At 66.5% G+C, this 55,908-nt stretch carries 55 protein-coding genes, 1 pseudogene and 1 riboswitch (2 of these 57 only partly in view); of the genes and pseudogenes, 29 read left to right on the forward strand and 27 right to left on the reverse strand.

The genetic code is table 11. From position 1 onward, the window contains the following. Window positions 1-77: the start of a type I restriction endonuclease subunit R gene (locus AC1AYN_RS03145; RefSeq protein WP_476532016.1), read on the reverse strand. The gene continues 2,977 nt to the left of window position 1, outside the view; the window shows 77 of its 3,054 coding nt (coding positions 1-77); it begins with the start codon at window positions 75-77; its stop codon lies beyond the left edge, outside the window. A 203-nt stretch (window positions 78-280) separates the two neighbouring features. On the opposite strand from AC1AYN_RS03145, the gene AC1AYN_RS03150 reads away from it, so the two are divergent. Next, window positions 281-751 carry a MerR family transcriptional regulator gene (locus tag AC1AYN_RS03150; protein WP_476532018.1) on the forward strand — a complete coding sequence of 157 codons (471 nt, stop codon included), beginning with the start codon at window positions 281-283 and terminating at the stop codon, window positions 749-751. Window positions 752-790: 39 nt separating this feature from the next. Here AC1AYN_RS03150 and AC1AYN_RS03155 read toward each other — a convergent pair whose 3' ends face one another. Further along, window positions 791-2,098: an MATE family efflux transporter gene (locus tag AC1AYN_RS03155; protein WP_476532320.1), complete on the reverse strand. Its 1,308-nt coding sequence runs from the start codon at window positions 2,096-2,098 to the stop codon at window positions 791-793. Window positions 2,099-2,309: 211 nt separating this feature from the next. Here AC1AYN_RS03155 and AC1AYN_RS03160 point away from each other — a divergent pair, with 211 nt between their 5' ends. Then, window positions 2,310-2,840, forward strand: a complete 531-nt coding sequence (locus tag AC1AYN_RS03160; protein ID WP_476532020.1) for a PadR family transcriptional regulator — start codon at window positions 2,310-2,312, stop codon at window positions 2,838-2,840. Window positions 2,841-2,937: 97 nt separating this feature from the next. Here the strand turns inward: AC1AYN_RS03160 and AC1AYN_RS03165 are convergent. After that, a pseudogene (locus AC1AYN_RS03165) lies at window positions 2,938-3,570 on the reverse strand (NADPH-dependent F420 reductase); the annotation flags it as partial. Window positions 3,571-3,810: 240 nt separating this feature from the next. Here AC1AYN_RS03165 and AC1AYN_RS03170 point away from each other — a divergent pair. Next, window positions 3,811-4,344 (forward strand): PadR family transcriptional regulator, encoded by a 534-nt coding sequence (locus AC1AYN_RS03170; protein ID WP_476532022.1) that lies wholly within the window; start codon window positions 3,811-3,813, stop codon window positions 4,342-4,344. A 21-nt stretch (window positions 4,345-4,365) separates the two neighbouring features. Here AC1AYN_RS03170 and AC1AYN_RS03175 read toward each other — a convergent pair whose 3' ends face one another. The 5 genes from AC1AYN_RS03175 to AC1AYN_RS03195 all read right to left on the reverse strand — a co-directional run bounded on the left by AC1AYN_RS03175 (window position 4,366) and on the right by AC1AYN_RS03195 (window position 8,855). Further along, entirely contained in the window at window positions 4,366-4,737 is a 372-nt protein-coding gene (locus tag AC1AYN_RS03175; protein ID WP_476501778.1) for a fluoride efflux transporter FluC, read from the reverse strand. A gap of 2 nt (window positions 4,738-4,739) precedes the next feature. Beyond that, window positions 4,740-5,213 (reverse strand): CrcB family protein, encoded by a 474-nt coding sequence (locus tag AC1AYN_RS03180; protein WP_476532024.1) that lies wholly within the window; start codon window positions 5,211-5,213, stop codon window positions 4,740-4,742. Window positions 5,214-5,272: 59 nt separating this feature from the next. Continuing rightward, window positions 5,273-5,347: riboswitch (Fluoride riboswitch) on the reverse strand. Window positions 5,348-5,481: 134 nt separating this feature from the next. Then, the gene (locus AC1AYN_RS03185; RefSeq protein WP_476532026.1) at window positions 5,482-7,071 is read right to left on the reverse strand and encodes a PolC-type DNA polymerase III domain-containing protein; all 1,590 of its coding nucleotides are present in this window, start codon (window positions 7,069-7,071) and stop codon (window positions 5,482-5,484) included. 189 nt (window positions 7,072-7,260) lie between these two features. After that, window positions 7,261-8,061, reverse strand: a complete 801-nt coding sequence (locus AC1AYN_RS03190) for an ABC transporter permease (protein WP_476532028.1) — start codon at window positions 8,059-8,061, stop codon at window positions 7,261-7,263. Beyond that, a complete protein-coding gene (locus AC1AYN_RS03195) occupies window positions 8,058-8,855 on the reverse strand; it encodes an ABC transporter ATP-binding protein (RefSeq protein ID WP_476532030.1) in 798 nt (265 codons plus the stop codon). Before AC1AYN_RS03195 ends, AC1AYN_RS03190 begins: the two co-directional genes overlap by 4 nt. 128 nt (window positions 8,856-8,983) lie before the next feature. Between AC1AYN_RS03195 and AC1AYN_RS03200 the strand changes: the two genes are divergently transcribed. Then, window positions 8,984-9,736, forward strand: coding sequence for a response regulator transcription factor (locus AC1AYN_RS03200; protein ID WP_476532032.1), 753 nt, complete (start codon window positions 8,984-8,986; stop codon window positions 9,734-9,736). Between the two features lie 3 nt (window positions 9,737-9,739). Continuing rightward, entirely contained in the window at window positions 9,740-10,735 is a 996-nt protein-coding gene (locus AC1AYN_RS03205; protein ID WP_476532034.1) for a sensor histidine kinase, read from the forward strand. Window positions 10,736-10,756: 21 nt separating this feature from the next. Here AC1AYN_RS03205 and AC1AYN_RS03210 read toward each other — a convergent pair whose 3' ends face one another. Then, complete coding sequence (locus tag AC1AYN_RS03210) at window positions 10,757-12,223, reverse strand: serpin family protein (RefSeq protein WP_476532036.1); 1,467 nt, start codon at window positions 12,221-12,223, stop codon at window positions 10,757-10,759. A 621-nt stretch (window positions 12,224-12,844) separates the two neighbouring features. Here AC1AYN_RS03210 and AC1AYN_RS03215 point away from each other — a divergent pair. The 6 genes from AC1AYN_RS03215 (at window position 12,845) to AC1AYN_RS03240 (ending at window position 19,464) form a co-directional block, all read left to right on the forward strand. Beyond that, entirely contained in the window at window positions 12,845-14,179 is a 1,335-nt protein-coding gene (locus tag AC1AYN_RS03215) for an MFS transporter (RefSeq protein WP_476532321.1), read from the forward strand. A gap of 129 nt (window positions 14,180-14,308) precedes the next feature. Beyond that, window positions 14,309-15,271, forward strand: a complete 963-nt coding sequence (locus AC1AYN_RS03220; protein WP_476532038.1) for a 3-hydroxyacyl-CoA dehydrogenase family protein — start codon at window positions 14,309-14,311, stop codon at window positions 15,269-15,271. Between the two features lie 81 nt (window positions 15,272-15,352). Further along, entirely contained in the window at window positions 15,353-16,138 is a 786-nt protein-coding gene (locus AC1AYN_RS03225) for a methyltransferase domain-containing protein (RefSeq protein ID WP_476532040.1), read from the forward strand. 51 nt (window positions 16,139-16,189) lie between these two features. Continuing rightward, window positions 16,190-17,155 carry an L-lactate dehydrogenase gene (locus AC1AYN_RS03230; protein WP_476532042.1) on the forward strand — a complete coding sequence of 322 codons (966 nt, stop codon included), beginning with the start codon at window positions 16,190-16,192 and terminating at the stop codon, window positions 17,153-17,155. Window positions 17,156-17,431: 276 nt separating this feature from the next. Beyond that, the gene (locus AC1AYN_RS03235; protein WP_476532044.1) at window positions 17,432-18,763 is read left to right on the forward strand and encodes an MFS transporter; all 1,332 of its coding nucleotides are present in this window, start codon (window positions 17,432-17,434) and stop codon (window positions 18,761-18,763) included. A gap of 23 nt (window positions 18,764-18,786) precedes the next feature. Then, entirely contained in the window at window positions 18,787-19,464 is a 678-nt protein-coding gene (locus AC1AYN_RS03240; protein ID WP_476532045.1) for a GNAT family N-acetyltransferase, read from the forward strand. Between the two features lie 51 nt (window positions 19,465-19,515). Here AC1AYN_RS03240 and AC1AYN_RS03245 read toward each other — a convergent pair whose 3' ends face one another. Next, window positions 19,516-20,190, reverse strand: coding sequence for a sugar O-acetyltransferase (locus tag AC1AYN_RS03245; RefSeq protein WP_476501763.1), 675 nt, complete (start codon window positions 20,188-20,190; stop codon window positions 19,516-19,518). A 112-nt stretch (window positions 20,191-20,302) separates the two neighbouring features. On the opposite strand from AC1AYN_RS03245, the gene AC1AYN_RS03250 reads away from it, so the two are divergent. Beyond that, the gene (locus tag AC1AYN_RS03250; RefSeq protein WP_476532047.1) at window positions 20,303-21,082 is read left to right on the forward strand and encodes a potassium channel family protein; all 780 of its coding nucleotides are present in this window, start codon (window positions 20,303-20,305) and stop codon (window positions 21,080-21,082) included. Window positions 21,083-21,213: 131 nt separating this feature from the next. Here the strand turns inward: AC1AYN_RS03250 and AC1AYN_RS03255 are convergent, their stop codons facing one another. Further along, window positions 21,214-21,738 carry an NAD(P)H-dependent oxidoreductase gene (locus AC1AYN_RS03255; RefSeq protein ID WP_476532049.1) on the reverse strand — a complete coding sequence of 175 codons (525 nt, stop codon included), beginning with the start codon at window positions 21,736-21,738 and terminating at the stop codon, window positions 21,214-21,216. A gap of 211 nt (window positions 21,739-21,949) precedes the next feature. On the opposite strand from AC1AYN_RS03255, the gene AC1AYN_RS03260 reads away from it, so the two are divergent. Continuing rightward, the gene (locus AC1AYN_RS03260) at window positions 21,950-23,347 is read left to right on the forward strand and encodes an MFS transporter (protein WP_476532051.1); all 1,398 of its coding nucleotides are present in this window, start codon (window positions 21,950-21,952) and stop codon (window positions 23,345-23,347) included. Here AC1AYN_RS03260 and AC1AYN_RS03265 read toward each other — a convergent pair. The 4 genes from AC1AYN_RS03265 to AC1AYN_RS03280 all read right to left on the reverse strand — a co-directional run bounded on the left by AC1AYN_RS03265 (window position 23,315) and on the right by AC1AYN_RS03280 (window position 26,544). Continuing rightward, a complete protein-coding gene (locus tag AC1AYN_RS03265; protein WP_476532053.1) occupies window positions 23,315-24,673 on the reverse strand; it encodes an ATP-binding protein in 1,359 nt (452 codons plus the stop codon). The two genes, AC1AYN_RS03260 and AC1AYN_RS03265, sit on opposite strands and share 33 nt — an antisense overlap. Further along, window positions 24,670-25,380: a LytR/AlgR family response regulator transcription factor gene (locus AC1AYN_RS03270; protein ID WP_476532055.1), complete on the reverse strand. Its 711-nt coding sequence runs from the start codon at window positions 25,378-25,380 to the stop codon at window positions 24,670-24,672. The genes AC1AYN_RS03265 and AC1AYN_RS03270 overlap by 4 nt, the downstream gene beginning before the upstream one ends. 99 nt (window positions 25,381-25,479) lie before the next feature. Continuing rightward, entirely contained in the window at window positions 25,480-26,004 is a 525-nt protein-coding gene (locus AC1AYN_RS03275; RefSeq protein WP_476532057.1) for an NAD(P)H-dependent oxidoreductase, read from the reverse strand. Between the two features lie 102 nt (window positions 26,005-26,106). Further along, window positions 26,107-26,544: a GNAT family N-acetyltransferase gene (locus tag AC1AYN_RS03280; protein WP_476532059.1), complete on the reverse strand. Its 438-nt coding sequence runs from the start codon at window positions 26,542-26,544 to the stop codon at window positions 26,107-26,109. A 181-nt stretch (window positions 26,545-26,725) separates the two neighbouring features. Between AC1AYN_RS03280 and AC1AYN_RS03285 the strand changes: the two genes are divergently transcribed. Continuing rightward, a complete protein-coding gene (locus AC1AYN_RS03285; protein ID WP_476532061.1) occupies window positions 26,726-27,205 on the forward strand; it encodes a flavodoxin in 480 nt (159 codons plus the stop codon). 6 nt (window positions 27,206-27,211) lie between these two features. Here the strand turns inward: AC1AYN_RS03285 and AC1AYN_RS03290 are convergent, their stop codons facing one another. From AC1AYN_RS03290 to AC1AYN_RS03310, 5 genes are all read right to left on the reverse strand, one after another. Then, a complete protein-coding gene (locus AC1AYN_RS03290; RefSeq protein ID WP_476532063.1) occupies window positions 27,212-28,360 on the reverse strand; it encodes a type II toxin-antitoxin system HipA family toxin in 1,149 nt (382 codons plus the stop codon). Beyond that, window positions 28,357-28,662: a helix-turn-helix domain-containing protein gene (locus tag AC1AYN_RS03295; RefSeq protein WP_476532065.1), complete on the reverse strand. Its 306-nt coding sequence runs from the start codon at window positions 28,660-28,662 to the stop codon at window positions 28,357-28,359. Before AC1AYN_RS03295 ends, AC1AYN_RS03290 begins: the two co-directional genes overlap by 4 nt. A gap of 104 nt (window positions 28,663-28,766) precedes the next feature. After that, the gene (locus tag AC1AYN_RS03300) at window positions 28,767-29,861 is read right to left on the reverse strand and encodes an aldo/keto reductase (RefSeq protein WP_476532067.1); all 1,095 of its coding nucleotides are present in this window, start codon (window positions 29,859-29,861) and stop codon (window positions 28,767-28,769) included. Window positions 29,862-29,934: 73 nt separating this feature from the next. Next, entirely contained in the window at window positions 29,935-30,519 is a 585-nt protein-coding gene (locus AC1AYN_RS03305; RefSeq protein WP_476532069.1) for a sugar O-acetyltransferase, read from the reverse strand. A gap of 108 nt (window positions 30,520-30,627) precedes the next feature. Then, window positions 30,628-31,542 (reverse strand): hypothetical protein, encoded by a 915-nt coding sequence (locus AC1AYN_RS03310; RefSeq protein ID WP_476532071.1) that lies wholly within the window; start codon window positions 31,540-31,542, stop codon window positions 30,628-30,630. A 123-nt stretch (window positions 31,543-31,665) separates the two neighbouring features. Here AC1AYN_RS03310 and AC1AYN_RS03315 point away from each other — a divergent pair, with 123 nt between their 5' ends. Continuing rightward, window positions 31,666-32,064, forward strand: a complete 399-nt coding sequence (locus AC1AYN_RS03315; RefSeq protein WP_476532073.1) for a cupin domain-containing protein — start codon at window positions 31,666-31,668, stop codon at window positions 32,062-32,064. Window positions 32,065-32,074: 10 nt separating this feature from the next. On the opposite strand, the gene AC1AYN_RS03320 is transcribed toward AC1AYN_RS03315, so the two are convergent. The 3 genes from AC1AYN_RS03320 to AC1AYN_RS03330 all read right to left on the reverse strand — a co-directional run bounded on the left by AC1AYN_RS03320 (window position 32,075) and on the right by AC1AYN_RS03330 (window position 35,185). Then, on the reverse strand, window positions 32,075-32,953 hold the full coding sequence (locus AC1AYN_RS03320; RefSeq protein WP_476532075.1) for a LysR family transcriptional regulator: 879 nt from the start codon (window positions 32,951-32,953) through the stop codon (window positions 32,075-32,077). Window positions 32,954-33,018: 65 nt separating this feature from the next. Continuing rightward, the gene (locus AC1AYN_RS03325; RefSeq protein WP_476532077.1) at window positions 33,019-34,407 is read right to left on the reverse strand and encodes an MDR family MFS transporter; all 1,389 of its coding nucleotides are present in this window, start codon (window positions 34,405-34,407) and stop codon (window positions 33,019-33,021) included. Between the two features lie 178 nt (window positions 34,408-34,585). After that, window positions 34,586-35,185 carry a TetR/AcrR family transcriptional regulator gene (locus tag AC1AYN_RS03330; protein ID WP_476532079.1) on the reverse strand — a complete coding sequence of 200 codons (600 nt, stop codon included), beginning with the start codon at window positions 35,183-35,185 and terminating at the stop codon, window positions 34,586-34,588. A 252-nt stretch (window positions 35,186-35,437) separates the two neighbouring features. Here AC1AYN_RS03330 and AC1AYN_RS03335 point away from each other — a divergent pair, with 252 nt between their 5' ends. From AC1AYN_RS03335 to AC1AYN_RS03375, 9 genes are all read left to right on the forward strand, one after another. Then, window positions 35,438-36,139, forward strand: a complete 702-nt coding sequence (locus AC1AYN_RS03335) for an ABC transporter ATP-binding protein (RefSeq protein WP_476501746.1) — start codon at window positions 35,438-35,440, stop codon at window positions 36,137-36,139. A gap of 8 nt (window positions 36,140-36,147) precedes the next feature. Next, complete coding sequence (locus tag AC1AYN_RS03340; RefSeq protein WP_476532081.1) at window positions 36,148-38,631, forward strand: ABC transporter permease; 2,484 nt, start codon at window positions 36,148-36,150, stop codon at window positions 38,629-38,631. Window positions 38,632-38,872: 241 nt separating this feature from the next. After that, on the forward strand, window positions 38,873-39,421 hold the full coding sequence (locus AC1AYN_RS03345; RefSeq protein WP_476532083.1) for a TetR/AcrR family transcriptional regulator: 549 nt from the start codon (window positions 38,873-38,875) through the stop codon (window positions 39,419-39,421). A gap of 84 nt (window positions 39,422-39,505) precedes the next feature. Then, window positions 39,506-40,303, forward strand: a complete 798-nt coding sequence (locus tag AC1AYN_RS03350; protein ID WP_476532085.1) for an AzlC family ABC transporter permease — start codon at window positions 39,506-39,508, stop codon at window positions 40,301-40,303. Next, window positions 40,300-40,632: a branched-chain amino acid transporter permease gene (locus tag AC1AYN_RS03355; protein WP_476501742.1), complete on the forward strand. Its 333-nt coding sequence runs from the start codon at window positions 40,300-40,302 to the stop codon at window positions 40,630-40,632. Before AC1AYN_RS03350 ends, AC1AYN_RS03355 begins: the two co-directional genes overlap by 4 nt. A gap of 24 nt (window positions 40,633-40,656) precedes the next feature. Further along, window positions 40,657-41,634, forward strand: a complete 978-nt coding sequence (locus AC1AYN_RS03360) for an AEC family transporter (RefSeq protein WP_476532087.1) — start codon at window positions 40,657-40,659, stop codon at window positions 41,632-41,634. Window positions 41,635-41,713: 79 nt separating this feature from the next. Beyond that, window positions 41,714-42,418, forward strand: coding sequence for a L,D-transpeptidase (locus tag AC1AYN_RS03365; RefSeq protein WP_476532089.1), 705 nt, complete (start codon window positions 41,714-41,716; stop codon window positions 42,416-42,418). Window positions 42,419-42,550: 132 nt separating this feature from the next. Next, the gene (locus tag AC1AYN_RS03370; RefSeq protein ID WP_034528342.1) at window positions 42,551-43,381 is read left to right on the forward strand and encodes a histidine phosphatase family protein; all 831 of its coding nucleotides are present in this window, start codon (window positions 42,551-42,553) and stop codon (window positions 43,379-43,381) included. Window positions 43,382-43,492: 111 nt separating this feature from the next. Continuing rightward, window positions 43,493-44,794: a uracil-xanthine permease family protein gene (locus AC1AYN_RS03375; RefSeq protein ID WP_476532091.1), complete on the forward strand. Its 1,302-nt coding sequence runs from the start codon at window positions 43,493-43,495 to the stop codon at window positions 44,792-44,794. Window positions 44,795-44,916: 122 nt separating this feature from the next. Here AC1AYN_RS03375 and AC1AYN_RS03380 read toward each other — a convergent pair whose 3' ends face one another. Then, window positions 44,917-45,996: an AraC family transcriptional regulator gene (locus AC1AYN_RS03380; protein WP_476532093.1), complete on the reverse strand. Its 1,080-nt coding sequence runs from the start codon at window positions 45,994-45,996 to the stop codon at window positions 44,917-44,919. A gap of 223 nt (window positions 45,997-46,219) precedes the next feature. Between AC1AYN_RS03380 and AC1AYN_RS03385 the strand changes: the two genes are divergently transcribed. The 3 genes from AC1AYN_RS03385 to AC1AYN_RS03395 all read left to right on the forward strand — a co-directional run bounded on the left by AC1AYN_RS03385 (window position 46,220) and on the right by AC1AYN_RS03395 (window position 49,317). Beyond that, window positions 46,220-46,381: a hypothetical protein gene (locus tag AC1AYN_RS03385; RefSeq protein WP_476532095.1), complete on the forward strand. Its 162-nt coding sequence runs from the start codon at window positions 46,220-46,222 to the stop codon at window positions 46,379-46,381. A 148-nt stretch (window positions 46,382-46,529) separates the two neighbouring features. Then, window positions 46,530-47,237, forward strand: a complete 708-nt coding sequence (locus AC1AYN_RS03390) for an SDR family oxidoreductase (RefSeq protein WP_476502021.1) — start codon at window positions 46,530-46,532, stop codon at window positions 47,235-47,237. 133 nt (window positions 47,238-47,370) lie between these two features. Continuing rightward, entirely contained in the window at window positions 47,371-49,317 is a 1,947-nt protein-coding gene (locus tag AC1AYN_RS03395) for a DEAD/DEAH box helicase (RefSeq protein WP_476532097.1), read from the forward strand. Window positions 49,318-49,424: 107 nt separating this feature from the next. Here the strand turns inward: AC1AYN_RS03395 and AC1AYN_RS03400 are convergent, their stop codons facing one another. Next, on the reverse strand, window positions 49,425-50,714 hold the full coding sequence (locus AC1AYN_RS03400) for an alpha-amylase family protein (protein ID WP_476501735.1): 1,290 nt from the start codon (window positions 50,712-50,714) through the stop codon (window positions 49,425-49,427). Window positions 50,715-51,125: 411 nt separating this feature from the next. Between AC1AYN_RS03400 and AC1AYN_RS03405 the strand changes: the two genes are divergently transcribed. Then, the gene (locus tag AC1AYN_RS03405; protein WP_476532099.1) at window positions 51,126-54,017 is read left to right on the forward strand and encodes a CAP domain-containing protein; all 2,892 of its coding nucleotides are present in this window, start codon (window positions 51,126-51,128) and stop codon (window positions 54,015-54,017) included. A gap of 128 nt (window positions 54,018-54,145) precedes the next feature. On the opposite strand, the gene bcp is transcribed toward AC1AYN_RS03405, so the two are convergent. Beyond that, window positions 54,146-54,649: a thioredoxin-dependent thiol peroxidase gene (gene bcp, locus AC1AYN_RS03410; RefSeq protein ID WP_476532101.1), complete on the reverse strand. Its 504-nt coding sequence runs from the start codon at window positions 54,647-54,649 to the stop codon at window positions 54,146-54,148. 102 nt (window positions 54,650-54,751) lie between these two features. Continuing rightward, complete coding sequence (locus AC1AYN_RS03415) at window positions 54,752-55,618, reverse strand: D-hexose-6-phosphate mutarotase (protein ID WP_476501733.1); 867 nt, start codon at window positions 55,616-55,618, stop codon at window positions 54,752-54,754. A 78-nt stretch (window positions 55,619-55,696) separates the two neighbouring features. Between AC1AYN_RS03415 and holA the strand changes: the two genes are divergently transcribed. Beyond that, window positions 55,697-55,908 carry the beginning of a DNA polymerase III subunit delta gene (holA, locus tag AC1AYN_RS03420; RefSeq protein WP_476501732.1) on the forward strand. Its footprint extends 757 nt past the window's final position, so 212 of the gene's 969 nt are visible here — the first part of the coding sequence; it begins with the start codon at window positions 55,697-55,699; its stop codon lies off the right edge, out of view.

The raw sequence follows: 55,908 nt of genomic DNA on the forward strand, positions 1-55,908 counted from the left end.
GACATGTACTTCCAGCCCAGGCGAACGGCATGCGCCAACGCCGGCAATTTCACAGTCGCGTCTTCGACCCTGCTCATTTCCGTCGGTCTCCTTAACCCACTATCGGCTTACCGGGCATCGTAATAGGGATATCAACCAGCCATCATACCCGTCTCATCCTCGTCGGTGGAGCATCGGGTGAAATGAGTCCCGGGAATATGTCGGTCCATGCGCAGCCGGCATGCCCGGGCATCCGGCGCGGGTATTGGACACCGCAGGACCATGGTGTTTCGATGGGGATATGAGTCTGAACACCACCACCTGGCATACGATCCGCGAGGCGTCGCTCGCCTCCGGACTGCCGGAATCCACGTTGCGCTACTACGAGCAGATCGGCATCATCCCGCCGATCGCCCGCGACCCGTCCGGGCATCGCGCCTATTCGGACGACGACCTGACCCGGCTCACGACGATCGCATGCCTGTCCGCCACGGGCATGCCGCTCGAATCGATGCGCGAATACCTGCGCAACGCGCAGGACGGCGCGGCGGGAGCGGAACGCCAGATCGAACTGCTCGACGCGCAGGCGCTGCGGCTTGCCGCACGCGCCGAGGCCATCCGCATGCAGCAGGCGTACGTCTCGTTGAAGACCCTCTACTGGCGGGCCGTCGCCGAAGGCCGGGACGATGACGCGCAGGCGCTGCTCGACGAGCATCGCGACGTCATCGCGCAGGTCAAGCGCCTCCAGACGCAGGCGCAGACCGGCCGGTAGGACGCTTGGCGCCGTCGCGGCGGACCTGATCGCCGTCTCTCAGCGCAGCACCTTGCCGAGGATATGGCGCATGAACGGGATGGTCGTCGCGAACGTGAGGATATCCGCCAGGGACTGGGCGGCCTCCACGCCGGTCACGCCGAGGAAATGGGGGAGGATGAGCACGATCGGCGCGAGATAGAGGCCCGTGCGGCATACGGCGAGGAGCGAGGCGATGCCGGTCTTGCCCAGCGTCTGGGAGATCATGTTGCCCATCATGTTGACGCCGTTGAGCACGACCGTCACGCATTGGAAGTGCAGGGCCGCGACGCCCACCGCGACCACGGCCGGATCGGAGCGGAAGATCTCCACCAGCTGCGGCGCGATCGTCCAGATGGCCACGGCGAGCACGAGCAGCACGCCGGTGGCGAGCTTCACGCAGAACCAGTAGGCCTCGCGCACGCGCGCGAACTTGCCGGCGCCGTAGTTGTAGCCGCACACCGGCTGGAAGCCCTGCCCGAGGCCGATGATGACCGAGTTCGCGCCGAGCATGATGCGCATGACGATGGCCATGCCGGCGATGGCCGCGTCTCCGAACGGGTTGGCGGCGATGTTCACGCACGTGGTGGCGATCGATCCGGCCCCCTGCCGGATCAGCGAGGGGAGACCGCCGCCCGCGATCTCGCGCAGGAGCAGCGGGTCGGGACGGCAGTTGCGCAGCGACAGCTTCAATACGCCGAACCGGGCGCTCATCACGGTGAGGATGACGAAGCTCACCGTCTGGCAGATGCCGGTGGCGAGACCCGCGCCGAAGATGCCCATATGGGCCACGAAGATGAACAACGGGGCGAGCAGGAAGTTGAGCAGCGCGCCGGTGACGAGTCCGATCATGCCGAATGCGGACTGGCCCTGGTAGCGCAGCAGGCCGTTCAGCGCGAACGAGCCGCATACGCACGGAGCGGCCACGAGGATGGGCGTCAGATAGGTGACCGCGTACGGTGCGATGGTCGCGGTCGAGCCCAGCGCGACGACCAGCGGGCGCAAGGTGGCGAGGCAGACGATGGTCACGACGAGTCCGGAGAGCACGGCGCCCGCGAATCCGATGGCGAGCAGCTTGGAGGCGCGCTCGTCGTTGCGTTTGCCGAGCTCCCGGCTCATCGAGTTGCCCGCGCCGTTGCCGAAGAAGAATCCGAGCGCCTGCAGGATCGTCATGATGGAGAACGCGATGCCGATCGCGCCCGATTGGGAGGTGCCCAACTGGCCGATGAAGAACGTGTCGGTGAGGTTGTACGCGGTGGTCACCAGATTCGATACGACCGCCGGGATGCACAACCGCAGGATCAGCGGTTTAACGGGGCTTTGCGTCATCTGCCGGTATTTCGCGTCGGCCGATGCCTGTTTGATTCCTGCACGATTCTGAGCCACGGAACGCTACTGTACTCCCGTTCCCACCGTCATGCGCCGGCCGCGGCCGATGGCGGACGTGTGGAGCGGGTCAGCCGCGGGCGGAACGCGGCGGCGCGCATCCGTGCCGGCCGGTATCATGGCTGGGATGTCGAAACGAGGTGAGAAGTAGGGTATGAGCCTGATCGAGATGATGATTCTCGGATTCCTGTCCGAGAAGACGATGTGCGGCTACGAACTGCGCAAGAAGATGGAGCAGCTGCAGGGCGACATGCGCCGGTTCAGCGACGGCGCCATCTACCCGGCGACCGGCCGTCTCGCGAAGGCCGGTCTCATCTCCGAGCAGACGGATGTGCGCGACGGCCGCCAGCGTCACCTGTTCACGTTGGAGCCGGCCGGCCGCGAGGCGCTCGTCGAGGCGTTGAAGACCGCGGACGGCTTCATCCTCACCGACTTCAACCGGTGGCGGGTCGTGCTCACCTTCCTGTCCGCCGTTCCGGACAAGGCCGACCGCGACGCGGTGCTGCGCCGCCGCTACGACCTGCTGTCCGGCGGCGACGTGCACTTCTTCTACTGCGATGCGGGCAACCCGCTGTCGATCGACCACATCGACGACCCGTACCGTCGCGGTCTCATCACCGTGCATGACGCGCAGGTCGCGGCTGAGCTCGGATGGCTGCGTTCGATGCTCGGCATCGAGGATTAGGATCCCTCACCTGCTTGTACGGTCTTACGGCAAATGGCTGGGCCCCGATGCGATATGGTTCGCGTCGGGGCCCAGCCATTTGCCGGCGGGTGACCGCTTACTTGACGACCTTGAAGCCGCCGGTCCACGGGGTCTGCTCGGTCACGCCGAGGACGATCTGCAGGGCGCCGTAGCCCTCGAGGTACTGGGCGCGTTTGAGCGGGCCCGCGTCCACGGTCTTGAGTCCCGCGGCCTCGATGAACGCGGCGACGGACTTCTTGGCCGCGTCGTCGTCGGAGGCGAGCTGGACGACGGTCGGCGCGCCGTCGTTGACGCCGGTGGCCAGGGTCGCGGCGAAGGTCGTGTTGAAGCCCTTGACGACCTTGGACTGGGGTAGTTTGCCGGCCAGCCATTCGGCGGCGGACTTCGCGCCCTCCGGCAGCGCCAGGTCGAAGGTGGTGAAGTCGATCGGGTTGGACACGTCGACGATGGTCTTGCCGGCGAACTGGCCGGCGTAGGCGGCGAGCGTCTCCTCGTAGGCGGGGAACGGCAGGGCGAGCACGACGATGTCGCCGGTGACGGCCTCGCCGAACTTCGCGCCGGTGACGCCGTCGGCGGCGGCCGCGGCCTTGTCCGGGTTGCGGTCGATGACCTGCACGGCCGCGCCGGCCTTGACGGCGATGCCCGCCACGGCGGATCCGATGTTGCCTGCGCCGAAGATGGTGATGTTGCTCATGGTGGTTTCCTTCCGGTGTGTTGTTCCCGTTGTCGTTCCGTTGTCGCTGCCGGCGGCGGTGCGATTGCCGTTCCCGTCGCCCTCGCGTTGGTCATCACTCTATTCGAGGGATGGAGATATTTCAAGCCGAGATATATCGAATCAATGTATGGCCAGTTGCAGAACGGTGGAATTCCGCGGTCGATGTGTGGGGTGATCGCCGTTCGCTGTCGGCGTGTCGTTTCGAGATATATCGAAGCGAGGTATCATGGTGGCATGATGAACACGATAGAACTCATGACGTTGGGATTCCTCTCGGAAGGCCCCGCGTGCGGCTACAGGCTGCGCAAGAAAATGGAGCAGCTCCAGGGCTACATGCAGGCGGTCTCCGACGGCACGCTGCACGCGGTCACCGGCCGCTTCGTCAAGGCCGGATACATCGGCGAGACCCACACGGTCGTCAACGGCCGCCGTCTGCGCGAATTCCATCTCGAACCGGCCGGCCGTGAGGCGCTCATCGACGAGCTCAAGGGCACGAGCGGGTACATGCTCACCAACATCACCAAATGGGCGGTCGTCATGTCGTTCCTGTCCGTCATCCCCGACGAGGCGGACAGGAACGCGGTGCTGCGCCGCCGGCTCGACTCGCTCGCCGAGGCCGACGTGCGCCGCCTCTACAGCGACGGCGAAGGCCCCATCGACAACGACGAGGTCAAAGACAGGTACCGTCGCGCCATCATCGCCGTCCACGACGCCGAGATCGACGCCGAACGCGCGTGGCTGGAACGCGAGCTCGGCGTCCGCGAATGACCGACGGGCCCGCGGCGGCCGTCACGCGACGAGCATGAACCCGGCGGCCACGGCGAGCGGCGGGACGACGACGCTCGCCAGCAGATAGCCGGCGGCGGTGGGGTAGCGGCGCTTGCCGAACAACGTCACCGTCTCGTTGACCGCGGTGGAGAACGTCGAGAAACCGCCGAGGAAGCCGGTGGCGAGCAGCAGACGCCACGACTCGTCCACTCCGCCGCGAAGCGCCGCCGCGGCGACGAGCCCGGCGAGAAGGCCGGCCAGCAGGTTGATGACGAACGTGGACATCGGGAACGCGCGCGTCCAATACGTCTTGACGGTCGTGTCGAGCATGTAGCGGCAGGAGGCGCCCAGACCGCCGAACAGGCAGACGAGCACGGGAAGGAGCATGGCCATCGTCACGCCCCCTTCCGCACGTCGGAGACGGATGTGGAGTCGGCGGCGGTGCCGTGCGTGGCGAGACGGCCGCCCACCCATGCGCCGGCGGTCGCGCACAGGATGCCGAGCGCGAACGTCACGACGAGATACAGGACGCCGACGCCCGCGTCGCCCGAACGGATCGCGGTGAAGCACTCCAACGCGAGCGTGGACATCGTGGACAGCCCGCCGCACAGTCCCATGCCGAGCCCGCGGCTCGCGTACTCCCTGCCGCGGGAGCCGAACCGCGCGGCGAACGATGCGGAGCCGGCGAGGAACGCGGTCAGTCCCGCGTACAGGAGGCAGGCGAGCAGGTTCGCGGCCAGGGTGCCGGTATGGAAGTCGCCGGCCGCGGGAATCAGTGTGAACGCGTAGCGCAATGCGGTGCCGACCGTGCCGCCGACGAAGACGACGGCGAGGATGTCGGGGTGGATCTGGGGTATGCGATGACCCATGTCGTTGCCTTTCCGGATGCCGCCGCGGTCCGCTGAAGACACGACGGCCCCTAAGGGAGAATCGTGTAGGAACTATCAGCGGTAATGCGGTTCGGAAAACGGGTTTCCCGGCGGGTTCCATCGCCTGCGTGCAAGACTACTCCACGACGCGACAATATGGCGGCATGCACGGGGGAATACCATAAACGGACACCGTGTCGTCCGTTTCGACCATGCAAAACAGACGACACGGTGTCCGTTCAACGGTTGGCGTCAGCCGTGGTCCCGGTCAGCGACGCCAATGGCGACGGTGGCTGATGATGCGCTTGCCGCCGACGCCCGCCTTGCCGTTCGGCCCCCACGGTCCGCGCGCCTCGGCCTGGAGCTGCTTGAGATGGTGCTTCATGGCGAGGAGCATGATGTGCGTGTCCTCGAGACCGAGATGGCGTTCGGCGTCGTCCTCGCGCAGCGCGCCCTGGCGCTTCGCGTACGCGTCGAGGCGGTTGTCGCCGTCGGGATGCTCCTCGCTGGGGATGGAGCCCTCGTCCCACAGGCGGCTCATCGGCAGCGTGTCGATGATGGTCACGTGGCCGTTGCGGTACGCCTCCGCATAGCCCTTCACGTTGAGCATGAAGAAGCTGTGTTCGAACGTGGCCATATGCGCGACGAATGGCTGCGCGGTCAGACGCTTGAGCAGGTCGGCCTGGGCCTCGGCGTCCTCGTCGAACATCGGATAGTCGGCGCCGACGCGCTGCTTGATGTCGATGCCGGTCAGCTGGATGATGAACGGGTTGCCGTGGCGCGCCGCCTCGTCGGTCACGCCGAACGAGAACCGATGCTGGTCGTAGGCGTCGCCGCCCTCGTAGTAGTCCTTGTCGTACTCGTAGCCGGTGGGGGCGTCCGCCGGGCGCGGGGACTTCATGTTCATGTATTCGAAGCCCACGTCGATGATGTACGCGCGGTACGGTTCGGTGCCGTTCGTCTCCAGATCGATGCCCATCACCTTGTCCACGTCGCGGCCCGGCAGGAACACCTCGCGCCAATAGTCCTTCGGCCGCGCCGCCTCGCGCGCCGCCACATGCTCGGCGGCCCGGTGGCGCGACTTCTCGAAGCGCGCCTCGGGCACGGCGGTCTCGTCGCGGTTGACCTGTTCGACCGTCGGCACGGCGGGATTGTCGTCGTTGATGACCGGCTGGCCCTCGATGAGATAGTCGTTGCTGCCCTGGTCGGAGCTCGACTCGATCGGCGCGGACTCGTCCGGGCCCGCCTCGACGGAGCCGTTCCGCACCTCGTCGGCCTCGAACAGCGCGTGCTCGCGGTGCGCCCGCGCCGCCTCGCGCTTGGCGCGGTCCGCCTTGCGGCGTTCGGCGCGCGTGTTGACGATCTCGGCCGTACGGTCCTGGATGTCGTCGACGACCACGCCCTCCCTCGCGGGCGTGAGCACCGGCACGGTGACGCGCTGGCGGTCCTCGTCCTCGACGGTCCACAGGCCTTCGGCGATGCCGCGGTCGCGCAGCAGCGCGATCTGGTCGTTGAGACGACGGTCCGCGTAGGCGAGCGCGCGCGGCAGATCGTACGTCTTGATCCTCCGGTCGAAGTCGCGCATGAACGTCATGCTCATCTTCGCGATGATGGCTTCGAGCCGGTCACGGATCGCGAGATCCTCCTTGAGCAGATCGTGCACGCTGGACGCGGCGCCCGCCTCGAAGTCCTCGGGGGAGGCCACGCCGATGCCGTGCTCCAGGTCGAGCGAACGCACCCAATCCCAATCGATGTCGTTGTCGTCCGCGTCCTTCAACATGATGTACGACCACTGGCTGATGCTTTCCTTCGCCTCGGTCAGCCACGAGCGGTCGATCGCATATCCACTGTTTTCCATTGTCTTTTTGCTGTTTTCTTCGCTACTCATACTCATTCATACCTGCGGGAGCCATGTCCCGTCACTTCCATGGTAGCGCTCACGGCGGCTCCTCCGTGTGAATCGCCGGAAACAATGGGGAAACGGCGGGTGGCGTGGACGGTTCCGTTCCCACCGACCGCCGTCGCGTCCGTGGAGGATCCCCCGCGTTCAGCGCACGCCGCGCATGTCCTGCGGGCGGAACTGGTCGGCTTCGGTGAAGCAGGTGCGGTACGTCATCGCCATGATGAGCCCGTCGGCGACGAGCGTCAGCGCGGCGATCGCCGCGAACACGACGAACTGGTATTTCGCCGCCTCCAACGGGTCGCCGCCGGCGATGACCTGACCGGCCATCATGCCCGGGATCGTGACGATGCCGCAGGAGGCGAGCGTCGCCATCGTCGGCAGCAGCCCGAGCCTGATCGACGAGACGATGGACGGCCGCGCCGCCTCCCACGCGGTCGCGCCCAGGGCGAGCATCGTGTCGATCTCGTCGCGCCGCTCGTCCATGCTCTCGTAGAACCGGCTCAGGCCGACGGCGAGCGCGGAGACCGTGTTGCCGAGCAACATGCCGGTCAACGGCACGACGAGCTGCGGCGCGTACCACGGGTGGGGACGCACGACGAGTTCGGTGACGAGCGCGATCATGAGCAGCATCGTGATGGTCAGACTCAGCAGCACCGGGCCGGCGAGCCCCTTCGGCACGCCTTTGGCGCGCGACAGGGTGATCTGCACGGCGGCGACGAGCATCACGCCGATCGTCGCGAACACGAGGAACACGTTGTCCGCGCGGATCACGTAGCCGACGACGAACCCCATCGCGCACAGCTGCAGGAGCGCCCGGCAGGCGGACCACAGGAGGGAGCGGCCGATGCCCATGCGCATGAGCCCGCTCACGCCGGCCGCGACGGCCACCATCGCCATCGCCACGACGAGACCCCAGATGTCGATGTCGTACGCGTTGCCGCTCATGCCGTCTCCTTCCCGTCCGTCGCTCCCGTCGCGCGTTCCGCCGCGTCCGCCCATGCGAGCGCGCCGTCGGCCAGCGTGGCGACGCGAGAGGCGCGCCCGTCCGGCGGCCGGTGCCGGATGCGCACGATCGCCATGCCGCGCCCGGCCGCATACGCCATGATCGACGCGACCTTGGCGGCGTTCTCGTCGTCCAGTCCGGCGTCCACCTCGTCGGCGAGCAGCACCTGCGGTTCGGTCAGCAGGGTGCGGGCGAGCGAGACGCGCGCCGCCTGACCGCCGGACAGGTCGTGCGGCCGCCGCGTCAGATCGATGTCCCCGCATCCCATCGCGTCGAGCGTCTCCCGGATGCGCGCGTCCGGCAGCATATCCCGTGCGGCCGCCGCGTCGTCGCGGAACAGGCGGGCGAACCGGCCGACGAGACCGCCCCGCCGGCCGTCGTCCCGCGCGTCGGCGCGCACGGCGAGCGTGAACGGCAGGCGGATCGCGTCCGCCACCGTGTCGCCCGGCAGGATCGGCTTCTGCGGCAGGTAGGCGACCTCGCGCCGCCACCGTTGCGGCGTGAACGACCCGGCGTCGCGCCCATCCAGCGCGAACGAGCCCGACGCATGCGGATTGAGCCGCGCGAACGCCGTCAGCAGACTGCTTTTGCCCGAACCGGACGGGCCCACCAGATCGACGATCTCGCCGCGGCCGATCGCGAACGACAGACCGGCGAAGACCGTCCGGTCGCCGTCCGGCGACGGCACCGTGCACGACACCCGGTCCGCGGTGAAGAGAGGGGAATCACATCGCATACCGCGCACGATAACGCCGCGGACGCCGCCGGACCAACCGCCGCCGCGTTTCTTAGCGGTTCCTAAGCCGGCCGGCGGTCTGATATAACCGTAAGAGAATCCCCGATCCCCCATGAGGTGAGACGCGCATGGACATGACGACGCACGTGACGGCGACACCGGAGACGCCAGGGCCGGAGGCGCCGGGGCCGATGGCGGCCGCATCCCCGGAACGATTGCTCCTGCCGGCCGTCCTCCTCATCGAGGACGACCCGAACCTCGGCGCCATGACCGCCGAGATGCTCGCCACCGACTACCGGACCGACTGGGCGCAGTCGGTCGCCGAAGCGGACCGGCTCATGGCGGGCGCGCGATACGACGCGCTCATCGTCGACCGGCGGCTGCCCGACGGCGACGGACTCGCCCTCATCCGCATGCTGCGCGGCGCCGGCGTCACCACGCCCGCGCTCATCCTCACCGCGCTCGCCGAGGTCGACGACATCGTCGAGGGCCTCGACGCCGGCGCCAACGACTACCTGACCAAACCGTTCCATTTCGTCGAACTCGAAGCGCGCCTGCGCGCCCTCCTGCGCGGCTTCCACGCGCAGGCCAACGGCGTGATGGTCGGCGACTGGCTGCTCAAACCCGACGCCAACGTCATCGAGGATCCGGACGGGCGTGCCGTGCCGCTCACCGACGTCGAGACGAAGCTCCTCGCCGCGCTCGCCACCTCGCCCGACCACGTGTTCACCCGCGAGGAGCTGCTCGCCGGCGCGTTCTCGCCCGGCAGCGACTTGGGCGTCGTCGACGTGTACGTCTCCTACGTGCGCGGCAAGACCACGCGCCGCATCATCGACACCGTGCGCGGACGCGGCTACCGCATCGGAACACCGGAAGGATGAGCGATGGGCATCACATCATCGGACAAGGGGCGCGCCCGGCTCATCAGCCTGCGCATGACCATCGCCATGGCCGCCATCACCGCGATCGGCGGCATCCTCTTCACGCTCGGCGTGCTGCTCGGCTCGCGCCACGAATTCACCGAACGGGGCCTCGATCCCGACGCCATGAGCGTCACCCGGCAGTTCGGCTCCGGCATGATGGTCATCGACACGAGGAAGGCCGTCGCGTTCACCCTCCTGTTCGTCGTCGGCGTGATCGCCGCGGTCGCCGTCGTCGGACGCTACTACGCGCGCAAGGAGGTCGAACCGCTCGAACGCGCGTTCGAACTCCAGAAGGATTTCGTCGCCGACGCCAGCCACGAGCTCAAGACGCCGCTCGCCGTGATCGCCACGCGCATCGACCTCATCGACTTCCGCCGCGCCCACGGTGGCGACATCGACGGGCCGCTCGCCGCGTTGCGCGGCGACGTCGACCGCATGACCGCCATCATCACCGACCTGCTCGTCGCCGCGCGCGGCGCCGTCAACGCCGAACCCGTCATGCTCGCCGACGTGGCCGACCAGTCCGTCGAGGAGGTGCGTCCGCTCGCCGAGACGCGCGGCGTGAACCTCGACGTGCGCGTCGACGGGGAACGCGGCCGGCTCGTCGTGCGTGGCAACGCGATCGGACTGTCCCGATGCCTCGTCGCCGTGCTCGACAACGCCATCGCCCACTCGCCGGACGGCGCGAAGGTCACGGTCTCGACCGGATACCTGCACGGCGGACAGGCCGTCGTGCGCGTCACCGACCACGGCGGCGGCATCGGCGACGACCCGGAACGCCTGTTCCGCCGGTTCGCCCGCGACGACGACGGCACCGCGCACCAGGGCTACGGTCTGGGACTTGCGCTCGCCCGCGACGTGGCGACCCGCTACGGCGGCGCGCTCGACGTGGAATCCACGTCGCCGGCCGGCACCACGATGCGCCTCACCCTGCCGCTCCTAGACGGGGAGGAATGACGTCCGGCGGCCTTCCCGGTGTCACAGGTCGCGCACCGCGCCGATGAACAACGGCACGCCGTCCGGCGTGGCCAATTCGTAGAGGAACGGCCGGTCCACGTCGAACGTGACCTCGTCGTCGATGGGCGCCCCGGACGCCTCCACCTGGATCTGCGTGAACGCGGCCGCCTTCGCGCCCTTCTCGTTCACCTCGATGCGCGTGCCCTGGATGATCTCGCCGATGAACGGATTCCCCGGCAGCCCGTCAGGCTCCAGCATGCCGGAGAAATCCGCCGTGCCCTGCGAGAACGCGTCCGTCACGCCCAACGCCCGGAGCGTCTTCTCGGCGCTCTCCGGCGGGAACGCGTTTTCGATGGAGAACCGCGGAAGTTTCAGGTCCACGCTTGTCGACGCGGCCGTCACCTCCGGGACGGCGTTTCCCGCGGCATCGGTTCCGGCCTTCTCGCTGCAGGTGGGCGCATCGCCGCCGGTCTCGCGCGCGGAGCACGTCGACATCGCCCACTCCAGCCGCGCCGCTTCGGAGGCGAACTCGTCGAACCGTCCCTCGGCGGGCAGCAGCACCGTCAGCGCGCCGCCGTTGTCGAACGGGATGGAGACGCGCCGCCATGAGCCGTCCGCCGCCTGTGCATAGCCCATCGAATCGAACGTATGCGCCATCATCGGCACCATGCGCTCGCGCGAAGCGCCGTGGAACGTCCGATCCTTGGTGTCCGCCTCTTCGAACGGTGTCTCCCAGCGGCCGTCCGCGTACACGGTATCGATGATCGTCATCACCGTGCCGGCGTTCAACCGGATGTCCGGTTTGAGCATGCCGTGGGTGTTGTCCTCGATCCATTCGGACATGTGCTTCTCGGCGCGCGCGTCGAACGCGAGGGATTCCACGTCGGCGTCGAACCTTTCCTGCGCGGCCCGCCGGAACGAATCCTTGAGCGTGTAGCGGCCATCCACCCACACGGAGTCGTGCACGTCCATCACGGACCGCGCATCGTCGTACCGGCCGTTGACCGACGAGCGCAGCGACGTGTAGTCCCCGTCGCCGAGACCCTTGGCTCCGAGTGCCTCGTCCAATTGCGTGCGCGTAGCGCCGCCGGCGCCCTGCGCGGCGAGCGCGAGCGCCATCCACATCGACGTGGGGGAGTAGTTGACGTTGCCGTCGTCGTCGCCGTTCGCCGCGTCGAGGAATCCGGGTGCGGAACGGTAGGCGAATCCGGTGACCGCGTCGATCGTGGCCTGCGTCGCCGGCGAGGCCGGTTTCCTGCGCATGAGTGCGACGGTTTGCGCGCCGCCTCCCAGCGTCCACCAGACGGCCCCGCCTCCGCCGATCGCGATGACCGCCGCCAGCAACGCGGCAAGGATGATGCGGGCGCGTTTCGCGAGGCGCGGGGGCCGGGATGCGTGCGGGGCGCGTGACGAGCCTTCGTCCGGCATGGTCGGTGCGGACGTCGTGACGGTTGTGGATGGTGTCGTGTCATGGTCTCGCGTGGACATGGCGATCTCCCTCGATGCGTCGATGCTGCTCGCGTTACCTCCCGCGATACCGCCATCGTATCAGCGGGCGTCACCCGCTTCCGTCGTCTCCCGTGCGGGCGCGTCCCGTCCCACGCCGGCGAGTTCGGCGATGCGGTCCACGAACGCGGACGGCGGGCGTGGGGGCCGGGCGGGTAGAGCAGACCGTACTGCATGCCTACCGGTTCGGACCAGTCCACGGCCACGTCGGCGAGCTGCGGGTGTACGTCGGCCCACATCGGTTTGGAGATGAGCAGGTCGCCGGTCCGGGCGCACTCGTTGAACACGTCCAGATCGTAATGGTCGATGTCGGCCAGTTCGATGCCGCCAGCGCGTTCGCATCCAACCGCCTGTCGTGCATCCGGTCTCCTTCCTCCGCCCCGGCCGAGAGGGTGTGAACCTGTGGTTCATGTGATATGAACCATAATCACTCACATTCCAACGTCCCCAACACTCCACGCGCCGTACCATATCCTACGCGACAACCGATAGGACATTCCTTGTCCATAGCGTAAGGAGAGAACGACGACCACCTCATCGACCGTTTCATCGCCAGCCCCATCGACTCCGTCGCCGGCGCTTCCGGACGACCGCACGCGGACCATCGCCCGTTCCGCACCGTTCGCCACGGCCGCGGCGTCCATCGCCTCGTTCCTCGTCGGTATGGACGTGCTCATCGTCAACGTGGCGCTGCCCACCATCAGCCGCGACCTCGGCGGCGACATGGCCGTCCAGCAGTGGGTGGTCGACGGCTACAGCCTCCTGTTCGCCGCGCTCCTCCTCCTATGCGGCAACCTCGCCGACCGGTGGGGTGCCAAGCGCGTGTTCGTCTGCGGCGCCGCCCTGTTCGCCGCCGCGTCCCTGTTCAGCTCGTTCGCATGGTCGATGGGCGCGCTCGTCTTCGGCCGATGCCTGCTCGGAGTCGCCTCCGCGCTGATCCTGCCCGCATCCATGTCGCTCATCAACGAGACGAGCCCCGATCCGAAGTGGCGCGCCTGGGCGCTCGCCCTGTGGGGTGCGGGCGGCGCGAGCGCGTCGGCCGTGGGGCCGCTGCTCGGGGGTCTGCTCACGCCAATCCACTGGAGTCTTGTGTTCGCAATCAACGTGCCGTTCTGCCTGCTGGTCCTCGGCCTGTGCGCGCGCGTCGCGCCCTCGCCGCGGCGCGCCAAGCGGTTCGACTGGGTGGGGCAGTCGCTCGCATTGTCCGGCCTCGTCATCCTCATCGCCGGCGTCATCGAGATCGGCGCCCTCGGCGTCGCCTCGCCACTCGCATGGACGCTCGTCGCCGTCGGCGCGATCCTGCTCGTCGCGTTCGTCCGCTCCCAGGCGAAGGTGCGCACGCCCATGATGCCGTTGGGACTGTTCCACGTGCGCGGCATGCAGGTCGCGCTGCTCATCGGATTCGTCATGATCTTCAACTGGTACGGCATGGTGTTCATCTGCACGCTGTTCCTGCAGAACGGGCTCGGCATGGGCGCCTTCGCCGCCGGACTCGTGTTCGTGCCGTCCGCGTTCGTCACCATCGCCGGCAACCTCGCCGGCGGCCGCATCATCACCGCACGCGGATCGAAGTTCTCGATCACGCTGGGGCTCGCAATCATGATCGCCGGATTCCTGTTCGAATTCCTCTACCCGTCGCCGATCCCCGTATGGGCGATCGCCACGGGGCTGAGCGTCGTCGGATTCGGCGCGGCCATCACCACGCCGGCGGCCGCGGGCGTGGTGCTCAAGAGCGTCGACTCCGCGCAGGCCGGCATCGCCTCCGCCATGTTCAACACGTTCCGCCAGGTCGGCGGCGCGGTCGGCGTGGCCGTGTTCGGCGTCATCGCCACGTTCCTGCCCTCGCTCACCCTGGCCCTGCGCGTCGTGTTCCTCGCCTCCGCCCTCCTGCTCGCCCTCATCCTCGCCTTCGAGCTCCTGCGCTGGCGCGACCGCTGACGCATGGCGGCATGCCGTCGATCCCGCGTCCGTCGTGAGGTTCCTTCCGCCCCCGGTGCCGGAAAGGCGATTACAATCACCATTTAGGACGGTGTGCGTCCGCAAGGGACTCATGGAGGAGGTTCGACGATGGGCAGGGGGATCGACGACATCAGGACGGTGGCGAACGTGGGCACGGGCACGATGGGGCATGCCATCGCGCTCCAGTTCGCGCTCGCCGGCTACGACACGAGGCTGGTCGGCCGCAGCGACAAGTCACTTGACAGGGCGACGACGAACATCCGCAGGGACGCGACGGCGTTCGCCGACGCGGGACTGCTGCGCGACGACGAGACCGTCGACGACGTGCTCGCCCGCATCACGCCGGTCGTCGGCTACGAGCGGGGCGTCGCCGACGCGGACTTCGTCATCGAATCCGTGGCGGAGAACCTCGACGTCAAGAAGTCCGTGTGGACCGAGGTGGAGCGCTTCGCGCCCGAGGATGCGATCTTCGCGACCAACACGTCCGGCCTGAGCCCGACGGCCATAGCCTCGGCGCTCGAACATCCGGAGCGTTTCGTCGTCGCCCACTTCTGGAATCCCGCCCAGCTCATGCCGCTCGTCGAGGTCGTGCCGGGGGAGAAGACCACGAAGGACGTGGTCGACGTGACCTTCGACCTCATGACGCGCATCGGCAAGAAGCCGGCCCGGCTCAACAAGGAGTCGCTCGGCTTCATCGGCAACCGTCTCCAGATGGCCGTGCTGCGCGAGGAGTTCCACATCATCCAGGAGGGCATCGCCGACGCCGCCACCGTCGACGACGTGATGAAATACAGTCTCGGCCGCCGCTGGAACCTCGTCGGCCCGGTTGCCAGCATCGACCTGGGCGGGCTCGACGTGTTCTACAACATCAGCACCTACCTGTTCGACGACATGGACAACGGAACGGGGCCGAACCCGCTGCTCGCCGAGAAGGTCAAGGCCGGCGACCTCGGCGCCAAGACCGGCAGGGGATTCTTCTCCTGGCAGGGCGAGGACGGCAGACGCGTCATCGCGCAACGCGACCAGGCGCTGCTGCGCGCGTTGAAGGACGACGCGGCGGAGGGCCGCTGAGAATAGCGCTCGGCTATCATCATGTTCGCGATGCGGACGCATCCGCGGACCGCATGCGTCCGCATCGCTAGCGTGAAACGCATGGTCGTATGGGATTCGGAACAGTATCTGCGGTTCAGGACGGAACGCACGCAGCCGTCACGCGATCTGGCGATGCAACTGCCACCGGACGACGGGACGGTCACACGCCTCATCGACATCGGCTGCGGACCGGGCAACAGCACCGCCGTGCTGCGCGAACGCTACCCGCACGCCTCGATCCTCGGCGTGGACAGTTCGCCCGAGATGATCGCCGCCGCCCGCGAAGCACACCCGGACATCGACTTCGCCCTGTGCGACATGTCGAAACCGGACCAGACCGCCGCCCTGCCGCACGATTTCGACGTGGTCTTCTCCAACGCGTGCATCCAATGGGTGCCCGACCACCCGCGCCTCATCCCCGCCATGCTCGGCCTGCTGCGCGAAGGCGGCATGCTCGCCGTGCAGACGCCGATGAACTACGAGGAACCCATCCACCGCATCATCGGCGAACTGGTGCATTCGCCGGCGTACGCGGACCGGCTCCCGCAGGCCCGCGAGTTCTTCAACCTCACGCCGCCCGAATACTGGGAGCTGCTGCACGCGCACGCCGCGCGCTTCCGCATGTGGACCACCACCTACATGCACACCCTGCCCTCGCACGAGGCCATCATGGACTGGTACCGCGGCACCGGACTGCGCCCCTACCTGCAGGCGCTCGCCGACGACACGGCGCGCGAGGCCTTCGAGAACGAGGTGCTCGCCCGCGTGCGCAAGGCCTATCCGACCCGATCCGATGGGAGCATCATCTTCCCGTTCCCCCGGTTCTTCTTCACCGCCGTCAGGTAAGCCGGGAACGCCGTCGACACAACATTTCGAGAGGAAAGGAGAACCGGCATCATGGTCACTTCGAACAGGAGCCGCGTGGTCGTCGTCGGCACGGGCAGCGTCGGCGCCGCGGTGGCGAGCGCCATCGTCCAACAGGGGTTGTGCAACGAGCTCGTGCTCGTCAACCATCATCCCGAAAAGGCGGAGGGACTGGCCATGGACCTGGCCGACGGATCCGAGTTCCTCGGCAGGTTCGTGACGATCCGCGCCGGCGGCTGGGAGGACTGCCGTCGCGCCGACGTGGTCGTCGTCACCGCCGGGCCGAAGCCGAAACCGGGGGAGACGCGCATGCAGGAGCTCGGCGCCGCCATCGACATCGTCGACCCGATCCTGCGCCACATCAGGGATTCCGGATTCGACGGCATCCTCATCATGGTGTCGAACCCGGTCGACGTGCTCAGCTGGTTCGCGTGGAGACGCACCGGACTGCCGCGCGCGCAGGTGTTCGGCTCCGGGGCGGCGCTCGACACGTCGCGCATGAAGACGATCATCGGCGAGACCACGCGGCTCGACCCGCGTCTCGTCTCCGGCTACGTGGTCGGCGAACACGGCGACAGCCAGTTCGTGCCATGGTCCACGGTCTCGTTCATCGGCAAATCGTTCGCACAATACCTGGAGGACAACCGTTCGCGCTATCCGGGCGTCACGCTCGCCGGCATCGAGGAGGAGACGCGCCGCCGCGGCCTCGACATCAAGGGGCTGCGCGGTGGCACCAGCTACGGCATCGCCGCCACGGTCGCGGGGCTCGTGCGCATGATCCTGTGGAACGAGCGCGGCGTCGTATCCGTGTCCACGCTCATCGACGGCGAATACGAGTACGGCGAACACGACGTGTTCCTCTCCCTGCCCGTCGCGCTCGACGGCGACGGCGTGGGTGACTTCGTCGACCTGCACCTGAGCGACGACGAGCTCGCGAAGTTCCATAGGTCCGCCGCCGTGGTGCGCGACCACTGCCGTCTCATCGCCGACCGGCTGTAGGCGACTTAGGCGGATGCGGGCGACTGTAGCGTAGACCGGCGTTGTCGGCGAATCCGGCTAACGTCTGGAACCATGTGTTCCCTGTGTTGCGCCTCGTCGCCGGACAACAACGCCCCGGTGTACGCGCCCGGCTTCATCTGACATACGGTCCCGGCATGCCGTCACCGCACCGTCCACGACGGACGGTCGGCGCGGCATGCCGGTTCGACCGTATGCATGCCATGCACGGTACGGAACGGACGACCGTGCGGAACGATGAAGCGAAGGAACACCCGTATGACTGATACCCATGAACCGACCATGCCCTTCGAGCCGCAGCCCGATCCGCGCGAGCTCGGCTGGACGCGTCGCGTCGCCCTGCTGCTCACCGGACAGGCATTCTCCCTGCTCGGCTCCAACATCGTGCAGTACGCCCTCTGGTGGTGGATCGTACTGCAGGAGAGAAGCGGCTGGTCCATGCTGCTCGCCACCCTGTTCGGCGTCATGCCGCAATCCCTCGTGTCGATCTTCGGCGGGTCCATGGCCGACCGCTACCGGCGCAAGCCGCTCATCATGCTGCCCGACCTCATCATCGCCGGCGTCACCGTCATGCTGTCGTTCGCCTTCGCGCACGGCTGGGCGAACCTGGCCATCCTGTTCGTCGTCCTGTTCATCCGCTCGGCCGGCGGCGGCGTGCAGACGCCCGCCATCCAATCGTTCATCCCCGACATCACGCCGGCCGGCGGACTGCTGCGCGTCAACTCGATCTACGGCATGATCAACTCGGCCAACATGCTCGTCGCGCCCGCCGTCGCCGCCGTGCTCATCAACGTGATGCCCCTGTGGTCGATCCTGCTCATCGACGTGACGACCGCGGTCATCGGCGTCGGCTTCGTCGCGCTCATCCGCGTGCCGGAACGACGCGGGGAAGCCGCCGCGGCACCGGCACCGGTCGCGGGCGTCGCGGCGGGCAACGCGCTCGTCTCCGGCCTTCGCCGTGCGTTCGCCGACCTCAAGGCCGGCCTCGCCTACACGATGCGGCAGCCCCGTCTCAAAGGCGTGGTGCTCGGCGATGCACTCACCTGTTTCGTGGCGGTCGCGCCGATGAACCTGACGCTCCTGCTCATGACCCGCGAATACGATGGGCTGGACTTGGACCTCGGGTTCGTGAACCTCACGACCGCCTCCGACAAGCTCGCCGCCAACGAGCTGAGCTGGAGCGCCGGCATGCTGCTCGGCGGCCTCATCATGTCCACCATCGGCGTGAAGGTCATCCGCGACAACATGCGCGTGGCCGCGCACGCGATCGCCGCGGTCGGCATCACGATCGTCGGCCTCGGGCTCGCCCCCGGGCTGTTTGCCTACCTCGTCATCAACATCCTGTGCGGCATCGCCTGGGGCATGTGCGCCGCGCCGATGCGCACCGTCATGCAATCCGAATCCGATCCGTCGATGGTCGGCCGTGTCTTCGGCCTCGACACGACGCTCGCCACGCTCGGCATGCCGCTCGGCATGCTGGTTTTCGCTCCGCTCGCTGACCTGATCCCAATCGCGTGGGTGTTCATTGCCAGCGGCCTGCTCGCCCTGCCCGTCGCCTGGTACGTGCTCCGACAGACGCGCGTCCGGTGAATGGGAGAATGGAACGTATGCATATGGACGATTCCGGAGATTCCGCGGCATCCGCAGCCTCGGCGGCCTCGGCGGCCGGCGTGATATTGCGGCCGCTGCGACACGACGACTGTCCGGCGCTCGTCGCGATGATGCGCCGCATGTGGTACGCCGACCCCGCGATGGACGGGCGCTGTGCGCGACGCCTCGCGACCATCGACCTGCACCACTGCCTGTCATGCTCGACCATCGCGACCGTCGCCGTGCGAGGCGACAGGGTCGTGGGCGTGATCCTGGCGCGCGTCGACGCGAAGATGCCGCGTCCGCGGTCCACGCCGTTCGACCGTCACGTCCGACGCGTGATCCGTGAATCGCTGCCGTTACCGTTCACGGCGGACGGCCGACGCGGCATCCGCGACGCACTCGACCTGATCGCCGTCGACCGACGGCTGATGCGCGGGCTCAGGACGCGCTACGACGCGGAGGTGGTGCTGTTCCTCGTCGACGAGCGGACGCGCGGCAGGGGAGTGGGACGCCTGTTGTTCGACCATGCGGTCGGACGATTCCACGCCGACGGCGCACGCCGGTATTTCCTGTTCACCGACACCACGTGCGATGTGGGCTTCTACGACCATCGCGGACTGACCCGCATCCGCGAGGAATGCCGGGAACATACGGACGGCGCTTCCGGCGCGTACTATCTCTACGAAGGCGAGGTATGAGGGACACGAGTGGCGGGAAGCCGTCGCCTCCATACCCGTCGCCCGCGTCGGTCACTCGTTCCGTGCGGCGTCGCGTGCGGCGATGCGCTCGCAGAACCCGGTCCTGTCGGCCTCGGTGATCGGGCGGATGACGCGCGCCGGATTGCCGACGGCGACCACGCCGGCCGGGATGTCCTTCGTGACGACCGAGCCGGCGCCGATCACCGAACCACGTCCGATGGTCACGCCGCCGAGCACGGTCACGTGGCCGCCCAGCCATACTCCGTCCTCGATGCGAATCGGCTTCGCCCGGCAGGCCCCCGCCTTGCGCTCCTCGAAATCGAGCGCATGGTTGGTGGCGAACAGGCCCACCATCGGCGCGATCCACACGTAGTCGCCGATCACGATCGGCGCGTTGTCGAGCATCACGCAGTCGAAGTTGACGTAGGCGTGCGAGCCGATCGTGATGTTGCGGCCCATCTCGCAGCGGAAGTTCGGTTCGATGAACACGTCCTCGCCGACCGAGGCGAACAATCGCTCCATGAGTTCGCGGCGGCGTTCCACATCCTCGTAGTCGGTGCGGTTGTAGGCGACGAACAGCCGCTTCGCCTCCGCGCGCTTGCGTTCGATCTCCGGATGGGAGTCCTCGTAGACCTCGCCGGAGACCATGCGGTCCCATTCGACGCGACCCTCCGGCGTAAGATCCGCGGTGACGTCGTAGTCGTTGCCCTGTGCGTCCCTGGTCATATCCCTGAAGCTCCTTCGCTCGGTTTTATGTACGTTCGTACATTATATGGCGTCGATGCGCACCCGGCCGGCTCCGGCATGTGACCGGCGCTCCGACCGGTAGAATCGTCGCATGGATCTCAAGGCATGGAAGCATTGGACGGACTGGCCGCTGATGGTACTGTCCGTCATGTTCCTCGTCGCCTACTCGTGGGAGATTCTCGCCGGCACGCACATCCTCCTGTGCGAGACCGTCATCAACGCGATCTGGATCATGTTCGTCGTCGACTACGCCGTCTCGCTGTGGCTCGCCGAAGACCGGTGGCGATGGTTCACGCGCAACCTGTTCGCCCTCGCGACCATCGCGCTACCCATGCTGCGCCCGTTGCGGCTGCTGCGCCTGCTCACCGTGCTGCACGTGCTCAACCGCACCTCCGGCATGGCGGTGCGCGGCCGCATCGCCGTCTACGCGTTCGGCGCCGTCGGCATGCTCATGTACGTGGGCGCGCTCGCCGTCTACTCGGTGGAGCGCGGGGCTCCCGGCGCGACGATCGACAGGTTCGGCACGGCCCTGTGGTGGGCGTTCGTCACCGTCACCACCGTCGGCTACGGCGACGTGTCGCCGGTCACGTTCCAAGGCAAGCTCATCGCGGTCGCGCTGATGTTCGCCGGCATCGCGCTGATCGGCATCGTCACCGCCACGCTCGCCTCATGGATCGTCGACCAGGTCAACTTCGAGGCGCACCGGCGCGAAACGGAAAGCCGGAAAGTCGGGAATGCGGATGTGACGGCGACGGCGGCGGACTCCGCAGTGGATTCCGCCGAGGAGCTGCGCGCGCTGCACGAACAGGTGCGCGAACTCGCCGCGGCCGTCGTCGCCCTGCGCGAGGAGCTCGCGTCACGCGACCGGTAGATGCGTCATGGCCAAACGGCGACACGGTCCGTCGTGGACTGGGGATTGGGGACGACGGCCTCTCGACGCGAAACGGCTCTCATGGGCGGACCATGAGAGCCGTTTCGCGTCGAGAGCCGATGGGATGGGCGTTATTTGGCCAGGAACGCCTTGTAGTCCGCGACGGCCTTGGCCAGCGCCTCGTCGGTGATGCCGAAGGAGGCGAAGGTGACGAACGGCTTGACCCACGTGGCGTTGATGTGGTTGGCCGTGCCCTCGAACGGGACGAGCACCTGCTCGATGGTGAACTTGTTGTCGCCCTCCGGCTGGTACTTCGACTCCGGGGAGCCGGTGGAGACGGCGACGGCGAACTCCTTGCCTTCGAATGCGTGGCCTTCGGAGCCGTACGCCCAGCCGTGCTCGAGCACCTCGTCCTCCCACTCCTTGAGCAGGGCGGGGGAGGAGAACCAGAACAGCGGGAACTGGAACACGACGCGGTCGGCGGCCTCGACCGCGGCCTGCTCGGCCTTCACGTCGATCCTGCCGTCCGGGTAGAGCGCGTATTCGTCGCGCACGGTCACATTGTCCAGTCCGCCGGCGGCCTCGGCGAGCGCCTTGTTGACGTGGGACTGTCCGTTCAGGGACGGGTGGAACACGAGGACCAAGGTCTTCTTCATATGTTGTCTCCTTGTTGGCATGGCTCGCTTCGCGATATCTCGAAACGAGAGGTCTATGTCTTTTCTACCATGTTCGCCCGCGACACGCCGTGACGGGGGTCGAATACGTTCCGGGCGAACGGGCCGATGCCGCCGACAAGGTCGACGAAGCCAGGGGCTGATCAATCGCAGCTGCGGTATGTCCGCACCCGGTGGGCATGATATGCCGCGTATGTCTCAATATCTTTCGGAAGAAACAATCGAAGAAGAAACAATCGCAACGACAACCGAAGATACAACCGACCGGTCCGAACGCGGGTGGATACGCCGCGCCGCGCTGCTGCTCACCGGCCAGGCGTTCTCCCTGCTCGGCTCCAGCGTCGTCCAGTTCGCCATCTGGTGGTGGATCGTCCTGCAGACGCGCACCGGTTCGGCCATGCTGCTGGCCACGCTGTTCGGCGTCCTGCCGCAGGCGCTCGTCTCCATATTCGGCGGGCCGATGGCCGACCGCTACAACCGCAAGGCGCTGATCATCCTGCCCGACCTCGTCATCGCCGCCGTCACCGTGGTGCTGTCCATCGCGTTCGCGACCGGCTGGGCGAGCCTGTCGCTGATCTTCGTGGTGCTGCTCGTCCGTTCCGCCGGGGGCGGCATCCAGGAGCCCGCCGTGCAGTCGTTCATCCCGGACATCGTCCCGGAGAAGGGGCTGCTGCGCGTCAACTCGATCTTCGGCGTCATCGACTCGGCGAACCGCATCGCGGCGCCGGCGATCGCCGCCGTGCTCGTCAACGTGGCGCCGCTGTGGTCGATCCTGCTGGTCGACGTGACGACCGCGGTCATCGGCGTCGGCTTCGTCGCCCTGATCCGCATGCCGGCGAAGCGCCGTCCGGCGGAGTCCGGCGGCGACGCGACCGCTACGGCGGCGACGGGGGAGACGGCGGACCCGCTGCCGCTCATCGTGCTGCGCCGCACGTTCGCCGACCTCAAGGCCGGTCTCGCCTATACGATGCGCCACCCGTACCTGAAGGGCGCGGTGCTGGGCGATGCGCTCACCTGCTTCATGTCGGTCGCGCCGATGAACCTGACGCTGCTGCTCATGACCCGCGAATACGATGGACGGGATCTGAACCTCGGGTTCGTGAACCTCACGACCGCCTCCGACAAGCTCGCCGCCAACGAACTGGGCCTGAGCGTCGGCCTGCTGCTCGGCGGCGCGCTCATGTCCGCGATCGGGCCCAGACTGCTGGGCGGCTCGCTCGCCCGGATGCGTGCGATCGCATTCGGCATCGCCATGGTCGGCATCACCGTCGTCGGACTCGGCCTCGCGCCGAACCTGCTCGTCTATCTGGTCGTCGACGTGCTGAACGGCGTCGCCTCCGCGGTCTGCGTCGGCCCGATGCGCACGATCATGCAATCCGAATCCGACGAGTCGATGACCGGCCGTGTCTTCGGCCTCGACACGATGCTCTCCACGCTCGGCATGCCGCTCGGCATGCTCGTGTTCGCGCCGCTCGCCGACCTGATCCCGATCGTGTGGGTGTTCGTTGCCGGCGGACTGCTCACCCTGCCCGTCGCCTGGTATGTGCTCGGGCTGTCGTCAGTCCGCGTCGTCCGGCCGCGCGTCGCGTGACCGTTCCGCCGGCGGCGCGGGAAGCAGGATGTTCAGGTCGAAGACGCCGTCGTCGGCGTCGATGACCATGTCGCCTCCCAGCCGTTCGACGGTCATGCGCATGCTGGCGATCCCGTAGCCGTGCGCCGAAGCGCCGTCGGAGTCGTCGGAGCCCGCGGGCGTGCCGTCCTCGTCGAAACGGATGTCCCGGCAGTAGTTGGAGACGTGGATGTTGACCAGGTCGGCGCGGCGCACGACGGTCAGCCGGACCACCTTGCGTTCGGGGTCGTCCAGCCGTCCCGCCGCCTCGACCGCGTTGTCGAGCGCATTGCCGAACAGCGAGTAGACGTCCCGGTCGTCCATCCACGCCACGCCGTCCGCGCCGGCCATATACGTGAACCGGATGCCTTGGCGCGCCGCCTCGCGGCCCGTCTGCGCGAGCACGACGTCCAGCGCCGGGATCCCGGTGCCCGCGATGCGGTCGCGGTCTTCGACGGCGTCGGCGATCTCGTCGATGACCGCATCGTATGCCGTCGCGCCCGGGACGCGCAGACGGGCCAACTGTCGTGTGAGATCGTCGCGGCGGACGTCCGCCGTCTCGAGCACATCCCTGAGCCGCGCATAATGGTCGGCGCGCATGTCGTCCATCCGCCGTACGAACGCCGGCTCGTCATCGGGCGTCCGATCGCGCACGACCTCGCCGAACAAAGCCAGGACGATCATGCCGGCGAGCGCGGAGACGGCGGAACCCATGAACCATGCGGCCGAACCCGGGCCGGCGGCATACGCGCAGGAGCCCAGTCCGACGGCGGCCAACGGCACGGCCGCGGCCAGGAACGCCGTCGACGCGGCGGACGACAGGCCGATCCTCGACATGTCCAGCGGGCGGACGAACCATCGCCAGGCCGCGGCGTACGCCGCGACGAACACCAGCACGCGCATGGCCTCCCCGGCACCCCATGAGGCGAGCCACGGGGCGGACCACCGTCCGGCGAGCAGCATCCGAACCGGATGCAGCATGCCCGCCAACGCCGCGACGCCCTGCCGCAGCACGTACCCGCACAGGGCCGTCCCCGCGACCGTACGCCATCCGCAGCGCACCACGGCGCCGAGCGCCATGCAGGACGCCGCGAACATCAGATAATCGCCGACGATCAGACGCGCGAACACGGCCGGCACGGCCGCCGAACATCCCGCCACCGCCAGGCCGAACGCCAGCATCGCCGCCACGGCGCATAACGCGCGGCGCGGCGCATGCTCGCGGCGCGGCAGGCGCCACGCGAACAACGCCTGCGCGGCCAACAATTCGACCGTGACGAGTCCGGGGAACTCCATCCATCCGTTCACAGCGCACCACCCATCGACTCGGCCACGGCCCTCAGAATCTCCCGTCTCTTCGGCATGCTCACCTCGATGCGATGCCCGTCCACATGGATCTCGTTCCCGTCGACGCCGGTGACGTTGTCCACGTTGATCAGATGCCGGCGGCCGCAACGGATGAAACCGCCTTCCGCCAGCAGCTCCTCCGCCTGGGCGAGCGTGCCCCTGACCGTGACGTCGCCGTCGGCGGTGTGATACGTGAGAAGACGGTCCTCCCGCGCCTCCACCAGTGAGATGCGTCCGATCGGCACGAGCCTCAGCACACCCTCCGACATCAGGCACACGGTTTTGGCGCGCCGCCCGCCGATGCGCCGCATCACCCTGCGCATCACCAGCGCGAAGTCGGGGTAATCCACCGGTTCGGCCACGAAATCCAACACGTCGGCCGCATGTCCCGTAACCGTCAGCTGCGTCGAATCCGAGACGAGCACGATGACCGTCGACGGATCGTCCTCCCGGATGGCGTGCGCGGCATCGCCCCCGTCCGCTTCGGCCCCGCCGATACCGAGGAAGACCGCATCCCACGTCGGATGGTCGTGGCGCAGCAGCCCGGAGACGTCCGCGAAGCCGGCGACGGCGACGTCCAGGCCATGTTCTCCGGCGAACCGCGAGATGCAGGCGCCGAGCCGTCCGCGCGCCTCGGCGTCGTCGTCGACCACGGCGATCGCAGCCATCCCGTCTCCTCCCTCTATCGGTGCCGTTCCCCCATCATCGTACCAGCGGGAACGGGGACGGCGGCGGATCGTGGTCGGGGCGAGGGGATATCAGGGTGGTCAGTCGGCGAGGAACGCCTGGTACCTTCGGCCCGCCTCGGCCAACGCCTCGTCGGACAGCTCCATGGAGTCGAAGACGACGAACGGGTCTCGCCACACGGCGTGCGTGTAGCGGGCCATCATCCGGTAGGGGGAGAGCACCTCGCGCATCGTGGCGCCGTCGTCCTCCTCCACGTATTCGGATTCCGGGCCGCCCGCCGTGGTGGCGACCGCGACTTCCTTACCCTGCAACGCCTCGCCGCCCGGGCCGTACGCCCATCCGAACGCGAGCACCTTGTCCTCCCACTCCTTGAGCAGGGCGGGCGCCGAATACCAGTACATCGGGAATTCCAGCACGATGCGGTCATGCTCCTCGATGAGCCGCTGCTCGGCGGCCACGTCGATCACGCCGTCCGGATACAGCGCATACACGTCGCGCACGGTCACGGCGTCGCCGGGCAGTTCGCGCGCAGCCCCGGCCAACGCCTTGTTCGCGCGCGACGTGCCCTCGAGATCGGGATGAAACACCAGTACCAACGTCCTCATCGGAGCCTCCTTGCAGTATGCGGTAGGGGGGGGGTATGCATCGACACCTCGCATGATACCCGAGAAAAGGCGCGGCCGATCCATGGTCGCCATGGCCGGCCGTCACGCCCGCCACATCATGCCGATGTGGGGGATGCCGTCCTCGAGGAACTCGTCCGACACCTGCGTGAACCCGAGGGCCTCGTACAATCCGCGCGCATACGTCTGCGCCTCGATATGCACCGCGTCCGCGTGCATGCGCTCCCGCGCCACCCTGAGACCTTCGCGCACGATCCGCGTACCCAACCCCTGCCTGCGCCGCGTCGCCAGCACGCGCCCGATCGACGCCTCGGGGAACGTGACACCCGGGTCGATCACACGACAATACGCGGCGATGCCATCGTCATCATGCAGGAACACATGCCAGCAGCGCCGGTCCGCCTCATCTACCTCCTGGTAGGCGCACCGCTGCTCCACCACGAACACCGCCACGCGCACCCGGTAGATCTCATACAACTCCGCCGTACTCAGTTCCTCGAACCGTTTCACCGTCAACCGCATGCACGCCATCGTAAAGGCCGGCCAGGAACGCGAACCCATGCCCTCGACGCATGACGGGATATCGAACGACACTATTGGCCATCGCGGTGTGGCCGCGGTGTAATACGGAGTAGAGCCACGGACCTTTCATATTCGAGGCTCGTGGAGCGTGGACATAGTCCTCAGAGGGAAGGGAACCATCATGAACAAACGCATGCTCGTCGCCTATTTCTCCGCCACCGGCACCACGCGGGGAGTGGCCGAACGACTCGCGCACGCCATCGGGGCGGATCTGAAGGAGATTCGACCGGCACAGCCGTACACGGCCGCCGACATCGACTGGCGTGACGCCGCCAGCCGTTCCAGCGTGGAGCACGCGCACCGCGACATGCGGCCCGCGCTCGCCGGACCGATTGACGTGAAGCCCTATGACGTGGTGTTCGTCGGTTACCCGCTGTGGTGGGAGACCGCGCCGCGCGTGGTGCGCACGTTCCTCGAAAGCGAGGATTGGGCCGGAAGGACCATCGTGACGTTCGCCACGTCCGGTTCCAGCACGCGCGGCGCCGACGGCGTGCAATTGCATGATTCCGCGCCCGCCGCCCGTTGGGTGCCGGGACGCCGCGTCGCCGCCTCCGAGAGCGAGGCCAAGCTCACCAAGTGGGTCGACGGGCTGGACCTGTGAATCTGATCAGTCGCGCACGGTGAATCCGGCACCGGCGATGCGCTTCCGCATGTCCTTGGCGATGGACAGGCAGCGGGTGCGCGGTATGCCGGCCTTGACGCCGATGCCGGCCAGGTCGGCGAGCGTGATGCCCCGCCCCTTGCCGTTGACCGCCGTGGTGTGCTCGCCGTTGATGCCGGGGTTCTCGGTCAGATCGTAGGCGGGGGAGAGCCGCCAGACGGCGTGATCCCGGTCGTACAGGTAGGAGAAGTTCTTCGCGTGGTCGTCACGGTTGCCGATGAACACGTTGAAGCACATGAGCCGGTACATGCGCTCGCATTCCTCGGCGCTGTCGGTCATGCGCATGGTCAGCCGCATGAGCAGTCCGTAATCCAGATTGGCGATGCGATGCGAGGTCTCCAACAGTCCGCCGGCCGATACCATGTGCACCTTGCGGGTGTTGCCGTCGGCCGGCCGGACACGGTCGAACCGCTTGGTTCCGAAATATCCGGAGCAGCGTTTCGACGGGAACAATCGGGTCTCCGGCATGGTGATGCCACATTCGCGAGCGAGATTCGAAATGCGGTATTCGGTCTCCCCGATGTCGGGTGGATCCACGGATGAGGGGAACTTGATGATCCAATCCTCGTCGTCGATCGTGGTGAGGATCTTCGGGCGGGCGCCGCCGGAAGACCCTCCGAGGGCGAACAGCCGGTCGAGGTCGTCCGAGAAATCGGTGTTCAGCAGATGCAGGCACTCCTGTGCGAGCGCGTCAAGATCGAGTGGATCGGCACGCTCGTCGTCAATCGTCGTCACGGGCTCGTATTCCAACGCGCCCATGCCGCTCGCGCCCACGATCGACAGGCGCGGCAACAGGCCGATCGTATACGGGTCGATGCCGTGTTGGCGCAGCATCCGGTCGGTGAGCAGACGGCCCCAGCCGTCGGGCATGCTGTCGTCGAAGACTCCGAACATGCCGTCCAACGGGTCCCGTCTGGCGACGAACACACCTTCCCGCAGTGGCAGGCTCAACGGGCTGATGGAGAATCCGTGCGTCAGCCACGTCCGATCGTAGGCGAATGCCAGGGTACGGTTCGGGGACATGGTGAGCGTACCGACCGATTCCCCGACATATGTGACTCGAATCCGGTCAAGATCCGGCAATGGGTTGGTCATGCGCGGCCTCCGTTCCGTCGTGCGGCTGCGGTGACATCGTCGATGGTCGCATAGTACGGCTGTGCGAACAACGCGTCGAAATCCCGTTCGCAACGCAGTGCGAAGGCGATGTTCACCAGCGAGCCGAAGGAGATCTCATGCGATTGCTCGAACCGCCTGATCGACCCCAAGCTCACGCCGGACTTCTCCGCCAATGCGGCCTGCGTCATGCCGTGCTCCTTGCGCCGTTTGACCATACGATCGGCGACACCGGCCATCACGTCGCCCGGCATGGGCTCATCCAGCAAATCAAACATACTCATATATTAGCAATATTCGTTAAACAATGCCATATTTACTACTATATGAGTAGTACTTGCATATGTGTCTGTGCCGGTCAACCGGGTCGCAGGCCGCTTTCTGCCCGTCAGTGGTTGGTCAAGGCCTCCTGCGTGGGCTGGTAGCGGGCGCCTTCGATGGTGATGGAGTCGAGCGTGCGGTCGATGGCGGCGAGTTCGTCGGACGTGAACGTGACGGCCGCGCCGCCCAGGTTCTGGCGTAGACGGTCCACGTGCTTGGTGCCGGGGATCGGCGCAATCCAGGGCTTTTGCGCGAGCAGCCAGCCGAGCGCGATCTGCGCGGGCGCCACGCCTTTGGCCCGCGCCAGGGATTCGACGTAGTCGCTCATCGCGATGTTGTGCGCCATATGGTCGGGGGAGAAGCGGGGGATGCGGCTGCGATAGTCGTCGGCGGCGAAGCGCGTGGACGCGGTGAACCGTCCGGCCAGCATCGCCTTGCCGAGCGGACTGAACGGCACCAGTCCGATGCCCAGCTCCTCCAACGTGGGGATCAGTTCCTCCTCGGGTTTCCTCCACCACATCGAATACTCGTTCTGCACGGCTGTCACCGGCGTCACCGCATGCGCCCGACGCACGGTCGCGGGCGCCGCCTCCGACAGACCCCAGTGCAGGATCTTGCCTTCGGCCATGAGCTCGCCCATCACGCCGGCCACATCCTCGATCGGCACCTTCGTATCGACGCGATGCTGGTAGTAGAGATCGATGTGGTCGGTGCGCAGACGCTTCAGCGAGCCTTCGACCGCCCTGCGGATCGTCTCGGGACGCGAATCGGTCTGCTGCACGCGGCCCGAGGAATCCAATTGCGCCTCGCTCTCGCCTTCGCCGAATCCGCCGTGCAGGGCGAACCCGAACTTGGTGGCGATGACCACGTCATCACGGAACGGCTCCAACGCCTCGCCCACCAGCTCCTCGTTCGTGAACGGGCCATACACCTCGGCCGTGTCGAAGAGCCGTTCGCCCATCTCATAGGCGGTGCGAATCACACGGATCGACTCGTCGTGCGGCAGGAACGGCGGCCAGCTCATCGTGAACCCCATGCAGCCGAGGCCTATCGCCGAAACCTCCAACGCCGCGGAACCCGTGCCGAGCGTGCGCTTCGGCAGATCGACCGGCGTGATGTCGCCGTAGTCGTCGTTAGCGGACCTGACTGTATTGGTGGACATGATTGTTTCCTTTCCTGAATGATCCCTAATCGCATGTTCCGCCGCAACGTCGCAACGTCACGGCACCGGAACGTCACACGTGTCCGATGACCCTGGCAGGCACCCCGGCGACGATCGCACCCGCCGGCACGTCATGCGTGACGACCGCCCCGGCCCCGACGATCGCGCCGTCGCCGACCGTCACATCCTGCAGCACGATCGCGCCCGCGCCAATCCACACGTGCGCGCCGATACGGATCGGCTTCGAGACGGTCACCGCCCGCCGCATCGGGTCACGCATGTGGTTGATGGTGATGAGCTGCACGTTCGGCCCTAGGAACGAACCATCCCCGATCGAAATGCCGCCGCGATCCATCAGCGTGCACCCCCAATTGACGAACACGTCCCGCCCCACTTCGATGTTCCGGCCGAAATCCGTGTAGAACGGCGGATTAAGACGGAACGACGGGTCAACCGGATGCCCCACGATCCGCTCGAACATCGCATGGACCTCGCCCGGCTCGTGATAGCCGCCCGTATTGAGCTCCACGCACAGCCGCTTCGTCTCCGTGATGATCGCACCGATGGCGGCATACCCCGGTTCGGCGGGATCGACGGGCACGCCGCCCCGGTCGCGGGCGAGGATATCGGTCGTGGGTTCGGCCATGACGACACTCATGATTACGGTCCTTTCCACAAGTCGGTCCCATTGAACCGCGGTCGGAAAGAACCAGCCAATAGTGTCGTTCGATACACCCCCATGCCCGCCGGCTATACGGGACGCACCTCACACGATGAACCGCAGATACGTGCGGTCATCGAACGACTCCAGCCCCGCCGTGAACCCCTTCGTACTCCGAAACTCACGCACAAGCCCCGGATCCTCACGACGCAGACGCCCCAACTCCGCCTCCGATTCTGCCAACGTGGAGCGCAGCAACGGATACCCATCCGACGCAAGCACCACCTCGGCACCCGGCTCCACCGGCACGACACGAATCGGATACTCCGGATCCGTAAACCCATCGAACACGAAATACCCATACTCCCCACGCCGATTAGCGAACTCCGACTGCAACCGCAGAAACGGCATGATCATGTCACGCGCCGGATCTCCGGAACCGTCGACATGGGAGGAGCGTGCTGAGCCATCCGTCGCCACGGTCTCCGGACCGTCGGAGCATCGCATCTCCGCATCCGCCCGCAACGCCAACGCCCGCGCGGCGAACGAACGCAACTCCCCAAGCAACTCATCCACACGCTTCAACGTCGGCGTCCGCACCCCATCCACCATGACCTGACAATCACCGAACAACCACACCTCACGCCGAAACACGCTATAGACCATGGCATTCGCCTGAAGACGCTCCCACGGCTCCACCTCGAACACGCGCGAAGACACGTCGCCTGAGGACGAGGACACATCACCATGCACGGCCGCGAACCCCGCATACTCATCACGCAGACAACCATCAAGAATCCGCTGCGCCTCACGCATCGAAGCACCACCGGGCAAACCCGCGATAGCGCTCGCCAGCAGGTCCTTCGCGACCACGCCGCCGCTCGGCTTCCACAGATGCCGCAGACTCTTGCCCGTCACCCCGTCCACCACGGCGGCGAAATCCTCCGTGACGACGAGACTGTCCTCGTTCAACGACTGGTCGGCGTGCTTGCCCCGGCAGAATCGTTCGATGATGCGCATGCCTCCACCATACGCCCGAGGCATGGCCGTGTATGAGGTGACGCTATTGGCGGGAATGCGATGGCGGGCGTGTAATGGACATCGATAACGGCAAGAAAGAAAGACACGAAAGGACGAAACATCATGGAGAACCCGAGCGCCTTCCCGATGGGGGAGCCGAACGACGCATACGCGCAGTACTTCGAAGGCCAGAGCTACCTCGCGCCGCTCGCCGGCGACGGTCAGGTGAACGTCGCGAACGTGACGTTCGAGGCGGGCTGCACGAACCACTGGCACATCCACCACGGCGTGTGCCAGGTCCTGCTCGCCGTGGGCGGCCGCGGCTACTACCAGATCGAAGGCCAGGAGCCGGTCGAGCTCAAGCCCGGCGACGTGGCCTATATCCCGCCGGAGACCAAGCACTGGCACGGCGCCTCCCCGAACGAGGCGTTCGCGCATGTCGCCATCATGCCGAAGAAGGAGGGCGCGAGCAACGAATGGCTTGAACCGGTCGACGAGGAGACGTACCGCAACCTCGCCTGAACCGATTTCGTCATGCGCGCAGGAACCGGGCGAACGCGCCGGCCGCGGGGGAGGAGACGCCCTGTTTCTTCCACACGAGCACGGAGCTGCTTTCGAACACGGGCGTGAGCGGCACTGCGCGCACGCCCGGATACGAGGCGCCGTAGTCGATGCACAGGTACAGACCCAACCCGTTCGCCGCCATGGCCGCGCCGTTCGCCGGCAGATTGCACGTGCCGGCGATGACCGTTTTCGAAGCAAGGGAGCCGAACCAGTGCATCACCACGCGTCGCACTGGTTCGCGCGACGGCAGCAGCAGCGGTTCGCCGACGAGATCGGACGGTGTCAATGATTCGCGGGTCTGCAATGGATGCCCGTCGGGTACCATCGCCGCCCAATGGTCGCTGATGCCCGTATGCAGGTATTCGTAGCGTTCGGTGTCCACCGGGTCGGCGAGGAGGCCGAAATCCATGAGTCCCTGTTCGAGCTGGTCCTGGATCACGTCGGCCGTCGTGCTGACCACATGGAACCGCACCGCCGGGTGGGCTTTACGGAATTCGGCCATGCGCCGCGCCAGATACGACATGCCGCCCACTTCGCCGCACCCGGCCGTGATGTCGCCGGAGAGATCCCCAGTGGAACGCTTCAGATCGACCTCCGTCTTGTCCGCCAGCGAGACGATGGTCTGCGCGCGGTCGCGCAGCAGGCGTCCCTCCTCGGTGAGCGTGATCGCATGCGGCCCGCGTTCGAACAGCGTGACGCCCAACTCCTCCTCCAACTGCTTCAACTGGCGCGACAACGTCGGCTGGGAGATGCGCAGCAATTGCGCCGCCCACGTGATGTTGCCCTCCTCGGCCACCGCGAGGAAGTATTTCAGCACGCGCAGTTCCATGGTTCCGCCCTCCGGCATGGGGATTCGTTCCGGGATTCGTCCGTGATGCCACCAATTGTAGAGGTGCCACGGGCGGCTGCGGTTCAGCGCCGGTCGCGCACGAACAGCGACAACACGAACGCCAGGCACGCCACGACGGTCGCCGTGACGAACACCGCGTCCACGCCGTGCGCGAGGCCGGCCGCAGCGGAGCCGGCGACGGCCGCGGGACGCGTGTTCGTGGTCATGATGGTGAAGTTGACGGCGATGCCGATCGCCGCGCATGTCTGGCGCAGCGTATTGTTCATCGCCGTGCCGTGCGGCAGCATCGGGCCGGTCAGCTGGTTGAGCGCGGTGGTGGTCAACGGCATCAGGCAGAACGCGACGCCCGCCATCATCAGCGTGAAGAACACGGCCGGCCACCATGCGGGCGTGTCCGCATCCATGCGGGAGAGCGCGAACGCGGCGACGGCGACCACGGCGATCGCGGGCGGCGCGATACGGTGGATGCCCACGCGGTCGAACAGTCGGCCGGCGACCGGGTTGAACACGCCTTCGGCCACGCCGCCGCCCATGAGCAGCAGGCCGGACTGCAACGCGGTCATCCCCAGCGAATCCTGGATGAACATGGGCAGGATGTTCATCGTCGAGATGAACGTGACGAACACGAGCACGATGACGAGCATCGACAGGGCGAACATCGGCTTGGCGAACACGCGGAAGTCGAGCATGGGCCGCGCCAGATGCAGCTGGCGGTGGATGAACGTGCACAGGGCGACTGCGCCCACGGCGAGCGAGCCGAACGTCTGCGGCGACGTCCAGCCCTCCTGGCCGGCGAGGCTGAAGCCGAGCAGCAGTCCGCCGAAGCCGAGCGTCGACAAGGCGATTGAAGGCACGTCGATGGTCGGATCGGTGCGCGTGGTCACGTTCCTCACGGTCGGAATCGCGGCGGCGAGCACGACGACGGCGATGACGATCAGCGGCACGAACAGAAAGCGCCACGGCAGGAAGTCGATGATGAGGCCGGACAGGGTGGGGCCCAGGGCCGGAGCGAACGCGATGACCAGGCCGAACCAGCCCATCGCCGCGCCGCGCTTCTCCGGCGGGAACGTGATGAACAGCACGGTCTGCAGAAGCGGCATGAGGATGCCCGCGCCCGTCGCCTGCAACACGCGGCCGGCGAGCAGCACCCAGAACCCGGGAGCGAACGTGCACACGAGCGTGCCGAACAGGAACATGCCGATCGCGTAGAAGAACAGCTGACGCGTCGTGAACTTCTGGATGAGGAACGCGGTGACCGGGATCATGATGCCGTTGGTGAGCATAAATCCGGTGCTCAGCCATTGCGCCGTGTTGCTCGTCACCCCGAACTCGCGCATGAGATGCGGCAGGGCGGAGGTCATCAGCGTCTGGTTGAGGATGGCGGTGAAGCTGCCGACCATCATCACGATAATCGGGATGATGGAACGTTTCGACGGCGTGCGTCCGGGCATGACGGAATCCATGGGAACCTCGAATCTGTCGGAAAACGGATCCGGCTGATTTCGGTCGTCGCCGCGCGGGAAACGTGGATGCGCGACGCCGTAGCCCCTGCCGGCGTGACAGCCTTAGTGTACCGTCGCGCGGGACATGCGTCGGATTCGTCGCATTCCATTGGCGTCGCCGATCCCGTCAGTTCCGATGATCGTCCTTCAGCGAGTTGATGAGCTGGGCGATGGTGTCCGGCAGGGCGGAGTCCGCGAGCCATGCGACGCTTTCCGGCGTGAACAGCGTCCGCGCCTTGCCGAGCACGCCGAGGATGCCGCTCGTCGCGAACTCCAGCACGACCCGCTGCCCGGGATTGAGCCGCGACTCGTCCAGCCCGAGCACGGACAGCCATACGCCGCCGACGTATGTCTTGAGCTGCGCGGCCAGTCCCGTGGAGCCGTGCGGTCCGGCGATGAGCGCCAGATGGCGGATGCTTGCGAGATGTTCGGGCGAGCCGACGAACTCCAGCGCGTAGTCGCGCAGCATACTGATATCGCCGTCCTGCCGGATGATGTGCGCGATGAATCCGGTCACGCCCGGCTCCTCGTAGATCGCGGCGATCGCGTCGTCGGCGAGTTCGGGGATGTTGGCGTAGTGGTAGTAGAACGCGCTGCGGTTCAGCCCGCTTTCGCGCGTGATGTCGCTGATGGTGATCTGCACGTACGGCTTCTTCTCCAACAGCGTCCAGAACGCCTCCTGCATCTTTTCCGGCGCCGATCGTTCGGTGGCCTTCGGTCGTGCCATATATCCCCTCCTTGTCGCCATTATTTGCCGGACAGGCTGATTCTGTGCTGTTACGCGGTTGTCCGGCACGGATTCATGCCGGAAACCCGATCCGAGACGATTCCGCGCTTGCCTGGCACGGCTCCTGTCTCCGTTAACCCCACACTGTATCGGGATATGGGGATTTAACCCTACGCCGTGATGGGTTACGCTCTCAGGTGCCCGGTGAACAATGGAAGACAGCACCGGTGCCGACCAGAGAGGTGAAAAACGATGAGCTTCCTTGAATTCCATGACGTGGTCCGTCAGTACGGCAGCGGCGAATCCGCCGTGTTGGCCCTCGACCATGCGACCTTCGACATCGAGCAGGGCGAACTGGCCGTGATTCTCGGCGCGTCCGGTGCCGGCAAATCCACGGCGTTGAACATCCTCGGCGGCATGGACCGCGCCACGTCCGGCAGCGTCAGGCTGGGGGATCGCGACGTCACGAAGGCGTCCGATGCCGAACTGACCGACTACCGCCGCTTCGATGTGGGCTTCGTGTTCCAGTTCTACAACCTCGTGCCCAACCTCACGGCCCTCGAGAACGTGGAGCTCGCCTCGCAGATCTGCCCCGACGCGCTCGACGCCCGTGAAACCCTGGAGAAGGTGGGGTTGGGGGAGCGTCTCAACAACTTCCCCGCGCAGCTTTCCGGCGGCGAGCAGCAGCGCGTGTCCATCGCGCGCGCCCTCGCCAAGAACCCGAAGCTGCTGCTGTGCGACGAGCCGACAGGCGCGCTCGACTACAACACCGGCAAGGAGGTGCTCCAGCTGTTGCAGGACTCCTGCCGCCAGCGCGGCATCACCGTCGCACTCGTCACCCACAACTCCGCGCTCGCGCCGATGGGCGACCGTCTGATCCGCTTCCGTTCCGGCAAGGTCACCGAGATCGCCGTGAACGAGCATCCGACGCCCATCGCCGACATCGAATGGTAGGTGGGCCGTTGCGTAGAACCGCACTCTGGAAGGACGCGTGGCGCACGATCGCCGGCAACGGACGACGGTTCGCCGCCATCGCAATCATCGTGGCGGTCGGCGTGATGATGCTCGGCGGTCTCAACACCGTCGGCAAGGACATCCGCGCCGGCCTCGACGACTTCTTCGACGCGACCGGCATGCACGACATATCCGTCGTCTCCACGCGCGGATTCGACGACGCCGACATCGCCGCGCTGCGCAAGGCGGACGGCGTCGCCGACGCGGCGGGCATCCGCTCGCAAAGCGTCACGACGAAGATCGACGGCAAGCGCGCCGCGGCCACCGTCTCGACTCTCGACGACCGCGGCATCGACGACCCGTACCTGAGCGAGGGGCGCCTGCCGAAGGCCGGCCACGAGATCGCCGTCACCCGGCAGTACCTCGATGACTCCGGCAAGCAGGTCGGCGACACGGTGACGTTCTCCGCCGACGGTTCAGCGACGGCGACTGCCGCCGCGACCCGCACGCCCGCCGTGTTCGACGACGGCGCGTACCGGATCGTCGGCGTCGTCATCGACCCGAACGACATCGTGAACCCCTCCGGACCGCTCGCCCTCGTGACCGCCTCGAAGACCGTCCACCCGATGTTCGTCAGCGGGGACGCGGTCGTGAGTGACGCCATGCCGTACACGTCCGCCGTCGTCACCGTCACCGGCGCGAAAGCGCTGAACACGTATGACGACGACTATCTGGACAAGGTCGACGCCGCGAAGACCGCCATCGGGCATGCTGCGCCTTCGGGTGTGAAATGGATCGTCAACGACCGCAGCGCCGTCACCAGCTATGAGGACGTGAAGACGCAAAGCGAGATGATCTCCCGCCTCGGCACGTTGTTCCCCGTGCTGTTCCTCGTCATCGCGCTGCTGGTGAGTCTGACGGCCATCACGCGCATGGTGGAGGAGGACCGTCAGCTCATCGGCACGTACAAGGCGCTCGGCTACGGCCGTCGCGAGATCATGCTCAAATTCCTCGTCTACTCGGCCGCGGCCTGCCTGCTGGGCGGCGTGCTCGGCGACCTGCTGGGACTCATCGGACTGCCGTTCGTGTTCACGCGGAAGATGCTGGCGAACCTGTATCTGCTGCCGCATTATCCGCTGCTCGTCGATTGGCGGCTCGCCGTCGGCGGTGTGCTCCTGTTCGTCGTCGTCATCACCGGCGCGGCGATGGCCGCCTGCACGGGGTCGTTGCGGCTGGAGCCCGCTGAGCTCATGCGCCCCAAGGCGCCGAAAGCCGGCAGGACGATCATGCTGCAGCGCATCGGATTCATCTGGAACCATCTGGGATTCCTGGACAAGGTGACCGCCCGCAACCTGTTCCGCTACAAGTCGCGCGCGCTCATGGTCATCATCGGCGTGCTCGGATGCACCGCGCTCATGACCGCAGGCTTCGGCATGGGCTCCTCCGCGCTGACGCTCATGCCGCGCCAGCATGGCGAGATCTCCGTCTACGACGTGATGGCCGTGACTTCCGCCGCCGATCACGACAAGGCACAGCAGGCGCTCGACAAGGACGAGGATGTGGAATCCGCGCTGCCGTTGCAGCTCGGCTCCGTCACCCTGGCCTCACCGGACGCGGACGCGGGTGACCATGATGCGAAGCTCACCGCGCAGCTCATGGTCATCCAGGACGGCGAATCGACCGACGGGCATATCAACATCCAGACGCCGTCCGGCACGCCGATCGAACTGTACAGCGCGGATGGCGACGACCTGACCGGCGGCGGCATCATCGTCACCGCGAACGCCGCGAAGAAGCTCTCGCTTGTCGAAGGTTCCGAGGTCGACGTGACCGACGCTATGGCGAACACCGCCGGACTGCCCGTGTTCGTGATCGCGCAGTACTACACCGGCAACGTCGTGTTCATGACGCAATCCGCCTATGAGAAGGCGTTCGACGCCGATTATGCGCCCAACGCCGACCTCGTCAACGTGAAGGGCGACGATAACGCGCAGATCGCGTTCGCCGACCGGCTCGCCTCGCAGAGCGACTACCTGTCCGTGACGAGTTCGGCGAAGCAGGAGCGCGACTTCGCGAAGAGCTTCGCCATCTTCTTCGCGATGATCGGCTTCATCGTCGCCATGGCCGCGATTCTCGCCGTCGTCGTGCTGTACACGCTCGCCTCCACGAACATCTCGGAACGCGAACGCGAGCTCGCCACCATCAAGGTGCTGGGCTTCCGCCGCGGCGAGGTGCATGGCTACGTGAACAAGGAGATGCTGCTGCTCGCCGCCATCGGCATCGCGATCGGTCTGCCGTGCGGCCGCGGACTGCTCGGCTTCCTCGTGAGCCGGCTCGACCTGCCCGGCATGAACATCGTGCCCAACGTGCTGTGGTACTGCTATGCGGCGGCGGCCGTGCTGGCGTTCCTGTTCACGCTTGTGGTGAGCCGCGCCACGAACCATGCGCTCGACCGCATCGACATGGTCGGAGCGCTGAAGAGCCCCGAGTGACGCGGGCGACGATCCGATTCGCGTATTCGCGCGCGCAATGTGTGTGGGCCCCGCATCCTGCGGCAAGGATGCGGGGCCCACACGCGTGTTGAGACAAGGTACGCTGCCGGCGGGAATACGGAAGCCGACGGCGTTGTGTACGAGTGTACGCAACAGTATGTACGAACGTACATTACGGCGTGTATGCTGGATGACGACATCGGTATCACGATCGGACATCACGGCAGCAAGGAGGTGCGCCATGGGGGAGTCGGCCCGCCGCTTCGACCCGGAACGCAAGGACCGCATCATCGAGGCGTGCCTCGACGTCATCGCCGCCAAAGGCGTGGCCGGCGCGTCGCACCGTGTCATCGCCGCCGCCGCGAACGTGCCGCTCGGATCGATGACCTACCATTTCGACGGCATGGCCGACCTGCTGCACCAGGCGTTCGACCGGTACGCGGACCGTTGCATCGCCTCGTTCGCCGCGCGCATGGACGAGGCGACGGACGAGGCCGGGGTGTGCGAGGCCGTCGCCCGTCATATCGAAACCGATCTGGTGAGCACGCAGCGCGACCTCGTCATCAATATGGAGCTGTACACGATCGCGGCCCGCGACCCCGCCTACCGTGACATCACCGAACGCTGGATGGCCGCCAGCCGCGCACAGCTGGAACGGTTCTTCGACAAGCCGACCGCCGCGATCCTCGATTCGCTCATCGAGGGGCTGACCCTGCACCGGGCGCTCGGCGACGAGACGCTGGACGCGGCCGCCGTCCGCGAGGCGATCCGCCGCGCCGTCCCAAAATGAACGCCCGCCGTCACGCCGCGTCCGATGCGTGATAGCATGTCCGCCGCAATCAATCCGGAAAAGAGAGACGAGGAGAGACGCGGCATGACACGGGAGGAGCGGCGCGGCATGCGCCTCAAGGCGTTGAAGGCGGCGTTCCCGCTCACCGTGCCGATCGCACTCGGATTCCTGTTCCTCGGCTGCTCCTACGGCATGCTCATGGGCGCGAAGGGATTCTCGTTCGTCTGGCCGATGTGCATGAGCGCGTTCATCTTCGCCGGTTCGATGGAGTTCGTCACCGTGAACCTGCTGCTCTCCGCGTTCAACCCCGTGGCCGCGTTCCTGCTCGCGCTCATGGTCAACGCGCGCCACCTGTTCTACGGCCTGTCCATGCTCGGGAGGTTCCGCGGACTCGGCTGGAAACGCCCATACCTGATCTTCGGCATGTGCGACGAGACGTTCGCCATCAACTCCTCGACACAGGTTCCCGAAGGCGTGGACCGCGGCTGGTTCTACCTCTGGGTCACCGTGCTCAACCAGGCATACTGGGTGGCGGGCGCGACGCTCGGCGGCGTGATCGGCTCGAATCTGCCGTTCGACACGGACGGCCTCGAATTCGTGCTCACCGCGCTGTTCCTCGTCGTCTTCCTCGACCAGTGGCTCGGCGCCGGCACAGGCCGCCGCGGCCGCGTCAGCGCGGTCGTCGGCGTGCTCGCGTCCCTCGCCTGCCTCGTCGCGTTCGGTCCGGACGACTTCATGATCCCCTCGCTGATCGCGATGATCGTGCTGTTCGTCCTGCTGCGCCCGCGGCTCGACGACCTGCACGACGACGATGCCGAAAGCGCCGCCACGGCGGTGGGGGACGACGAAGGAAACGACGAAGAAAAGGAGGTGACGCGATGACGATGACCGTGATCCAGGGGGTGATCACCGTCGCCGTGGTGGCGGCGGGCACGATGCTCACCCGGTTCCTGCCGTTCCTCGTGTTCCCCGAATCGAAGCAGCCGCCGCGCCTCATCGAATACTTCGGCAAAGTGCTGCCCTATGCGATGACCGGCCTGCTCGTCGTCTACTCGCTGCGCAACACGCCCATCCTGACCGGCAGCCACGGCGTGCCCGAACTCATCGCATGCCTCGTGATCGTCGCATTGCATCTGTGGCGGCGCAGCATGCTGCTCTCCATCGCCGGCGGCACCATCGTCTACATGCTGCTCGTCCAGCTCGTGTTCTGAGATTCCGTAGGGAGGGGATGTCCCGTGCAGCAGTTCGGCATCGTGCTCGGCCAGATGATCGGCATGGCCGTGATGATGGTCGTCGGCTATATCTGCGTCAAATCCAAGGTGCTCGGCGAGACCGCGCTGGACGGCATCTGCGCGTTCATCCTCAAGGCGGGCATCCCGCTGCTCGTCTTCTCGAACGCCGTGTCCGGCACGACGCGTGCCGACCTCATCGGCTCCGACGCGATCATCGCGATGACGCTCGTCATGTACGCGCTGCTCATCGGCCTGTTCACCCTGCTCTCCTACGTGCTGCGATTGAAGCGCGAACGCGGGCGCATGTTCCGCGGCTGCTTCGCGTTCGGCAACGCCGGGTTCATCGGCCTGCCGCTCATCCTCGCCCTGTTCCCCGGCAGGGGAGCGCTCTATTTCGCGCTCATGTCTATCGTCGACCAGTTCCTCCTGTGGACGTACGGCGTATGGACGTGCAAGAAGGTCGACGACCGGCAGTCCATCGCCGACGAACGCCCCGCACACGGCTGGCTCGACCGTTTCACGCCGCTCGTCAGCCCCGCGCTCATCGCCGTGGTGCTCGCCGTCGCGCTGATTCTCGCCGGCGTGACCATCCCCGACGTCGTGCTCACCCCGTTGAAGACGCTCGGCTCCACCGCCTCGCCCCTGTCCATGGTGTATCTGGGCGGCCTGTTCGCCATCCGCGACTGGACGGGCATCCTCGGGAAATACGAACTGTACGTGGGCATCGTCGTCAAGATGCTGCTCGTGCCCGTCGGCTTCTACATGCTGCTCACCGCCGTGCCACCGATGCTCGGCCTCGGCACCGCCAACCCGGACATGGTGCATATGATGACCCTCGTCTCGGGCCTGCCGACCATGAGCACCATGGTCATGTTCGCCGAACGAGAACACAACCAACCCGAATACGCAATCGGCATGGTGCTCGTCACCACCGTCGCCAGCCTGTTCACGCTCACCGCGGTCTCGTTCCTCGTGTTCTGAAACCCGTTACCGCGTCGGAACTGTCGGATACCATCAAGGGGAGGCCAAGGCTTCGTTCATCTTGGATTAGGGGGTGCATATGACCGGACGTCGTTCGCCATACGTCGGTCTGCATCGCAGGCGTACCGACTGGCTGCTCCTCGGGGAGATGCTGCTGTGCGCCATGCTGGCCATCGCATTGTGCGGCACCATCGCCCTATGGCAGGCCCGCGCCGCCGAGCGCGACGCCGTGATCGCCGCTTCGTCCGGCGCGGGTGCGTCCGTGCAGGTGGAGGACATCGCCGAGAAGTCCCTGCGACGCAGGACGGTACCGAAGGTCAACGAGACGCTCGCCAAACAGCGCGAAGCCGAGGAGCAGCGCGCCCGCTGGACGAACCCCACCGGCGGCGTCCAGCCCGATCTCGCCCAGTACACCGGCATCAGCGTGGACGTGGACCTCGCCGCGCAGAGAGCCTACGTCAAGTCCAACGGGCAGACCATCTACACGATGGTCACCAGCACCGGCATGGACGATTCCACGCCGCACGGCACCTACACGGTGGACGCGCGCGGCCCGCACTTCTTCAACGCGTCCGAAGGCATGGGCGCCGACTACTGGGTGCGGTTCTACGGCCCCTACCTGTTCCACACGGTACCCACCGGCGAGAATTTCGGCGATTATCTGCCGGACGAGGGGGCGAAGCTCGGCCGACCTGCCTCGCACGGTTGCGTGCGGCTCAGCATCGCCGACGCGAAATGGCTGTACGAGCAGTTGCCCGACGGTACGCCCGTCACCATCGCCTGAATTCTCGGTGAACTTCCGCCGCCGCGCGTATGACCGTCATACGCGCGGCGGCGTTTTCGATTATGCTGGAAATCCGCATGTTCCGGTGGGTCCGGAACGCATTCGACGACGACACGACGAAAGGAGACGCCCATGAGCATGCCGCTTGACCTCTATGTGATCCGACACGGCGAATCCGAGGCGAACATCATCGTCCAGGCGGGGGACCGGGGCGACAATTCGCTGTACACGCAGGACAACGTGACCGTGCCCGACCGCTCCTGGCGACTGACCGGCACGGGGCGCAAGCAGGCCGACTGCATCGGCCGCTGGCTCGTCGGCCAGCAGCAGCTGTTCGACCGTTATCTCGTCTCCCCGTACGTGCGCACGCGCGAAACCGCCGCCACGATGGCCCTGCCCAAGGCGAAATGGGAGGAGAACCGCGTCATCCGCGAACGCTCCTGGGGCGAGATCAACACGATCACCAAGGACGAGTTCAAGACCAACTACGCGCGCAACTGGATGTTCAAGAACACGGATCCGCTGTACTGGCGTCCGCCGGCGGGCGAATCCGTGGCCGACGTGGCCGAGGACCGCGTGCACAACGTGCTCAGCTCCCTGTCGCGCAAATCCGACCTGGGCAGCGTGGTCATGGTCACGCACGGCGACTTCATGCTCGCGCTCATGCTCACGCTGGAGGACCTCTCGGACGAGGAGTTCCTGCACCGCGCCGCCTCGCCTGACTGGGCGATCACCAACTGCACGTGCCTGCACTACACGCGCCGCGATCCGGAGACCGGACGCACCTCCAAGCGCATGCACTGGGAGCAGACCGCCCGGCCCGTCCTCAACGAGGAGACCGGCAAATGGGAGGTGAAGGTGGACCCGTGGCGCGAGTTCAAGCGCCCGTACCTCTCGAACGGCGACCTGGTGGACGTGGTGCACGCCGTCGACCCGCATCTGCTCGACTACTACGGCAAGTGACGCCGGTGGCGTACCGAGGTGCCGACGCGCCGACGCATAGGGCGGCTACAATGGCTTCGAATCGCGGGGACGAGGTATGCCCCGCAAGAGAGAAGCTAAGGAGAGCCACTTATGAGCGAGCCCAAAGGCAACATCTTCCAGTGGAAACTGCACGGCGACGGCAAGACGCTCGCGCCCGGCGAGGTCGTCGAACCCGATGAACGCCTGACCTGGACGCGCACCGCGGGCATCGGCGCACAGCATGTGATCGCCATGTTCGGCGCCACGTTCCTCGTGCCGATCCTCACCAGATTCGACCCGTCCACCACGCTGTTCTTCACCGCCATGTCGACAGCATTGTTCCTGCTCATCAACAGGAACGTGCTGCCCAGCTACCTGGGTTCCAGCTTCGGCTTCATCGCGCCGATCACCGCCGTCACCACCGCGCACAAGGGCATCGCCGTCGCCAGCTTCGGCATCATGACGACCGGTATCCTGCTCGCCCTGATCGGCATCGCCGTGCACTACGCGGGCGCCAAGTGGATCGACATCATCATGCCGCCGGTCGTCAACGGTGCCATCGTCGCGATCATCGGCTTCAACCTCGCGCCCAGCGTGTGGGCCAACTTCCAGAAGGCGCCCGACACGGCCATCGTGACGCTGCTCGCCGTGCTGCTCATCGCCGTGCTGTTCAAGGGCCTGCTTGGCCGTCTCAACATCCTGCTCGGCGTGATCGTCGGCTACGCGTACGCGTGCTTCCGCGGCCAGGTGGACTTCTCCGCCATTGCCGACGCCGCATGGGTGGGCCTGCCGAAGTTCCACATGCCGCAGGCCGACCTCACGATCCTGCCGATGTTCCTGCCGGTCGTGCTCGTGCTCGTCGCCGAGAACGTCGGCCATGTCAAGTCCGTGGCGCAGATGACCGGCCGCGACTACGACGACCAGATGGGCACCGCCCTGCTCGCCGACGGTCTCGGCACCACGCTCGCCGGTTTCGGCGGCGGCTCCGGCACCACCACGTACGGCGAGAACATCGGCGTGATGGCCGCCACCAAGGTGTATTCGACCGCCGCCTACTGGTGCGCCGCCGCCTTCGCGCTGATCCTGTCGCTGTGCCCGAAGTTCGGCGCCGTCATCAACACGATCCCCGCCGGCGTGCTCGGCGGCGTCACCACGCTGCTCTACGGCATGATCGGCATGATCGGCATCCGCATCTGGGTGGAGAACAAGGTCAACTTCGACAAGCCGCTCAACATCATGGTCGCCGCCATCACGATGATCATCGCGATCGGCCAGTTCGCGTTCACCGTGAACGGCATCTCGTTCAACGGCATCGCGATCGGCACGATCGTGATCCTCGTCGCCTACCACGGTCTCAAGGCCGTCGGCAAGATGACCGGCACCATCGAGAAGGACGACCCCGACATCCTGTAATCCCGGCATCTCCTCCATCATCTCCCATGGTGCGGTGAAATCCCCATGGTGCGGTAGGGCGTTTCGGCGGAATTCCGCCGAAACAGGGAATCCCCCTTACCGCACCATGGGGATTCGTCGTCCTAGGCGCGGGCGTTGCGATAGGCGTTGGGGGTCATACCGAAGCTTCTGCGGAAGACACTGATGAAGTAGCTCGACGAGGAGAACCCGCAGGCGCGCGCCGTCTCCGCCACCGAGGCGTCCGTGCCGGACAGCATGCTTTTCGCCTCCTCCAGACGACGGTCGGTGAGACATTCTCCGGGAGTGCGTCCGACATGCCTGCGGAACAGGATGCAGCATTGGCTGCGGCTCACCCCGCCCGCCGCGGCGATATCGTTGAGGTTCAGCGGCTCGTCGAACCGTCGTTGGATGAGGCCGATCATGTTGAGCACCGACATGCGGTCGCGTTGGCCGGTCACGCCGTCCGCCGTCCCGCCGTCGGAATCCTCCGTGGGGGAGAAACGGTCGATCACGGCGTCGCACAGGCGTATCGCGGCCGCGACGGCGGGCAGCGGGTCGTCGCCGGCATGGCGGTCGCCTCGTGCCGACGAGACCGGCGAGAACGGTGAATCCGATGGAGTCGATGCGCCCGTCAATCCGGATGCTCCCGGCACCGCCGGCATCCCCGATATTCCCGACGATCCGGCCGTGACCGTCGCCGCCGTCGCGTCGGTGCCGGCGGCGCCACGCATGCCGCCGCCCGGCGTGAGGCGCACGACCTCCTCGATGCCCATCAGCACGTCGCGTTGCCATGGCACGTCAGGAGACAATGCGAGGCAGTCGTCCATGCGCTGGGCGAACGCCCGCTCGCAGCGTTCTCGCGTCGCCGCGGTCAGGTTCTCGAATAGTTCCGTGCCGATGACCGCGCATGAGAACCACGCCTCCTTGCGTTCGGGGGAGAAGGAGTAGTGGAGCCGGCTGGAATTGATCACCAATCCGTCCCCGGGGTGCATGACCACCGTCCGCCCGTTGACGAAATAGTGGAGCGTGCCGCTGACCACGCGGATGAATTCGAGGTCCCGATGCCAGTGGCAGGGGCATCGGTAGTCGGCGAACGCGGAGATCGGGTCGCAATGCGCGTAGATCGGCAGCTCGGGGATGTTGTAGTGGATGCGTTCCGACATGTCGGAGAACACCGTGATCCGTTTCGTCACCGTCGCCATGGAACGCCTCCATCTCCGGCCGTCGTGCCGGATTCATCGTATATACGATTTTGATATTATCATCGCCGTTGACGCGATGGCGGCGTCGTGGCGGCGTGTTCCGGAGCCGTATGCTTAAGGCATCTTCGCACTGCAGTGGAAGAACGGAAAAAGGAATGCGACTCGCCGGGATGTGGACGATTACGCCATATCCCGGCCTGTCGGAACCAAGGGAGTGATTTCCATGCGTACCATCATTGACACCGAAATGAACGTCAAGGCCGTCTCCATGCTCACGCGCTTCTTCGCCGCCTGCCGCGAATGGATGGCGGAACGCCTCGCCGTCCCGTACGAGGACGACTGGCTGGCCATCTGGTACCCGAAGAACGTCGCGCAGATGGCATGATTCATCGGCCCCAGGGCCACCTATGGCACGCCGGAACGCGACCGGGAGGGCGCGCCGCCGGGCGAAACGCGAAACCGCGTCGGAACGGTTCGATAGCCTGAACCATGACCCAAGAACCCATCCTCGTGAGGGAGAACCGGATATGGCAATGCAATCGAACGGGAAGAACATCGCAATCGTCACCGGCAGCGCGCTCGGTCTCGGCTACGAGCTGGCCAGGCAGCTCATCGCCGAAGGCTGGTTCGTGGCGGGCGTCGACTTCAACGCCGAGCGCCAGGCCGAACTCGAAGGGGAGTTTGGCGCCGAATCCTACAAGGCGTTCGTCGGCGACGTGTCCGACGAGGCGTTCGTGAACGCCTCCATCGCCGAGATTGCCGGACTCGGCCACGTCGACCTGCTCATCAACAACGCCGGGCAGCCCTCGTTCAAGACGCCCACCGCCTACGAGGCCGCCGACGTCGACAAGTGCCTCAAGGGTCTCAAAGGCATGATCCTGTGGTCGGTCGCCACGCTCAAGGCGGATGGAGAGGCCGATCTCAAGATCGCGAACGTGATGAGCACCGCCGCCACGCGCGGCAACGCCAACGAATCCGTCTACTGCGCGACCAAGTGGGGCGAGAAGGGCTACACGCAGAGCCTCAAGGCCGCCTACAAGGGCACGAGCGTGAAGATCGTGGGCGTCTACCCGGGCGGCATCGACACCGCGTTCTACCGCGACAGCCACGACTACGTGTCCGAGGAGAAGCAGCACACGTTCATGGACCCGGCCCAGCTCGCCGGCGTGATCCTGTTCAACCTCGTCAACGACGCGAACCTCACCGTCTCCGACATCCTCATCGAACGCAACTACGTGTGACCCACATGGAGTGATTGATCGGACCGTAAGGCCGATGCCTTGCGTGCGACGCCGCACGCAAAGTATCGGCCTTACGCTACTGTCGTATGGTTTGCGCAAACCGCGCATGATCCATATGACATGAAAGGCCGTTGTGCCAGATACAACCTTCTCCGCGCCCGTCGTCGAGACGCGCGCCAAGACCTTCTTCGAACTCGGCGTCCCCGAGCCGTTGTGCCGCGTGCTCGACGCGGACGGCAAGACCGAGGCGTTCCCCATCCAGGAGGACACCCTTCCCGATTCCCTCGCCGGCCGTGACATCCTCGGCCGTGGCCGCACCGGCTCGGGCAAGACGCTCGCCTTCTGCATCCCGCTCGCCGCGCGCCTGTGCGAGGCCGCGTGGGAGCCGGGCATGGCGATGTCCGAATTCCGCCGCAACGTCAAGTTCATCCGCCGCGAGCATCTCGCCGAACGCGAGGAGCGCGGCTTCCTGCCACATCCGCACGGGCTTGTGCTCGCGCCGACGCGCGAGCTCGCCAACCAGATCAACGACGTGCTCGAACCGCTTGCCCGCATGATGGGCATGACCACGACCACCGTGTACGGCGGCGTCAAACAGAACCGTCAGGTGCGCGACCTCAAGTCCGGCGCGGACATCGTCGTCGCTTGCCCGGGTCGTCTCGAGGACCTGCTGCGCCAGAAGCTGCTCACCCTGTCCGACGTGCGCGTCATCGTCATGGACGAGGCGGACGAGATGGCGGACATGGGCTTCCTGCCGCCGGTGCGCCGCATCCTTGGCCAGATCCGTCCCGACGCGCAGCACATGCTGTTCTCCGCGACGCTCGACCACGGCGTCGACGGTCTGGTGCGCGAGTTCCTGCGTGAGCCGAAGACGCACAGCGTGGACGAGCCGGCCGCCGTGGTCGACACGATGACCCAGCATGTGTTCGAGGTGGCGAAGGACGACAAGTTCGAGGTGGTGCGTCAGCTGGCCGCCGGAACCGGCAAGCGCATCCTGTTCACGCGCACCAAGTTCCAGGCGAAGAAGCTCGCGAAGAGCCTGACGAACAGCGGCGTGCCCGCCGCGCAGCTGCACGGCAACCTCAACCAGAACCAGCGCGACCGCAACCTCGCCGCGTTCGAGGATGGTGACGTGAGCGTGCTGGTCGCCACCGACGTGGCGGCCCGCGGCATCGACGTGAGCGACGTGGAGCTCGTCGTGCAGATCGACCCGCCGGACGATCCGAAATCGTTCGTGCACCGTTCCGGCCGCACCGCGCGCGCCGGCCATACGGGCGACGTGGTGACGCTCGTGCTCCCGTTCCAGCGCCGCGAGGCGAAGCGCATGCTCAAGGCCGCCGGCATCGACGTGAAGCCGATCGCCGTGCGCCATGATTCGCCGGAAGTGCAGGAGCTCGTGGGGGAGCGCGCCCCGATCGTCAAGGATTGGAACCTCGACGACACGCAGCCCGCCGGCAATCCGCGCAAGCGCAAGGACCGCAAGGCGCGCAAGAACGACAACGCCCATGGAGGCAAGCGCGGGAACGGCAGGCGAGGCGACGGCGGAGCCGGCAGGTCGCGCACGCCCGCGAACATCACGTTCGTCGACGACTTCGATGCGGTCGACGAGACCGGATTCGACGATCCGTTCGCGGACGGCGGCGACGATTCGCGCCGGAACCGTCGTGGCGGCCATGGTGGTCGCGACGACCGCCGCGCGGACCGTTCGACGCGACGTTCCTCCCGTGACGAGCGCGGCCGCGACCGACGCGAGCAGCCGGCCGGGCGGAAGAACCGTGCCGAGCGACGCGCCGGCATGCGCGACGCCGAGGCGGAACGCCGCGACCGCCGTTTCGAGACCGGCGACTCGCATCGCTCCAAGCGGGGCGGCTACCGCGACGACACACGTTCGGACCGCAGCTCGAAGGGCGGCAACGGAGGCAAGCGCATCCACCGCAGGGACGAGAACCGCGTCGTGCAGGACGAGCGCGGTGAGGCCGCGAAGCGCCACGACCGCCGCATGATCGCCAAATACGGTTCCACGGACGGCCCGCGCCGCCGCCACTCCAAGCGCAAGACCATCCCCTTCCGCACCCGCTGATCCCCTCCTTATGCTCCTCTGGTTCCTTCCAGAGGCATTGGCTTTTTCTCTTGCTCCCCCTGAAGGGGGAGCTGGCGGCGAAGCCGTCTGAGGGGGTGCACCCGGCGCTAATACCGGTACGCCACACGCCCATCCGCATCGGAAATCGTGAACGTCGGCTCGTCCTCGACGCTCAACTCCACGCGGATGTGCGTGTGCCCGTCTGCGGCGACCGCCCGGTACACGTAGCGCTTGTTCTCGAGCACGTCCTTCTCGACGCGCGCGTCCTGCAGCCACGGGTTGCGGCGGCGCAGCGCGATCAGCGCCTGGTGCAGGCGGTACACGGGCTCGCCGAGCTTCGACAGCTGCTCCGGCGAGTCCGGGAATTTGGGCCGCACGTCGTCGTCGCCGCCGAACCGCTGCTCCTTGACGCCCACGTACCCTTGCTCATCGCCGTAGTAGATGCTGGGCACGCCGCCGACCGTCATCAGCACCGCCAATGCGAGCGCGGCCTTCTTCGGCCCGATCTCGGAGGCGATGCGGGTCACGTCGTGGTTGCCGATGAACGTCTGTGGGATGAACGTGTCGAGGAACGCGTTGTGCCGGGTGAGGTTCCAGTCGAGTTCGAAGAAGTTGTCGGTTTCGAGCGCGTGACGGATCGACTTCCACAGCTCGTACTGCGTGATCGAATCCATCGTGGATTCCACCGCGATGCGCGGGTAGTCGCCGTGGATTACCTCGCCGAAGATCCACGTATACGGGTGCGCGGCCTTCATCTGCGGCAGCACCTTCGCCCAGAATCCGCTCGGCACCGCGTAGGCGGCGTCGAGCCGCCAGCCGGATGCGCCGCGGTCGAGCCAATGGTTCATCACACGCGTCACGTAGGTGACCGTCTCGTCGCTGCCGTGGTCGAGGTCGACGAGGTCGCCGTGGCCTTCGAACACGTCGAGCACCGGCTCCCCGTTTGCGCCGGTCGCGGTCTTGACGAGTCCATGCCAGGGGTTCCCGGCGGGGGAGAGCGTGCCGGAGGCCTCGTCGAGCGCTGCCTGGACGGCCGGGTGGCGGCGCGACACGTGGTTGAAGACGCCGTCGAGAATGATGGACATGCCCATGCCGTGGCAGGCTTCGGCGAGCCGGTCGAACGCCGCGTCGCCGCCGAGCCGCACGTCGACGTGCATGTGGTCGAGCGTGTCGTAGCCGTGCGTGGCGGATTCGAAGATGGGGCCGAGCAGCAGACCTGACGCGCCCAGGTCGCGCATGTACGGCAGCCAGGGAATCAGCGCGTCGAGCCCCCGGCCGTGGAATTCGCGCGGACCCTGCGGGCGGATGTCCGCGCCGCAGAATCCAAGCGGATACACCTGCCAGAACACTCCGTAACGCACCCAGTCCGGCAGTTCGTTCGCCTTGTTCGCAACCATCAGGCACCTCCTGTCCGATGCGGACGGCACCACCCATCCGCGTTGACACCGTGTCTATTTTCTCACGATTAGAATGATGCGCGCGCAGGACGCGCCGCGTCGTCGGAATCGCGGCACGAGAACGGAGCCGGCTTTCCCACATAATGGTCATGGGCTCAAACTTTGCCCGTAGTGGCGCATCATAGACACATCGAGATGATTCATGGCTTGAAGACTCGGCGAAGTCGCCGGTGCGGCACGCCTCGAACGACGGCGTTCACGACAGGTTCGCGGGGTTTGTCCGGTTGTGAAGGATGTCGGGCCCCTCCGAGGATATTCTCCCCTGATTAGGCCCGACGGTCGGGCGAGTGTACAGGGACGTATTCGCCCGGTCTCGGACAGGCACATCCCTGATGAGTGGAAGGACTCGAGATGAAGAACGGTTCGAAGGCGGCTCTCGCGGTTGTGGTGACGGCGGGCACGTTGTTGGCTCCGCAGACGGCGATGGCCGGCGAGACGGCCACGCCGACCGATCAGAGCGCGGCCCAACAGGTCGAGCAGGCCCAAGCGCAAGTGCAGGCGGCCCAGGCGCAGATTGCCTCGGCGGCTCCGTCAGGCGTCCCGGAGGCACAGGCGAAGGCCGATGCGGCGGCGGCCGCGCTGGACCAGGCGCAGCAGGCATTGGACGCGGCCCAGCAGAGCCAGCAGGCGGCGCAGGACCAGCAGCACAAGGCCCAGCAGAGCCAGCAGGTCGCGGCGGAAAACCAGTCACAGGCGGCGAAGGACGCACAGGACGCTCCCGCGAAGCTCGAACAGGCGCAGCAGGCGGCGAAGGATGCGCAGACCTCGTTGGATGAGGCGTCGAAGCAGCTGGATGCCGCCACCGACGAACAGTCGAAGGCCACCCAGACCGAGTCGGATGCCCAGGCGAAAGCCGATGCGAACGACAAGCAGGCGCAGGATGCGCATGCGAAGCTGGATCAGGCGCAGCAATCGGCGGATAATGCGCAGGCCAAGGCGGACAAGGCCGACGCGGACAAGGCCCAAGCCGAAACGGACAAGGCCCAAGCGGACGAGGACGTGGCGGATGCGACCCAGGCGAAGCAGACCGCTCAGTCGCAGCTCGACCAGGCCACCTCCGGCAAGGACGCGGCGGACGCGGCGAAGAATGCGGCGGACGCGGCGGCGGCGAAGGCGCAGGCGGATCTGAAGACGAAGCAGGCCGAAGAGGCGGATGCGGCCGCGTCCAAGCAGGCGGCGGACGAAAAGGTCACGAAGCTCGAGCAGGGCGACACGGGACTCAACGAGGCCGCCGCCAAACTCGCCAAGGCCGAACAGGCGTTGAAGGACGCGCAGGCGGCGCAGGCGCAGGCGGACGCGGCGAAGAGCGCGGCGGACGCGGCGGCGGCGAAGGGCCAGGCGGATGCGGCGGACCTTCAGGCACAGGCGGACGCGGCACAGAAGACGGCGGACGAGAAGAAGACGGCGGCGGACAACGCGCAGGCCCAGTGGGACAAGGGCGCGTTCGGCTTCTACGAGACGTACGGATACCAGAAGGCGGTCGGTCTCAGGGATGGAGGCACGGGCGACTCCCAGGTCGACAGCTGGTCGGAGGCGTACAAGAAAGGCGTGGCGGCCGGCACCATCCGTCCGAATGATCCGGACAGCGCATTCAGCCTCGACAATATGGCGAAGGCCGTGTCATCGATGAAGAAGATCAACGAAATCCGCAAGAGCCTGGGACTCCCGGAGCTGAAGTGGAGCGCATGGGAGCAGGCGATGGCGCAGTCCGTCACCGACGGCAATGCGTTCGGCAACATGGGCCATGATTTCTACGACAGCGGCCAGAACCTCGCATGGGGGTACGGCGAACAGCCGGAACAAGGCTGGTACTATCAGGAGAAAAAGGTGTGGGATGCCGCGGTCGCCAAGGACCCCAGCCTCGAGCAGTACAAGAACGACCCGTATGCGCTGATGCAGAAGGACTATGCCCTGTACGTCTCGGTCGGCCATTACCTGAACATCATCAATCCGCAGGCGACCACGATCGGCGGAGGCTACTCGGCCGGGAAAAACGTGTCAGGCCAGAACTACGGCTGGGATGCCGGCGATCTGACGGTCGACGAATACGAGAAGCAGCTGACCTCCTACATGGACGGATTGAAGAACGCGCCGCAGGCCTACCAGGAGGCTTTGGCGGCGGCCAAGTCCGCGTCGGACGCGGCGGCGAAGGCGGCGGACTCGTACGCGAAGCTCGTCGAACAGGCCAAGACCGCGCAGGCGGCGCTCGACAAGGCGAACGGAACCGTATCGGATAGCGAGAAGGCCCTCGCCGAAGCGAAGGAGGCGTACGAGGACGCCCTCGCCGCGCAAGGCGACAAGGCGGACGCGTTGAAGAAGGCGAAGGAGGAGCAGTCGAAGGCCGCGGATGCGCTTACGGCCGCGAGAACCGCCACCGAGGCCGCGAAGAAGACCGTCGATGAGACGGCTTCAGCCGCACAGGCCGCCGCCGACAAGGCGGCGGACGCACAGGCCGCGGTGGACGCCGCCAAGCAGGATGTGACCGATGCGGACGCGAAGCTCCAGGACGCCACCCAGCGTGCCGCGGACGCGCAGTCGCGCATCGACGGGGCGACCGCCGACAAGGCCGCTGCCGAATCCGAATTGAAGGATGCGAAGGCCGTTCTGACCGCGGCGAAGACCGCCGCTTCGAAGGCGGATGCGGATAAGGCCGCGTCCGACAAGGAGCTTGCGGCGGCGAAGCAGGCCGTCAAGGACGCGAACGCCAAGGTCGAGGCCGCGAAGACCGCCAAACAGGACGCCCAGGAGGATCTTGACAAGGCGAACGGGGACATCGACCGCTACACGGACGCGCAGGCCCGTCTCGACGCGGCCAACAAGGCCTTGGACGAGGCGAACAAGGCCTTGGACAAGGCGAACGCGAAGCTCGACGAGGCGAACAAGGCGCTTGATGCGGCGAAGGCCGACTACGAGGCGAAGAAAGCCGACAAGGCCGCGTCCGACAAGGAGCTAGCGGCGGCGAAGCAGGCCGAAGCGGATGCCAAGAAGGCTTCGGAGGAAGCCGCCAAGAAGCAGGATGCCGCCCAGTCCAAGGTCACGCAGGCGAAGAAGAGCCAAAAGGCGGCGGTGAAGGCGAAGAACGAAGTGGAAGCGAAACTCGACGGCACACCCACCGACGGACTTGCTTCGACAGGGTCCGACCAGTCGACGATGCTCACGCTCACCGCGATTCTCGCCATCGTCGGCACCGGCGCGGTGCTTATCCGCAGGCGTCAGACCAGGAGCGATTCCTGGGATCGGTGATATCGCTTTCCCGGGCGTCCCTCCGGATGCGATGAGGCGTTCCACGAAGATTCTTCCTCGGGGAACGCCTCATCGTGGCAGGATGCCGCCACCGTGTCCGACGATGGCGGAAGACGGGTCGGCTTCGGTCAGCCGAGCCGCTTCAGCAGCGAGTCCACGTGGCCTTTGGCACGCACGTTGTAGCGGGCGAGCGTGATCGTGCCGTCCGCGTCGATGGCGAACGTGGAGCGGATCACGCCCACGTGCGTCTTGCCGTACAGCTTCTTCTCCCCGTAGGCGGCGTACAGTTTGTGCACCGTCAGGTCCGGGTCGCTCAGCAGCGGGAACGACAGGTGGTCGCGTTCGCGGAACCGCTGCAGTTTGGCGAGCGAATCCTTCGAGACGCCGAGTACCGTGTAGCCGAGCGAACCGAGTCGCGCCATGTTGTCGCGGAAGTCGCAGGCCTCGGTGGTGCATCCGGGCGTCATCGCCGCCGGATAGAAGTAGAGCAGCACCTTGTCCCCTTGTGAGGTGAGTCCGGACAGGGTGACGGTGGTCTCGTCGCCGTCCGGATTCACCGCGGGAAGTGTGAAGTCCGGAGCCGGTTGACCGGTCTCGAGACGGGATGGCAGCGGTTCGGTTTCGGTTGGCATATTGTCTTTCCCCCTTGTTGTGTGAATTGTCGTGTTTCAGCGGGACTACCCCTCAGTCGGCATTGCCGACAGCTCCCCTGACAAGGGGAGCCGAGGGCGGAGCTACTTTACGGCGAGGGTCTGGGAGAGGGTGTGGGATTCGCCGGGGTGGAGCGTGATCATGCGGTCGCGGTTCGCGGCGGCCTCCACGCAGGCGAATCCGCGCCATTCGCCGGCCTCCAGGTCGCCGATCGCGTTGCCGGCCTCCTCGCCCGGATTCCACACGACCGTCGCCGTCGCTCCTCGCGAGGAGATCAGGATCGTGCGGCCGGCCGCGTCGTCATGCAGTTCGAGCGGCGCATCCGTCAGATAGATGCGGTCGACCATCGTGCCGTCGAACGCCACGTCGCCCGACTGCGTGCGCACCGGGAAGCCGGGCAGCGTCGTGTCCAGATAATCCGCGCCGTCCAAGCCGACGACGCGGGCGCGCGTCACGTCGTCCACCGCCAGATACGTGTGCAGCGCCGCCTCGTAGGAGAACGCGGCGTCGCCGTCGTTCGTCACCGTCAACGCCATCGTGATCGACTCGCCGGCGTCCACCGTGTAGGACGCGTGGAAGCGCGGGGCGTCGTTGCCGACGAACTGCGCGAGCGTCGCGTCGTCGATTTCGTCGGAGTCGAGCGCATACTCGGCGTGACGATCAGTGATCGAACCGTCCACCGGATGCCAGAAGCTCGACCGCGCGAACCCGTGCTTGGGCGTCTTCGCGGCATCGTTGGCCGGATCGAATCCGGAATTGAACCATGGGAAGATGACCGGCACGCCGCCGCGGATCGCCTTCCCCTCATGCAGATGGATCGCACGCGGACGCCAGACCACGTCCGACTGTCCTTGAGGCGCCCAACGCAGCACGTGCGCGCCGTAATCGCTGATCGAAGCGGAACCGTCGGCGTTGACGAGATCGCGGATCGTGAACGATGCAGAACCCATGTTTCCTCCAAACCACAGATGATGGGCGGGTCCGTTCCATTATGCCAGTTGTCCAGCGGATGTGGGGTGATGGGGAGCATGGCAAGACAGGCAGGCAAGGCACCGGTCATCGTGGTGTACGGGGGAGACCCGTATCTCAACGGCGAAACCGTGCGCGAACAATGCGACGCGGCGCTGAAACGCCGACCGGACGCGGAACTCGTCGAACTCGACGCGGCCACGGCGGACCGCTACGCCTTCGACGAGGCCGTCAGCCCCTCCCTGCTCGCCGACGTGGCCGTCGTGCGCGT

Source organism: Bifidobacterium sp. LH_413 (assembly GCF_056357015.1).

Bases quoted from the DNA above. Each gene is read 5' to 3' on its own strand.
- AC1AYN_RS03225 (WP_476532040.1), top strand. From the start codon at position 15,353: ATGGTCGTATGGGATTCGGAACAGTATCTGCGGTTCAGGACGGAACGC.
- AC1AYN_RS03290 (WP_476532063.1), bottom strand. From the start codon at position 28,360: ATGACCAACCCATTGCCGGATCTTGACCGGATTCGAGTCACATATGTC.
- AC1AYN_RS03240 (WP_476532045.1), top strand. From the start codon at position 18,787: ATGGACGATTCCGGAGATTCCGCGGCATCCGCAGCCTCGGCGGCCTCG.
- AC1AYN_RS03150 (WP_476532018.1), top strand. From the start codon at position 281: ATGAGTCTGAACACCACCACCTGGCATACGATCCGCGAGGCGTCGCTC.
- AC1AYN_RS03205 (WP_476532034.1), top strand. From the start codon at position 9,740: ATGGGCATCACATCATCGGACAAGGGGCGCGCCCGGCTCATCAGCCTG.
- AC1AYN_RS03170 (WP_476532022.1), top strand. From the start codon at position 3,811: ATGATGAACACGATAGAACTCATGACGTTGGGATTCCTCTCGGAAGGC.
- AC1AYN_RS03175 (WP_476501778.1), bottom strand. From the start codon at position 4,737: ATGGCCATGCTCCTTCCCGTGCTCGTCTGCCTGTTCGGCGGTCTGGGC.
- AC1AYN_RS03280 (WP_476532059.1), bottom strand. From the start codon at position 26,544: ATGCGGTTGACGGTGAAACGGTTCGAGGAACTGAGTACGGCGGAGTTG.
- AC1AYN_RS03315 (WP_476532073.1), top strand. From the start codon at position 31,666: ATGGAGAACCCGAGCGCCTTCCCGATGGGGGAGCCGAACGACGCATAC.
- AC1AYN_RS03160 (WP_476532020.1), top strand. From the start codon at position 2,310: ATGAGCCTGATCGAGATGATGATTCTCGGATTCCTGTCCGAGAAGACG.
- AC1AYN_RS03190 (WP_476532028.1), bottom strand. From the start codon at position 8,061: ATGAGCGGCAACGCGTACGACATCGACATCTGGGGTCTCGTCGTGGCG.
- AC1AYN_RS03230 (WP_476532042.1), top strand. From the start codon at position 16,190: ATGGTCACTTCGAACAGGAGCCGCGTGGTCGTCGTCGGCACGGGCAGC.
- AC1AYN_RS03385 (WP_476532095.1), top strand. From the start codon at position 46,220: ATGCGTACCATCATTGACACCGAAATGAACGTCAAGGCCGTCTCCATG.
- AC1AYN_RS03270 (WP_476532055.1), bottom strand. From the start codon at position 25,380: ATGGCTGCGATCGCCGTGGTCGACGACGACGCCGAGGCGCGCGGACGG.
- AC1AYN_RS03365 (WP_476532089.1), top strand. From the start codon at position 41,714: ATGACCGGACGTCGTTCGCCATACGTCGGTCTGCATCGCAGGCGTACC.
- AC1AYN_RS03345 (WP_476532083.1), top strand. From the start codon at position 38,873: ATGGGGGAGTCGGCCCGCCGCTTCGACCCGGAACGCAAGGACCGCATC.
- AC1AYN_RS03400 (WP_476501735.1), bottom strand. From the start codon at position 50,714: ATGGTTGCGAACAAGGCGAACGAACTGCCGGACTGGGTGCGTTACGGA.
- AC1AYN_RS03380 (WP_476532093.1), bottom strand. From the start codon at position 45,996: ATGGCGACGGTGACGAAACGGATCACGGTGTTCTCCGACATGTCGGAA.
- AC1AYN_RS03325 (WP_476532077.1), bottom strand. From the start codon at position 34,407: ATGCCCGGACGCACGCCGTCGAAACGTTCCATCATCCCGATTATCGTG.
- AC1AYN_RS03220 (WP_476532038.1), top strand. From the start codon at position 14,309: ATGGGCAGGGGGATCGACGACATCAGGACGGTGGCGAACGTGGGCACG.
- AC1AYN_RS03300 (WP_476532067.1), bottom strand. From the start codon at position 29,861: ATGTCCACCAATACAGTCAGGTCCGCTAACGACGACTACGGCGACATC.
- AC1AYN_RS03305 (WP_476532069.1), bottom strand. From the start codon at position 30,519: ATGAGTGTCGTCATGGCCGAACCCACGACCGATATCCTCGCCCGCGAC.
- AC1AYN_RS03155 (WP_476532320.1), bottom strand. From the start codon at position 2,098: ATGACGCAAAGCCCCGTTAAACCGCTGATCCTGCGGTTGTGCATCCCG.
- AC1AYN_RS03180 (WP_476532024.1), bottom strand. From the start codon at position 5,213: ATGGGTCATCGCATACCCCAGATCCACCCCGACATCCTCGCCGTCGTC.
- AC1AYN_RS03320 (WP_476532075.1), bottom strand. From the start codon at position 32,953: ATGCCGGAGGGCGGAACCATGGAACTGCGCGTGCTGAAATACTTCCTC.
- AC1AYN_RS03195 (WP_476532030.1), bottom strand. From the start codon at position 8,855: ATGCGATGTGATTCCCCTCTCTTCACCGCGGACCGGGTGTCGTGCACG.
- AC1AYN_RS03415 (WP_476501733.1), bottom strand. From the start codon at position 55,618: ATGGGTTCTGCATCGTTCACGATCCGCGATCTCGTCAACGCCGACGGT.
- AC1AYN_RS03355 (WP_476501742.1), top strand. From the start codon at position 40,300: ATGACGATGACCGTGATCCAGGGGGTGATCACCGTCGCCGTGGTGGCG.
- AC1AYN_RS03260 (WP_476532051.1), top strand. From the start codon at position 21,950: ATGTCTCAATATCTTTCGGAAGAAACAATCGAAGAAGAAACAATCGCA.
- AC1AYN_RS03285 (WP_476532061.1), top strand. From the start codon at position 26,726: ATGAACAAACGCATGCTCGTCGCCTATTTCTCCGCCACCGGCACCACG.
- AC1AYN_RS03185 (WP_476532026.1), bottom strand. From the start codon at position 7,071: ATGGAAAACAGTGGATATGCGATCGACCGCTCGTGGCTGACCGAGGCG.
- AC1AYN_RS03275 (WP_476532057.1), bottom strand. From the start codon at position 26,004: ATGAGGACGTTGGTACTGGTGTTTCATCCCGATCTCGAGGGCACGTCG.
- AC1AYN_RS03255 (WP_476532049.1), bottom strand. From the start codon at position 21,738: ATGAAGAAGACCTTGGTCCTCGTGTTCCACCCGTCCCTGAACGGACAG.
- AC1AYN_RS03310 (WP_476532071.1), bottom strand. From the start codon at position 31,542: ATGCGCATCATCGAACGATTCTGCCGGGGCAAGCACGCCGACCAGTCG.
- AC1AYN_RS03350 (WP_476532085.1), top strand. From the start codon at position 39,506: ATGACACGGGAGGAGCGGCGCGGCATGCGCCTCAAGGCGTTGAAGGCG.
- AC1AYN_RS03250 (WP_476532047.1), top strand. From the start codon at position 20,303: ATGGATCTCAAGGCATGGAAGCATTGGACGGACTGGCCGCTGATGGTA.
- AC1AYN_RS03210 (WP_476532036.1), bottom strand. From the start codon at position 12,223: ATGTCCACGCGAGACCATGACACGACACCATCCACAACCGTCACGACG.
- bcp (WP_476532101.1), bottom strand. From the start codon at position 54,649: ATGCCAACCGAAACCGAACCGCTGCCATCCCGTCTCGAGACCGGTCAA.
- AC1AYN_RS03390 (WP_476502021.1), top strand. From the start codon at position 46,530: ATGCAATCGAACGGGAAGAACATCGCAATCGTCACCGGCAGCGCGCTC.
- AC1AYN_RS03245 (WP_476501763.1), bottom strand. From the start codon at position 20,190: ATGACCAGGGACGCACAGGGCAACGACTACGACGTCACCGCGGATCTT.
- AC1AYN_RS03200 (WP_476532032.1), top strand. From the start codon at position 8,984: ATGGACATGACGACGCACGTGACGGCGACACCGGAGACGCCAGGGCCG.
- AC1AYN_RS03330 (WP_476532079.1), bottom strand. From the start codon at position 35,185: ATGGCACGACCGAAGGCCACCGAACGATCGGCGCCGGAAAAGATGCAG.
- AC1AYN_RS03370 (WP_034528342.1), top strand. From the start codon at position 42,551: ATGAGCATGCCGCTTGACCTCTATGTGATCCGACACGGCGAATCCGAG.
- AC1AYN_RS03235 (WP_476532044.1), top strand. From the start codon at position 17,432: ATGACTGATACCCATGAACCGACCATGCCCTTCGAGCCGCAGCCCGAT.
- AC1AYN_RS03335 (WP_476501746.1), top strand. From the start codon at position 35,438: ATGAGCTTCCTTGAATTCCATGACGTGGTCCGTCAGTACGGCAGCGGC.
- AC1AYN_RS03375 (WP_476532091.1), top strand. From the start codon at position 43,493: ATGAGCGAGCCCAAAGGCAACATCTTCCAGTGGAAACTGCACGGCGAC.
- AC1AYN_RS03405 (WP_476532099.1), top strand. From the start codon at position 51,126: ATGAAGAACGGTTCGAAGGCGGCTCTCGCGGTTGTGGTGACGGCGGGC.
- AC1AYN_RS03295 (WP_476532065.1), bottom strand. From the start codon at position 28,662: ATGAGTATGTTTGATTTGCTGGATGAGCCCATGCCGGGCGACGTGATG.